The sequence below is a fragment of the Komagataeibacter melomenusus genome (genome assembly GCF_013155395.1).
In the GTDB taxonomy this organism is placed as follows: domain Bacteria; phylum Pseudomonadota; class Alphaproteobacteria; order Acetobacterales; family Acetobacteraceae; genus Komagataeibacter; species Komagataeibacter melomenusus.
On record NZ_JABJWC010000022.1, the window covers coordinates 1 to 51,047 of the forward strand.

General features: G+C 61.6%; 55 protein-coding genes and 2 pseudogenes. 39 read left to right on the forward strand and 18 right to left on the reverse strand.

The features are described from left to right. The 6 genes from HNW77_RS09680 to HNW77_RS09705 all read left to right on the forward strand — a co-directional run. A partial coding sequence (locus HNW77_RS09680; protein WP_172157280.1) for an MSMEG_0570 family nitrogen starvation response protein occupies positions 1 to 250 on the forward strand: 250 nt, incomplete at its 5' end. Between the two features lie 16 nt (positions 251 to 266). Further along, positions 267 to 1,514 carry an MSMEG_0569 family flavin-dependent oxidoreductase gene (locus HNW77_RS09685; RefSeq protein WP_010512404.1) on the forward strand — a complete coding sequence of 416 codons (1,248 nt, stop codon included), beginning with the start codon at positions 267 to 269 and terminating at the stop codon, positions 1,512 to 1,514. 15 nt (positions 1,515 to 1,529) lie between these two features. Further along, positions 1,530 to 3,302 (forward strand): AMP-binding protein, encoded by a 1,773-nt coding sequence (locus HNW77_RS09690; RefSeq protein ID WP_048851489.1) that lies wholly within the window; start codon positions 1,530 to 1,532, stop codon positions 3,300 to 3,302. Positions 3,303 to 3,580: 278 nt separating this feature from the next. Then, positions 3,581 to 5,014, forward strand: a complete 1,434-nt coding sequence (locus HNW77_RS09695; RefSeq protein WP_087608923.1) for a cytochrome ubiquinol oxidase subunit I — start codon at positions 3,581 to 3,583, stop codon at positions 5,012 to 5,014. Positions 5,015 to 5,016: 2 nt separating this feature from the next. Beyond that, positions 5,017 to 6,036 carry a cytochrome d ubiquinol oxidase subunit II gene (gene cydB / locus HNW77_RS09700; RefSeq protein ID WP_087608924.1) on the forward strand — a complete coding sequence of 340 codons (1,020 nt, stop codon included), beginning with the start codon at positions 5,017 to 5,019 and terminating at the stop codon, positions 6,034 to 6,036. After that, positions 6,023 to 6,172 carry a DUF2474 domain-containing protein gene (locus tag HNW77_RS09705; protein ID WP_081477948.1) on the forward strand — a complete coding sequence of 50 codons (150 nt, stop codon included), beginning with the start codon at positions 6,023 to 6,025 and terminating at the stop codon, positions 6,170 to 6,172. The genes cydB and HNW77_RS09705 overlap by 14 nt, the downstream gene beginning before the upstream one ends. A 424-nt stretch (positions 6,173 to 6,596) precedes the next feature. Here HNW77_RS09705 and HNW77_RS09710 read toward each other — a convergent pair whose 3' ends face one another. Continuing rightward, positions 6,597 to 6,758, reverse strand: a complete 162-nt coding sequence (locus tag HNW77_RS09710) for a hypothetical protein (protein WP_239020463.1) — start codon at positions 6,756 to 6,758, stop codon at positions 6,597 to 6,599. Between the two features lie 306 nt (positions 6,759 to 7,064). Between HNW77_RS09710 and HNW77_RS09715 the strand changes: the two genes are divergently transcribed. Beyond that, entirely contained in the window at positions 7,065 to 8,138 is a 1,074-nt protein-coding gene (locus HNW77_RS09715; RefSeq protein ID WP_087608926.1) for an alkene reductase, read from the forward strand. Between the two features lie 312 nt (positions 8,139 to 8,450). On the opposite strand, the gene HNW77_RS09720 is transcribed toward HNW77_RS09715, so the two are convergent. After that, complete coding sequence (locus HNW77_RS09720; RefSeq protein ID WP_110560946.1) at positions 8,451 to 9,377, reverse strand: ketopantoate reductase family protein; 927 nt, start codon at positions 9,375 to 9,377, stop codon at positions 8,451 to 8,453. An 86-nt stretch (positions 9,378 to 9,463) separates the two neighbouring features. After that, positions 9,464 to 10,912 (reverse strand): tyrosine-type recombinase/integrase, encoded by a 1,449-nt coding sequence (locus HNW77_RS09725; RefSeq protein WP_172157282.1) that lies wholly within the window; start codon positions 10,910 to 10,912, stop codon positions 9,464 to 9,466. Between the two features lie 433 nt (positions 10,913 to 11,345). Between HNW77_RS09725 and HNW77_RS09730 the strand changes: the two genes are divergently transcribed. Beyond that, complete coding sequence (locus HNW77_RS09730) at positions 11,346 to 12,683, forward strand: transposase (protein ID WP_171791132.1); 1,338 nt, start codon at positions 11,346 to 11,348, stop codon at positions 12,681 to 12,683. Then, complete coding sequence (locus HNW77_RS09735) at positions 12,673 to 13,449, forward strand: segregation/condensation protein A (RefSeq protein ID WP_110560944.1); 777 nt, start codon at positions 12,673 to 12,675, stop codon at positions 13,447 to 13,449. Before HNW77_RS09730 ends, HNW77_RS09735 begins: the two co-directional genes overlap by 11 nt. A gap of 76 nt (positions 13,450 to 13,525) precedes the next feature. On the opposite strand, the gene HNW77_RS09740 is transcribed toward HNW77_RS09735, so the two are convergent. Both HNW77_RS09740 and HNW77_RS09745 read right to left on the reverse strand, forming a co-directional pair. After that, positions 13,526 to 15,346: a recombinase family protein gene (locus HNW77_RS09740; RefSeq protein ID WP_241694388.1), complete on the reverse strand. Its 1,821-nt coding sequence runs from the start codon at positions 15,344 to 15,346 to the stop codon at positions 13,526 to 13,528. 13 nt (positions 15,347 to 15,359) lie between these two features. Continuing rightward, positions 15,360 to 15,548 carry a hypothetical protein gene (locus HNW77_RS09745; protein ID WP_083824344.1) on the reverse strand — a complete coding sequence of 63 codons (189 nt, stop codon included), beginning with the start codon at positions 15,546 to 15,548 and terminating at the stop codon, positions 15,360 to 15,362. Positions 15,549 to 15,789: 241 nt separating this feature from the next. Here HNW77_RS09745 and recD2 point away from each other — a divergent pair, with 241 nt between their 5' ends. The 5 genes from recD2 to HNW77_RS09770 all read left to right on the forward strand — a co-directional run bounded on the left by recD2 (position 15,790) and on the right by HNW77_RS09770 (position 20,772). Next, positions 15,790 to 17,976 (forward strand): SF1B family DNA helicase RecD2, encoded by a 2,187-nt coding sequence (recD2, locus tag HNW77_RS09750; RefSeq protein ID WP_040000208.1) that lies wholly within the window; start codon positions 15,790 to 15,792, stop codon positions 17,974 to 17,976. A gap of 168 nt (positions 17,977 to 18,144) precedes the next feature. Continuing rightward, entirely contained in the window at positions 18,145 to 18,405 is a 261-nt protein-coding gene (locus HNW77_RS09755; protein ID WP_003618686.1) for a type II toxin-antitoxin system RelB/DinJ family antitoxin, read from the forward strand. Continuing rightward, positions 18,402 to 18,695, forward strand: a complete 294-nt coding sequence (locus HNW77_RS09760) for a type II toxin-antitoxin system RelE family toxin (RefSeq protein WP_003618711.1) — start codon at positions 18,402 to 18,404, stop codon at positions 18,693 to 18,695. Before HNW77_RS09755 ends, HNW77_RS09760 begins: the two co-directional genes overlap by 4 nt. Positions 18,696 to 18,826: 131 nt before the next feature. Further along, the gene (locus HNW77_RS09765) at positions 18,827 to 20,089 is read left to right on the forward strand and encodes a cation:proton antiporter (protein WP_029604386.1); all 1,263 of its coding nucleotides are present in this window, start codon (positions 18,827 to 18,829) and stop codon (positions 20,087 to 20,089) included. Further along, a complete protein-coding gene (locus HNW77_RS09770; RefSeq protein ID WP_159263359.1) occupies positions 20,089 to 20,772 on the forward strand; it encodes a YoaK family protein in 684 nt (227 codons plus the stop codon). The genes HNW77_RS09765 and HNW77_RS09770 overlap by 1 nt, the downstream gene beginning before the upstream one ends. A gap of 290 nt (positions 20,773 to 21,062) precedes the next feature. Here the strand turns inward: HNW77_RS09770 and HNW77_RS09775 are convergent, their stop codons facing one another. Further along, positions 21,063 to 21,722 carry a TetR/AcrR family transcriptional regulator gene (locus HNW77_RS09775; RefSeq protein WP_040000214.1) on the reverse strand — a complete coding sequence of 220 codons (660 nt, stop codon included), beginning with the start codon at positions 21,720 to 21,722 and terminating at the stop codon, positions 21,063 to 21,065. A 100-nt stretch (positions 21,723 to 21,822) separates the two neighbouring features. Between HNW77_RS09775 and HNW77_RS09780 the strand changes: the two genes are divergently transcribed. The 3 genes from HNW77_RS09780 to HNW77_RS09790 all read left to right on the forward strand — a co-directional run bounded on the left by HNW77_RS09780 (position 21,823) and on the right by HNW77_RS09790 (position 24,647). Continuing rightward, complete coding sequence (locus tag HNW77_RS09780) at positions 21,823 to 22,392, forward strand: hydrolase (RefSeq protein ID WP_007400745.1); 570 nt, start codon at positions 21,823 to 21,825, stop codon at positions 22,390 to 22,392. Positions 22,393 to 22,449: 57 nt separating this feature from the next. After that, positions 22,450 to 23,850: a DHA2 family efflux MFS transporter permease subunit gene (locus HNW77_RS09785; RefSeq protein WP_172157284.1), complete on the forward strand. Its 1,401-nt coding sequence runs from the start codon at positions 22,450 to 22,452 to the stop codon at positions 23,848 to 23,850. Between the two features lie 236 nt (positions 23,851 to 24,086). Beyond that, positions 24,087 to 24,647 carry a sugar O-acetyltransferase gene (locus tag HNW77_RS09790; protein WP_040000220.1) on the forward strand — a complete coding sequence of 187 codons (561 nt, stop codon included), beginning with the start codon at positions 24,087 to 24,089 and terminating at the stop codon, positions 24,645 to 24,647. 173 nt (positions 24,648 to 24,820) lie between these two features. Here HNW77_RS09790 and HNW77_RS09795 read toward each other — a convergent pair whose 3' ends face one another. The 6 genes and pseudogenes from HNW77_RS09795 to HNW77_RS09815 form a co-directional block, all read right to left on the reverse strand. Then, positions 24,821 to 25,876, reverse strand: a complete 1,056-nt coding sequence (locus tag HNW77_RS09795) for an ArsO family NAD(P)H-dependent flavin-containing monooxygenase (protein WP_007400748.1) — start codon at positions 25,874 to 25,876, stop codon at positions 24,821 to 24,823. Positions 25,877 to 25,884: 8 nt separating this feature from the next. Next, entirely contained in the window at positions 25,885 to 26,583 is a 699-nt protein-coding gene (gene arsH, locus HNW77_RS09800; protein ID WP_007400749.1) for an arsenical resistance protein ArsH, read from the reverse strand. A gap of 21 nt (positions 26,584 to 26,604) precedes the next feature. Then, the gene (locus tag HNW77_RS09805; RefSeq protein WP_007400750.1) at positions 26,605 to 27,900 is read right to left on the reverse strand and encodes an arsenic transporter; all 1,296 of its coding nucleotides are present in this window, start codon (positions 27,898 to 27,900) and stop codon (positions 26,605 to 26,607) included. Next, entirely contained in the window at positions 27,900 to 28,331 is a 432-nt protein-coding gene (gene arsC, locus HNW77_RS17720) for an arsenate reductase (glutaredoxin) (RefSeq protein ID WP_040000225.1), read from the reverse strand. Before arsC ends, HNW77_RS09805 begins: the two co-directional genes overlap by 1 nt. Positions 28,332 to 28,478: 147 nt before the next feature. Beyond that, positions 28,479 to 28,817, reverse strand: a pseudogene (locus HNW77_RS17725) (arsenate reductase ArsC); the annotation flags it as partial. An 8-nt stretch (positions 28,818 to 28,825) separates the two neighbouring features. Then, positions 28,826 to 29,167 (reverse strand): ArsR/SmtB family transcription factor, encoded by a 342-nt coding sequence (locus HNW77_RS09815; RefSeq protein ID WP_007400752.1) that lies wholly within the window; start codon positions 29,165 to 29,167, stop codon positions 28,826 to 28,828. A gap of 253 nt (positions 29,168 to 29,420) precedes the next feature. On the opposite strand from HNW77_RS09815, the gene HNW77_RS09820 reads away from it, so the two are divergent. Both HNW77_RS09820 and HNW77_RS09825 read left to right on the forward strand, forming a co-directional pair. Continuing rightward, positions 29,421 to 31,493 (forward strand): ParB/RepB/Spo0J family partition protein, encoded by a 2,073-nt coding sequence (locus HNW77_RS09820; protein WP_159263356.1) that lies wholly within the window; start codon positions 29,421 to 29,423, stop codon positions 31,491 to 31,493. A gap of 138 nt (positions 31,494 to 31,631) precedes the next feature. Then, entirely contained in the window at positions 31,632 to 32,834 is a 1,203-nt protein-coding gene (locus tag HNW77_RS09825) for a hypothetical protein (protein WP_007400754.1), read from the forward strand. Positions 32,835 to 32,911: 77 nt separating this feature from the next. On the opposite strand, the gene HNW77_RS09830 is transcribed toward HNW77_RS09825, so the two are convergent. Beyond that, on the reverse strand, positions 32,912 to 33,187 hold the full coding sequence (locus tag HNW77_RS09830; protein WP_007400755.1) for an HU family DNA-binding protein: 276 nt from the start codon (positions 33,185 to 33,187) through the stop codon (positions 32,912 to 32,914). 89 nt (positions 33,188 to 33,276) lie between these two features. Here HNW77_RS09830 and HNW77_RS09835 point away from each other — a divergent pair, with 89 nt between their 5' ends. The 5 genes from HNW77_RS09835 to HNW77_RS09855 all read left to right on the forward strand — a co-directional run bounded on the left by HNW77_RS09835 (position 33,277) and on the right by HNW77_RS09855 (position 37,190). Then, entirely contained in the window at positions 33,277 to 34,356 is a 1,080-nt protein-coding gene (locus tag HNW77_RS09835) for a DUF7146 domain-containing protein (RefSeq protein WP_159263354.1), read from the forward strand. A gap of 317 nt (positions 34,357 to 34,673) precedes the next feature. Beyond that, positions 34,674 to 35,609 (forward strand): DUF2493 domain-containing protein, encoded by a 936-nt coding sequence (locus HNW77_RS09840; RefSeq protein WP_007396199.1) that lies wholly within the window; start codon positions 34,674 to 34,676, stop codon positions 35,607 to 35,609. A 525-nt stretch (positions 35,610 to 36,134) separates the two neighbouring features. Beyond that, a complete protein-coding gene (locus HNW77_RS09845) occupies positions 36,135 to 36,350 on the forward strand; it encodes a hypothetical protein (protein WP_003618604.1) in 216 nt (71 codons plus the stop codon). Between the two features lie 18 nt (positions 36,351 to 36,368). After that, a complete protein-coding gene (locus tag HNW77_RS09850; RefSeq protein ID WP_007396851.1) occupies positions 36,369 to 36,692 on the forward strand; it encodes a DUF736 domain-containing protein in 324 nt (107 codons plus the stop codon). Positions 36,693 to 37,034: 342 nt separating this feature from the next. Further along, positions 37,035 to 37,190 (forward strand): hypothetical protein, encoded by a 156-nt coding sequence (locus tag HNW77_RS09855; protein WP_007396849.1) that lies wholly within the window; start codon positions 37,035 to 37,037, stop codon positions 37,188 to 37,190. A gap of 26 nt (positions 37,191 to 37,216) precedes the next feature. Here HNW77_RS09855 and HNW77_RS09860 read toward each other — a convergent pair whose 3' ends face one another. Next, the gene (locus tag HNW77_RS09860) at positions 37,217 to 37,450 is read right to left on the reverse strand and encodes a helix-turn-helix domain-containing protein (protein ID WP_015074649.1); all 234 of its coding nucleotides are present in this window, start codon (positions 37,448 to 37,450) and stop codon (positions 37,217 to 37,219) included. Between the two features lie 270 nt (positions 37,451 to 37,720). Here HNW77_RS09860 and HNW77_RS17730 point away from each other — a divergent pair, with 270 nt between their 5' ends. The 9 genes from HNW77_RS17730 to HNW77_RS09900 all read left to right on the forward strand — a co-directional run bounded on the left by HNW77_RS17730 (position 37,721) and on the right by HNW77_RS09900 (position 44,091). Continuing rightward, positions 37,721 to 37,927 (forward strand): transcriptional regulator domain-containing protein, encoded by a 207-nt coding sequence (locus HNW77_RS17730; protein ID WP_007396847.1) that lies wholly within the window; start codon positions 37,721 to 37,723, stop codon positions 37,925 to 37,927. Positions 37,928 to 37,985: 58 nt separating this feature from the next. Next, complete coding sequence (locus HNW77_RS09865) at positions 37,986 to 38,507, forward strand: DNA -binding domain-containing protein (protein WP_240906421.1); 522 nt, start codon at positions 37,986 to 37,988, stop codon at positions 38,505 to 38,507. A gap of 96 nt (positions 38,508 to 38,603) precedes the next feature. Further along, positions 38,604 to 38,900, forward strand: a complete 297-nt coding sequence (locus HNW77_RS09870) for a helix-turn-helix transcriptional regulator (RefSeq protein ID WP_007396844.1) — start codon at positions 38,604 to 38,606, stop codon at positions 38,898 to 38,900. After that, complete coding sequence (locus tag HNW77_RS09875) at positions 38,897 to 39,970, forward strand: replication initiator protein A (RefSeq protein WP_007396843.1); 1,074 nt, start codon at positions 38,897 to 38,899, stop codon at positions 39,968 to 39,970. The genes HNW77_RS09870 and HNW77_RS09875 overlap by 4 nt, the downstream gene beginning before the upstream one ends. After that, positions 39,967 to 40,455: a DUF2840 domain-containing protein gene (locus tag HNW77_RS09880; RefSeq protein WP_025811800.1), complete on the forward strand. Its 489-nt coding sequence runs from the start codon at positions 39,967 to 39,969 to the stop codon at positions 40,453 to 40,455. Before HNW77_RS09875 ends, HNW77_RS09880 begins: the two co-directional genes overlap by 4 nt. Beyond that, positions 40,452 to 41,078 carry a S26 family signal peptidase gene (locus tag HNW77_RS09885; RefSeq protein WP_039998471.1) on the forward strand — a complete coding sequence of 209 codons (627 nt, stop codon included), beginning with the start codon at positions 40,452 to 40,454 and terminating at the stop codon, positions 41,076 to 41,078. The genes HNW77_RS09880 and HNW77_RS09885 overlap by 4 nt, the downstream gene beginning before the upstream one ends. Before the next feature lie 58 nt (positions 41,079 to 41,136). Then, positions 41,137 to 41,478 (forward strand): DUF736 domain-containing protein, encoded by a 342-nt coding sequence (locus tag HNW77_RS09890; RefSeq protein ID WP_007396840.1) that lies wholly within the window; start codon positions 41,137 to 41,139, stop codon positions 41,476 to 41,478. Then, positions 41,475 to 42,158, forward strand: a complete 684-nt coding sequence (locus HNW77_RS09895) for a lytic transglycosylase domain-containing protein (RefSeq protein ID WP_025811796.1) — start codon at positions 41,475 to 41,477, stop codon at positions 42,156 to 42,158. Before HNW77_RS09890 ends, HNW77_RS09895 begins: the two co-directional genes overlap by 4 nt. Positions 42,159 to 42,351: 193 nt before the next feature. Continuing rightward, complete coding sequence (locus HNW77_RS09900) at positions 42,352 to 44,091, forward strand: relaxase/mobilization nuclease domain-containing protein (RefSeq protein ID WP_039998463.1); 1,740 nt, start codon at positions 42,352 to 42,354, stop codon at positions 44,089 to 44,091. 23 nt (positions 44,092 to 44,114) lie between these two features. On the opposite strand, the gene HNW77_RS09905 is transcribed toward HNW77_RS09900, so the two are convergent. From HNW77_RS09905 to HNW77_RS09915, 3 genes are all read right to left on the reverse strand, one after another. Then, the gene (locus tag HNW77_RS09905; RefSeq protein WP_159263350.1) at positions 44,115 to 45,011 is read right to left on the reverse strand and encodes an abortive infection family protein; all 897 of its coding nucleotides are present in this window, start codon (positions 45,009 to 45,011) and stop codon (positions 44,115 to 44,117) included. After that, on the reverse strand, positions 45,008 to 45,670 hold the full coding sequence (locus tag HNW77_RS17735; RefSeq protein ID WP_159263348.1) for a hypothetical protein: 663 nt from the start codon (positions 45,668 to 45,670) through the stop codon (positions 45,008 to 45,010). The genes HNW77_RS09905 and HNW77_RS17735 overlap by 4 nt, the downstream gene beginning before the upstream one ends. Positions 45,671 to 45,859: 189 nt before the next feature. After that, a complete protein-coding gene (locus tag HNW77_RS09915; RefSeq protein WP_007396835.1) occupies positions 45,860 to 46,012 on the reverse strand; it encodes a hypothetical protein in 153 nt (50 codons plus the stop codon). Positions 46,013 to 46,184: 172 nt separating this feature from the next. Here HNW77_RS09915 and HNW77_RS09920 point away from each other — a divergent pair, with 172 nt between their 5' ends. The 6 genes and pseudogenes from HNW77_RS09920 to HNW77_RS09945 all read left to right on the forward strand — a co-directional run. Then, positions 46,185 to 48,185: a conjugal transfer protein TraG gene (locus tag HNW77_RS09920; protein ID WP_172157285.1), complete on the forward strand. Its 2,001-nt coding sequence runs from the start codon at positions 46,185 to 46,187 to the stop codon at positions 48,183 to 48,185. A gap of 7 nt (positions 48,186 to 48,192) precedes the next feature. Next, positions 48,193 to 48,624, forward strand: a complete 432-nt coding sequence (locus tag HNW77_RS09925) for a ribbon-helix-helix protein, CopG family (protein WP_007396833.1) — start codon at positions 48,193 to 48,195, stop codon at positions 48,622 to 48,624. Positions 48,625 to 48,773: 149 nt separating this feature from the next. Next, the gene (gene trbB, locus HNW77_RS09930; RefSeq protein ID WP_007396831.1) at positions 48,774 to 49,751 is read left to right on the forward strand and encodes a P-type conjugative transfer ATPase TrbB; all 978 of its coding nucleotides are present in this window, start codon (positions 48,774 to 48,776) and stop codon (positions 49,749 to 49,751) included. Further along, on the forward strand, positions 49,748 to 50,080 hold the full coding sequence (locus tag HNW77_RS09935) for a TrbC/VirB2 family protein (protein WP_039998461.1): 333 nt from the start codon (positions 49,748 to 49,750) through the stop codon (positions 50,078 to 50,080). Before trbB ends, HNW77_RS09935 begins: the two co-directional genes overlap by 4 nt. Beyond that, complete coding sequence (locus tag HNW77_RS09940; protein WP_007396829.1) at positions 50,080 to 50,358, forward strand: VirB3 family type IV secretion system protein; 279 nt, start codon at positions 50,080 to 50,082, stop codon at positions 50,356 to 50,358. The genes HNW77_RS09935 and HNW77_RS09940 overlap by 1 nt, the downstream gene beginning before the upstream one ends. 13 nt (positions 50,359 to 50,371) lie before the next feature. Then, positions 50,372 to 50,923, forward strand: a pseudogene (locus tag HNW77_RS09945) (conjugal transfer protein TrbE); the annotation flags it as partial. 7 nt (positions 50,924 to 50,930) lie between these two features. Here HNW77_RS09945 and HNW77_RS09950 read toward each other — a convergent pair. Beyond that, positions 50,931 to 51,047 (reverse strand): transposase (locus tag HNW77_RS09950; RefSeq protein ID WP_018308590.1); only part of this gene is annotated, 117 nt, incomplete at its 5' end.

The following is a 51,047-nucleotide window of genomic DNA, read 5'->3' on the forward strand; positions in this document are numbered from 1 at the left end:
GCAGGAGACTGACTGTTACTCCCCATCGCTGGTCATAAGGGACCACTTCACGCCCGGTCAGGATTATCCGGTCCGGGAGTTTCTTGAAAAGGCGGACACCGCCCTGACGGACGCCAGCGAGCGGGTTCGCGCCCGCTACGGCTTCCCATGCAGCCGCGCCCGTGGCCAGCTTCAGGCCATAAGGCAGGCCAGTGCGCCCTTCCTGAACCAGTCCGACGCGCAGGTGCGCGTCCTGTCCTTCAGTTATTGAGACGAAAAGAACGACCATGACACAGAACGAGAAAACCATCCCCGTCATCATCGTGGGTGGCGGACAGGCCGGGCTCTCCATGAGCTGGTATCTCTGCCGCGAGAAGGTGGAGCACATCGTCTTTGAGGCAAAGACGGCCTGCCATTCGTGGGATGATGAACGCTGGGACAATTTCTGCCTGGTCACACCGAACTGGCAGTGCGAACTTCCCGGTCATCCCTATAAGGGGAAAGACCCGCACGGCTTCATGGTGAAGCAGGAAATTATTGACTACGTGAAGGGCTTTGTCGCCTCCTTCAATCCGCCCCTGCGCGAGCACACTGCCGTTACCTCCATCACCCGCCATGAAGGTGGTGGCTACCGCGTGGTAGCAGGTGGTGAGACGTGGCACGCAAAGCATGTTGTCATCGCATCAGGCGCATATCAGGATGCGGTCATCCCCGGCTATGCCAGCGCGATCGATCCCGCCATCCATCAGGTTCACTCGCAGGATTACCGCAACGCGGCCCAGTTGCCGGAAGGGGCTGTGCTGGTCGTGGGTAGCGGCCAGTCCGGCGCGCAGATTGTCGAGGACCTGTTCCTTGAAAAACGCAAGGTCCATCTCTGTGTCGGTTCCGCCCCGCGCGTGTCGCGCTTCTACCGTGGCCGCGACGTTGTGGACTGGCTTGCGGACATGCACTTCTACGACCTTACGGTGGATAATCACCCTCTGCGTGACGGTGCACGCGACAAGACCAATCATTACGTCACGGGCCGAAATGGAGGCCATGATCTTGATCTGCGCCTCTTTGCAAAGAAGGGCGTTGGCCTGCATGGCACGCTGGAGACAATCCGCGATGAAGTGGCGCACTTCGCGCCGGATCTGAAGGAAAACCTTGATGATGCGGACAAGACCAATGCCGACATCAAGAAATCCATTGACGCCTACATCGCCCGTGAAGGGATCACGGCTCCGACCGAAGCCCCTTATGTGCCTGTGTGGGAGCCCGATGGCAGTAACACCCCGCTCGACCTGAAGGCTGCCGGGATCACTTCGATCCTCTGGTGCATCGGCTTCCGCCCGAACTATCGCTGGATCGACGTGCCGGTCTTCAACGGGGCCAACAAGCCGGTCTGGCATCGCGGCGTGACCGATGCGCCGGGCTTCTACTTCCTCGGCCTGCCATGGCTGCACACCTGGGGATCGGGACGGTTCTCCGGTGTTTCGCGTGATGCCGCGTGGCTGGCCAGCCAGATCACCGGCAAAGACGTGCCTGTAGCCTGAACGGAGTAAAGCGCCATGCTTCCATGGACAACATATGAGGCGATGTATGACGCGGCCACAAGCCAGCCAGAACAATTCTGGCTGGAGGCGGCGCAACGCATCACATGGAAGCAGGCACCTGTGAGCGCATGCAGGACACGGGCGGATGGCTGGCATGACTGGTTCCCCGACGCCACGCTCAACACCTGCCATAACGCCGTCGACCGGCATGTAGCGGACGGACGCGGCGGGCAGGCGGCGCTGATCTGGCATTCCTGCGCCACGAAGGAACGGCAGGTGGTAACCTACCGGGAACTCCAGGGCAGGGTGGCCGGGTTTGCCGGCGGCCTGCGCGCGCTGGGGGTGGAGAAAGGCGACCGCGTCCTGATCGCCATGCCCACCATGATCGAAACCGCCATCGCCATGCTGGCCTGTGCGCGGATCGGGGCGGTGCATGTGGTGGTTTTTGCGGGTTACGCCGGACCTGAGCTGGCTCGGCGGATTGATAGCGTGGCGCCGAAAGTCATCATCATCGCCAGTTGCAGCTTTCAGGGGCAAACCACCATACCATCCCAACTCGCCCTGAATGAGGCGCTAGCCGAAGCCGAGCATAAACCCCAGGCCTGCGTGATCGTGCAGCGAGCGACCTGCCCGGCTCAGCTTCTGCCGGAACGGGATCACGATTTCCATACGCTGGAACAGTCCGCGCCGGCAGAGCCGGTCATGCTGAGATCTGAAGATCCCCTGTATATTCTTCATACATCCGGCACGACAGGTCATGCGAAGGGCATCGTGCGCGACAATGGCGGGCATGCCGTGGCCCTCGCCCTGTCCATGGAGCTGATCTATGGCTGCGAACCCGGCGATACGTTCTTCACGACATCGGATCTGGGCTGGGTGGTAGGCCATTCCTACGGGGTCTATGCACCGCTGCTCAGCGGCTGCACCAGCGTGATCGTGGAAGGCGGCGCATCGGCTTCCGCCATCCGCGCGCTTTGCCATGAGCACGAGGTGAAATGCCTGTTCACCACACCCACCCAGATGCGCCTCATGCGGCAGGAAAGCCGCAACCTGTCAGGGGCCATCCTGCCTGCACTGGCCCGCATTTTCGTGGCCGGGGAGTATGCGGACCCGACATTGCTGGAGTGGGCACGATCCTATTTTTGCAAACCCGTGGTCAATCATTGGTGGCAGACCGAAACCGGATGGAGCATCACCGCGCATTTCTTTGGCCTGCCCGAGCGTGAGCCGGTTGCGCTCATGAACGACATCGGGCGGCCTGCACCGGGATTCCGTCCGGAAATCATGCTGTCCATACCCGGTGAACAGTGCGGCGAAATTGTCCTCTCCCTGCCGCTGCCACCCGGCTGCCTGGCTGGCGTATGGAAGGATGGAGCGATCCATGTTCCTGCAGCTTACCTGGACGAGACCGGCCAGTATTATCGTACCTTTGACGAAGGTATGATCGAGGCCAGCCGCGCCGTGCATATGCTCGGGCGTTCCGATGATGTCATAAAGGTCGCGGGCCGGCGAATTTCGGGCGTACAGATCGAAAAGATCATCGCCGCCCATCCAGAAGTTCATGCCTGTGCCGTAGTGGCCACCCCTGATGAACTGAGAGGCCAGCGACCTGTCGCCTATGTAGTACCTAACTCCGGCGTAGAAGGCAGACCTTCTTCCGAGGAGATAATCGGACGGGTCAATCACGCACTCGGTCGCTGGATTGGCCTTAAGGAAGTCCGCTTCGTCAAACATCTGCCAACAACGGTTTCAGGAAAGATCACGCGGAAACGCCTGTTGGTATCTTAACGTTATCAGGCTCGTACCAGATCATTCTTACGGAAAAATGGTGAGCTCAAACAGACAGTCCGGAGACTCTGCACTTATCAATATGTCATGGTTAAAGGATTATTAGAAAGACGACAGAATGGTAACTGAAGGCGTCTTCAAAAATCAAAAAAATAACAGATGCCTACATCTATCAGACAGTGCGAATATTCCAACAACAAAACCGTCTAGCAGTCTGCATTTATTGAAATTTTATATTTCTTATAACTGCGACTGAATCAGGATTTGGGGAATTACCCATGCAACCATCTCACGATATCGCGCTGCTTCTTGCACGCTTCCAGTTCGCCTTTACCGTAGGCGTCCATATTGTTTTTCCTGCCTTTTCAATCGGCTTGGCAGCCTATCTGGCCGTACTGGAAGGATTATGGCTTAAAACCGGCCGTGCGGCCTATCTTGATCTCTATCGATACTGGATCAAGATATTCTCGATCGTCTTTGGGATGGGCGTCGTCTCCGGACTGGTCATGTCGTATGAATTCGGCACGAACTGGTCAGTTTTCTCGCGGAAAGCCGGGCCTATTACAGGTGTCCTCCTATCGTATGAAGTCATGACAGCCTTCTTTCTCGAGGCGGGCTTCCTAGGGGTCATGCTCTTTGGCATGAACAAGGTGGGACGCGGCCTGCATTATGCAGCAACATGTTGTGTCTCGGTCGGCACACTCATCTCGATGACATGGATCCTGGCCTCAAACTCATGGATGCAGACGCCGCAGGGATACACGATTGATGCTGCTACCGGTCGCTTCATACCTGCGGACTGGCTTGCCATCATTTTCAATCCCTCTTTCCCTTTCCGGCTTGTGCATATGGGTCTGGCGGCCTTTCTTTCGGTTGCCTTTATAGTAGGGGCGACAGGGGCGTGGCATCTGCTCAAGGCACGCCGTGCGGGCACCCAGGCAAGCGAACCAGTGCGCCTGATGTTTTCCATGGCGATGTGGATGGCAGCCTTCGTTGCCCCTCTGCAGGTCCTCGCCGGTGACGCCCACGGGTTGAACACGCTCAAATACCAGCCGGTTAAAATTGCTGCGATGGAAGGGGACTGGGAGTCAGAAGCACGTGCCCCTGAACTACTGTTCGGTATTCCCAACATGAAAACCGAACATACGGATTATGCCATCAGGCTGCCGCTGGCCGGGTCGCTCATCCTGACACACAGCCTGAATGGCAAGGTACCGGGCATGAAGGATTTCCCGCGTGACCAGCGTCCGCCTTCTCCCGTGATCTTCTTTTCCTTCCGCATCATGATTGCGCTGGCGATGCTTATGGTCATTGTCGGGTTCTGGTCACTCTGGCTGAGGCACAGAGGAACTCTGTTTAGCAGTCCGGGATTTCATCGGGTCGCCGTATGCATGGCACCGGCCGGTTTCATCGCATTGCTGTGCGGTTGGGTGACGACCGAGGTTGGGCGTCAACCATGGACCGTTTACGGTTTGCTCAGGACATCCGATAGTGTTTCCCCGATTGCTCTGTCCAATATGGCGCTGACGATGACCGTCTTTGTTGTAGTCTACGTAATCGTATTTGGATCAGGCATCGGCATTCTGGGCCGCCTGCTAGCACGCGCACCACAGGAAGGAGAGCATGAGACCAGCCCCTCTCATGCCCCGGATATTCTAGCCACAAGCACTCATCCCAAAGTCATCAATCCCTCTTCTGGCGAAGGAGCCTGAACATGATGGACGTCGCATACTGGCTTCCGATCATATGGGCCGTTATTCTGGTCGCTGCGATCACCATCTATGTCGTCCTTGATGGCTTTGACCTTGGCATCGGAATGCTGTTCGCCGTGGAACGGCATGAAGGCCGCAGGGATGTGATGGTCAACACCATTGCCCCTGTATGGGACGGAAACGAAACGTGGATGGTCCTTGGTGGCGCTACGCTTTACGGGGTCTTTCCTGGGGCCTATTCAACCCTGCTTCCCGCGTTTTACCTGCCGATCGTGCTCATGCTGGTTGCCCTGATCTTCCGGGGTGTAGCCTTCGAATTTCGTATCATGACACGCGGGACTGGACGCGAAAAACTGTGGGACGGTGGCTTCATGATTGGATCGGGAATCGCTGCTTTCTGCCAGGGCGCAATCCTCGGCGGAGTTGTTCAGGGAATCAAGGTCGTGGATGGAGCTTTTGTTGGCAGTTCAATGGACTGGCTGACCCCATTCAGCGTGCTGTGCGGACTGGCCGTCATGTGCGGTTATGCCCTGCTCGGGGCAACTTGGTTGATCTGGCGCACAACCGACGTGCTAGAAGCTTCCTGCCGCAAATGGGCGAAGCTGCTGGCAATCGGGTTGTTTGTATGCATCGTCGCTGTCAGCCTGTGGACGCCTATGTTGCACGCACCCTACCTGCGACGCTGGACCGAGTGGCCCAATATCGTATTTGTCGCACCCGTTCCCCTTCTGGTAATCGCACTAGGTTTTCTACTGACCATCGGTCTGCGTCGTGGGCATTCCAAAGGACCCTTCCTGTGTGCTCTCGGTTGGTTCTTTCTCTGCCTGTCCGGACTCGGGATTACGGTATGGCCGTATGCTGTTCCGCCCGGGTTGACGCTGTGGGATGTATCATCCCCCCCATCCAGTCAATTTTTTCAACTGGTCGGCACCGTCATCTTGCTGCCGATCATCCTGACCTACACAGTCTACTCCTATCGTGTGTTCCGGGGAAAGGTAACGGAAGCAGATGGCTATCATTGAGATTGTACAGGGCAATGGGGACAACGCGCCCCGGCGCCTTAGCCAGCGTATAGGTTGGTTCATTGGCATATGGACGCTTAGCACAGCAGCGTTATTCGCAAGCGCACTACTCGTTCACATGATCGTACCAAAATGACTAAATCTGTGGTTGTTCTGACAACCACAGATTCATTTTTTAACATTGATTATACCCAGTTGAATTCCTGCCACGATCTTATTGAGCCGTTTAGCGGCGATCTTTTGCCTGATTTCGGGTCGCCGGAAATAAATCGGTATCTCACAGAGCAACGGGCCGCCGTCCCATGCTGTTGCCATGATCCGCATTGAACTAGGGCGTTTCGTCAGTTAAGCGGGAGGATTATGCCGCTTGTACTCCCGTTTGATCTGTGATGTTTTCTTCCTGTTGATGGGACGGGAAGAGTGTGAATGCGACGGTATGGTCTGAGCGACAGTCAGTGGAAGCGGATAGCCCACGCGAGCCAGGCCATGCGTGCAGGACGACTGGTCATCATGGTGGACGATGACAGCAAGTAGAACGAAGGCGACGTGGTCATGGCGGCTCAATTCGTGACGCCTAAGCGGCCCAGAAACATAGCGAAACGGCCGACATTGCGAAGGTAATTGCGTTGCGTTCCCTGGGAGAACCGCCGCACCGCCATGTCATCAAGCAGGCGCTGGCGAAGGTGACTGATTGCAGCAATGCACAGGGACTCCGTCATCATCCGGGCTCCTTTTGGTGGGAAAAAGCCAGAGTGCTTGGCCCGATCAGGACAGTTACAAATAAAATAGATCTCTCACGCCGTGGTGACAGACTTCCATGTCACACCAATCCCGCGCAGCGGGTTCGTTCATTCAACTGATCGGTGCATGCGCGGACACTGCTCAGATCGGCAAGGTCCAGGGCAACCAGTTCAGATGCTCAGCCTGCGCGTTCTACCTCAAGTCAGACGAGGTGGTAGGCCTCCTGTTGTATTCCACATGAGGCTTCCCAAATCCCTAGGAACTGCGTTTTTTAAGAAGGATCTGTCATGCCCAGCCTGTTTGAGCCGATTGAACTGGGAAGCATTTACGCAAAAAACAGAATTCTCATGGCGCCGCTGACACGTGGCCGGGGCACCCGCGAGCATGTACCCACTCCCATCATGGCCGAATATTACGCGCAACGCGCTGGGGCCGGTCTGATTATCTCGGAAGCGACTGGTATCAGCCGCGAAGGTCTTGGCTGGCCGTATGCGCCGGGTCTGTGGTCGCAGGAACAGGTAGAAGCCTGGAAGCCTATCACCGCTGCAGTCCATGCAAAGGGCGGAAAGATCGTGGCCCAGATCTGGCACATGGGCCGCATGGTGCATTCCAGCGTGACGGGTCAGCAGCCTGTGTCCTGCTCGGCGACAAAAGCACCTGAAGCGCTCCATACTTATGACGGCAAACAGGCTCCCGAAATTGCCCGTCCTCTTACCAGGGAGGACATTGCCCGCATCCTGGACGATTATGAAAACGCCGCTCGCAATGCTCTTCAGGCAGGCTTTGACGGTGTGCAGATTCATGCCGCCAACGGTTACCTGATCGACGAATTCCTGCGGGACGGCACCAACCATCGTTCCGACGAGTATGGCGGTTCGCCGGAAAAGCGCATCCGCTTTCTGCGTGAAGTCACGGAACGCGTGATCGCAACGATTGGCGCGGACAAAACGTCAGTACGGCTGTCCCCCAATGGCGATACGCAGGGCTGCATCGACAGCCATCCCAAGCAGGTTTTTGTGCCGGCGGCAAAGCTGTTGAACGACCTCGACATCGCTTTTCTTGAACTGCGCGAACCCGGACCGAATGGCACGTTCGGCAAGACCGATCAGCCCAAGCTGCATGGCCCGATCCGCGAAGTGTTTAAGAAGCCGCTGGTTCTGAATCAGGACTACACACGCGATGAAGCGATCGAGACAGTTGCAACCGGTGTTGCAGATGCCATTTCATTCGGTCGCCCATTCATCGCCAATCCGGACCTCGTGCGTCGTCTGGAAGACAATCTGCCCCTGAACAAGGACGATATCCGCACCTGGTACTCGCAGGGTGCAGAAGGCTATACCGATTATCCACTTGCTCGCTGACACCCTATTTTTTCCCGCAAGCTCCTTCCAGGGAAAGGAGCTTGCATTTTAACTATAGAAAACATTTAGATGCCGACCTGATACTTGTCATGTGCAGGATGAAATCACTTGAATATTTCTACCCCCTGTCATGAATTTGAATGCTGCGAAAGCCTGTTTTTGGTAGTCCCTATGACAGCCGACTATCTCCTTTCTCCCAAGTCAGACGTTTCATTCCGGCTGTTCATGTGGGAAGAATTATCGTCGAATAAGGCGGCCATGATCTATGAAGCGGATGTGTCCGCCGGTACCTCGTGTCCGCCCTGTGCGTCTTCACGCATGCCTTTGCTGTTCATACACGCGCAGATTCAGATCCGTGAGATCCAGGAGAGGCGTAGGGATCTGATGGACGCGTGCCCGCCTGACCAGGTCACCAATAATCTGCTGCGCCTCCACAGGAGCGCCCTGCAGCAGATCCCGGAACATGGAGGACGTCAGGGTGGAGTCCGTTTTCGTCAGGAGACTGACAGTGCTCTTCAGGGTGGCATCCCGCAGGGGATAACCGGCAGCAGCGGCCGTTGACGCACATTCATGGATCACCGCCTGTGCAAAATCCTGACCTGCTGGCTGGCTGGCGACATCCCCCACGGTTCCGCGCATCAGGCAGCAGATGCTGCCCAGGGCGGCGAGCAGAACCCATTTGTCCCACATGTCCTGCAGGATGTGGGTGGAACACACGGTTTCAAATCCGGGCCCCGACAGGGTTTCCGCAATACTGCACGTCGCTGGCGTCTCACGACCGTCCCGCTCCCCCACGGAAAGCCGGGGGAGAGAACCCGCCTGGACAATGCGCCCCTGCGCATCAAGCTTGCTGACGATAAAGCACGTCCCCCCCATGACCGCGGCAGGGCCAAAGCGGTCTGCCAGACTATCAAGATGCTGCATGCCGTTGAGAAGCGGGACAATCCATGTTTGCGGTCCCACCGCAGGCGCAAAATCGTTCATTGCACCCGTCAGGGAATAGGCTTTTACGCTGAGCAGGATGATGTCGTAGGGACCCTCAATCCCACCGGCCATCACCATCCGGGGGGCGATGGTGACGTTGCCAACGGAACTGATCAGGCACAGGCCCTCGGTACGGAGCTGCTGCAGGCGCCTTTCGCGCACCAGAAAAGTCACGTCATGCCCGGCGCTGGCCAGACGAGCGCCAAAATACCCACCCACGGCACCCGCGCCGACAACAAGAATTCTGGAGCCCATCACGCTGTTTCCTCTCTTTGATCCGCCCTGACGTGTTGCGGTTGAAGGCGAGTTGAAGCGCTCTGGAGGCAGGGGTCAAGACAGGCTCAGAATCTCGATCTTCCCGGGTGCCGGGCCTTGATGCTGGCTTCGTCGATATAGGTCTCGACGACCTGAAGGCTTTTGTGACGCGAGAAGCGCTTCAGTTCCAGGAGATCATACCCGTCCTTTGCTCCTGTGGTGATGGCGCCGCGACGCAGGCTGTGTCCGCCAAAGTCCCCCTCAAGGTGGGTGTCGCCGCAGCGTTTGCGGATGATGTCCGTGACTGCCCGGTCCGACAGGGCGTGCGGCCCGATCCTGGGCGGGGTCCCGACGGGAGTGGCGCCCGCCCTGCGGTCCCGCGCGGACCAGATGCGCCGGAAGACCGGACCTTCCGTGATCCCGGCCTGCCGGAGCCAGGTCTCGTATGCCAGAACCGGGCAGTTCCGGGTCAGGCCCCGCGGGATGCCGATCAGAGTACCCTTGCGCTGGGGATCCCCCTTGGACCGGCCCAGCCGGATCTGCATGCCATCCTCGTCCACCGTGATGTCGTCCACCTTCAGTGCGGCCAGCTCGGAGCGCCGGAACGCGCCGGCAAATCCGAGCAGGAGAATGGCCCGGTCCCGCGCACCGACCAGATCGTGGGGGCTGATGGCTTCGACGACCCGGACCAGCCTGTCCCAGGTGAGCGCGGTTTTCTGGCGGGGCAGGGTCTCCTTTGCCTCCCGACGGATGCCGGCAAGCGTTGCGGTCACCATCGGGTGGGCGGTGGGTACGGCAATCTGCGCCAGGTGGTGCAGGTAGCGCAGGGCGGCCCGATGCAGGTCGATGGTGCTGGTCCTGCGGCCCTGCAGCGCCATGTCGGCCAGATAGGCGGCAACGTCCTCGCTACGGGCCGGCAGGGCGGGCAGGGCATGACCGGCAGCCCAGCGACACCAGGACCGCACGGCAGCGCGATAGGTGCGCAGTGTGTTCTCAGCCTTGCTGCGATGCATATAGGCATCGGCCGCCTGACGGGCCGTAGCCAGGCGGCCATCATGTTCGGGGACGGGCTGTGCCGAGACGACGGAAAACCATTGCGCGACGGCAGCGGCCGGCTGGCCGACGGGCGCAGGGGGCGGCGCTGCGTCTGCGGTCTCGGGACAGGGCTCTACGGGCTGGAGCGGCCGGAACCAGGCCAGGAAGCAGGGGGTGCCATCATCGATTTCCAGCCCGACGGCCAGTTCAAACCCTGATGGGATATCGGCCACATGGTCCTGAGCCATCTGCTGGGCCGCCGACGCATACGGCACGTTCTGGGCGAGAGGGGTATCCGGGGAATAGGTACCGTCCGGCAATTCGATGCCGGCCAGAAGCAGGGGCAGGGGCGGGGTGAACCGCGCGGTCGAGAGGATTTCACGCCAGCGCGCCGGGTCCTGTGTCTCGGCCAGACGCTGCCGCGTCAGGGGGTCAACACGGTCGTGCAGCGCGGCCTGCGCGCGCCTGCTGGCGCCAAGGATCCGGACGTCGCTCAGCATGGCAGGGTTGCCTGCGCATATGACCCCTGGCCATCACCTGGACAGAGGGGAAGGGGCACACGGACAGGCTTGGCGAAAAGGCTCGGAAACAGGCGCATTTCGGAATTTTAGCAGGCATTTTGGAATTTTTCATCTACTTCCGACAAGATAACTTATCGGAAGTAGATTTTTGATCGGTCGGATTTTGACTGGCAGGGAGAGGAGGGAGCAGAAAGTCCGGGAAACCCCGCCTTTCAGGATCAATCGGGCGCTTTTCCGTTCTCCAAAACCCGTTAACATGATACGACGTATTATATGAAGCACAAACGCCTTAATATGGTCAGGGTCAGGCAGCGCGGTTTTCCGCTGAGGGTGGGCAGGCTGTCCGCTTTCGCCGTCCGTCCGACGTCGGCCTGCAGCGAGTTTAGGGCGGAAAACCGGGGATCCGACCAGAATGGCTGAGATCGGTCGACCGCTGCAGGCGGCGCGGCCCCCGACCGGCCTGTCGCCGGCCACGGCACGGGCCTATGCGGCCTCCTGGCGCGCCTTTGTCAGGACCCAACCAGCCGATAGCGGCTTTCCGGTCGGCCCTGTGGCGGTGGCAGCGTGGCTGGAGGCCCGGGCGAAGGCGGGACGGCCGCGGCAGAGCCTGGTGGTGGATCGCGCGGCGCTGACGGCGTGGTGTGCCGCCAATGGCGAGGGGCTTGATGTCGCCCTGCCCGCTACGCGGGTGCGCCGGACCGGGGCCGGGGTCGATGTGGCTTCGCTGCTGGCCGCCGCGCGACGCTGCGGCCCCGACCTGTCCGGCCTGCGCGACCGGGCTTTGCTGCTGCTGGCGGCCACGCTGGACATCGGCGCTGAAGCGCTGGCCCGGCTGACGGTGGAAGACATCAGCGACACGACAGACGGCATGACCGTCGCCCTGCTGCGGCCCCGGTCCGGGCACCACCAGCTGCGCCGGTTGCGGCGGCGCCGGGATCCGGCCGTCTGTCCGGTGCGGTCCTGGGCCGCCTGGCGCGCCGCGGCGCAGTTGCGCTGGGGGGCAGCGTTCCGGGGGATCGATGCGCATGGCACGATCGGGGATCCATTGTCGGTGCCGGGGATCCGGTTCGTGCTGGACCGGACACTGGGACGTCCGGACCGCCCGGCCCACCGGGTACCCCGGACAAAATCCGGGTCCCCGCCAGAGTCCTCAGTTGGGACAGCGGCGCGCCGACGCACGACGCGGCCCGCCCCGGATTGGATCTGGACGACGTTGACGGTGAGCGGTCCGGTGGGTGCCGTGGCCCGGTTCCGGGCGGCGGCCCAGGGCCCGGGGATCATTCCCTGGCAGGTGGATTTTGATTACGAACAGGCCCGCCTGCTGGCGCCGATGGCGGGAAAGGGGGCGCAGGCGGTGACGCTGGCCCGGCTGCTGCGGCAGGCGTCCGAGCGCCTGCATCGGGTTGCCCTGCAGCATCAGGCGGCAGGCACCCCTGCCTGTGCCTTTGACCTGCACCGACTGGTACCGGTTCCCGGTCCCATTCTTGAAGCCGGGGCGGACTCCCGTGCGGCGGCAGCCTGGCTGCAGGCGCAGTGGGGCACGCTGCTACCGTTGCGCCGGGTGGAGGTCGAAGCCCCGCTCGACCAGCGCGCGCGCCGCAGTGCCCGGCTGGTCTACCACTTCTGGTCGGCGGAATGGACGCCGTGGCAGGCGCTGGAGCAGATACGGACAGATTGGCCAGAGCTGATGTTCGACATTCGGCCGCATTACGCACGCGCTGATGACAGGAAGACCGCCAATGTCGCCTGACGAGGACGAAGACTGGGGCGATCCGCCGCGCCGGCGGCCGCGCCCGGCGGTGCCCGAGTTCCATGTCGAGGGGTTTGACGGCCCGCTGGACCTGCTGCTGGATCTGGCAGAACGGCAGCGTCTGGATCTGGGCGTCCTGTCCATCGCGGACCTGGCGGCCCAGTTTGTCGCTGAGGCGGAGCGGTTGGCCCGCACGACGCCGCTCATGCAGCGCGCGGACTGGGTGATCTGGATCGCCCGGCTGGTGTTCCTGCGCTCGCGGCTGCTGTTTGCCAAGCAGGCGGAAAAACAGCTTGCCGAAAAAGAGGCGCGCCGGACGGTCGGCCAGATCGAGGGGATGCTGGAGATGCGCGCAGCGGCAGACTGGCTGGAAGCGAAGCCACAGCTTGGGGTGTCGGTTTTTGCGCGGGGCAGGGGCGCCGTGAAGAGCGGCGTTTTGGGAAGGCAGGGGACGTATTTCAGTCTAATGGAAGCCTGTCTCGGTACGCTGGAGCACGAATTGGCACGGGTCGAGACATCCGTCCCGATCTATCGGATCGATGTGCCCTCCTACTGGCGTGTGAGCGATGCATTGGCCTTTATCCGAGCGAAAATGAGAAACGGAACTTTCCGGAACATATGGGGCTGTGTTCCCGCGATGGCGTCTACCGAGCCTGAGGGAACGATTGGTCGTCGAACGGCTGTGGCTGCGACATTTGTGGCTGGGCTGGAATTGGTGCGGGCGGGAGATGCGTCAATCGATATGATTAAATTTCCCGTGGCGTGATGTATAGCGGTTGCAGACTCTCAGGAATGGTCAGGATCTCGCCATTAGATCCGCTTTCGCATGCGAAGGAATGGGACTACACGACTGAGTTTATGCTACACTGCGTATTGCTCATGAGAAACCGCGTCTGTCTAATGAAGTATCCCTCAATATCCTGCGTGGGATTACCGATGAGTCCCGTGCGAGAGAGATGCGACGATACTCGCGCCGGTACGGGCTTTCTGGCACATAACCCGAAGGCCGTAGGTTCAAATCCTGCCCCCGCAACCATCTCAAATTGCGATAAGAACGCATCACGAACCCCAGTCCGGAAACGGGCTGGGGTTTTCGTTTGTCCGCCCGACGCCATCGTCAGGATGCCGGCAAGATCGCCCCGGACATCGATCTGGAGGCCCTTGTCGGACGGCGTGAGGATGATCGCCTCGATCAGCGAGCGGATCACCTCGGCCGCCTCCTGGCGCTTCTCGTCCAGCTCGGAATGCAGCATGTCGTGCAGGCGTGCGAGTTGCCGGTGGTAGAACTCCGCCATCTGGGGATGGAGCAGGGGCGGGGGTGCTTCGGCAGTCGCAAGGAACTCCTTGAGTTCTGTCTTGCGGGCTTCGAGTTTCGATCCGCGTTCCTTGACCGTCTCGATCGAGATCGCTTCCGAAAGGTAGAGGTCCATCAGGCGCTGGATGTCGCGCTCGACCCGCTTCAGTTCTGATTCCGCTGCGCCGATGTCGGCCGATGCCTCCATGCGCAGTCGGTTCATCTCGGTGGTGAAGGCCGAGCAGAATTCGGCGAACAGGTCCGGGTCCATGAGGTGGTGACGCAGGGCGTCGAGCACGCGCCGCTCCAGTTCCTCGCGGCGCATATTGGTCCGGTTGTCGCAGGTGCCCTTGTTGCGGGCGGTCGAGCAGCCGAGCAAGGTGCCGGAGATCATCGAATAGCCGCCGCCGCAGCAGCCGCATTTGCTCAGGCCGGAGAACAGATAGCGGGGACGGCGCTTCTCGCGGAAATGGTCAGGCGAGGATGTGTCGTGGCTGGCGCTGACGCTGGCCTGCCGCGCCTTGACGGCATCCCACAGATCCTGATCGACGATCCGCAGGTCCGGCACCTCCTGGATCACCCACTCGGCTTCCGGATTGGGGCGGGCCTGGCGCTTGCCGGTGTCGGGATCCTTGATGAAACGCTGGCGGTTCCAGACCAGCCTGCCCACGTACATCTCGTTGTTGAGGATCCCGGTGCCGCGTAGCCGGTTGCCATTGATGGTCGAGAAGCCCCAGGCCCCGCTGCCCGGTGCGGAGATGCCTTCGTCGTTGAGACGGAAGGCGATGGCGCGCGGTCCCAGCCCGGCTGCGAAGTCGCGAAAGATGCGACGGACCACCTCGGCTTCCTGCGAGTTGATGGTGCGGTCGCCCCGGATCGGCTCCCCATTGGCGTCGAGTTTGCGTACCACGTCATAGCCGTAGGCATTGCCGCCGCCGGACTTGCCCAGCTCGACCCGGCCGCGCAGGCCGCGATGGGTCTTCTCCGCCAGGTCTTTCAGGAACAGGGCGTTCATCGTGCCCTTGAGGCCGACATGGAGGTGGGAGACTTCGCCCTCGGAGAGGGTGACGATCCGCACGCCAGCATAGTTCATGCGTTTGAAGACGCCGGCGATGTCCTCCTGGTCGCGGGAAAGGCGGTCCATCGCCTCGGCCAGCACGATCTGGAACCGTCCGCGCTGTGCATCCGCGATCAGCGCCTGGATGCCGGGCCGCATTAAAGACGCGCCCGAGACGGCGTGGTCGGTATATTCCTCGACAATGGTCCAGCCCTGTTTTTCCGCGTAGGTACGGCAGACGCGGAGCTGGTCAGCGATCGAGGCGTCGCGCTGGTTGTCGGACGAATAGCGGGCGTAGAGCGCGACCTTCATGGCGGGGTATCCCTTACGGTCCGGAGCGGCGGCGCTGCTCCTGTTGCTGAGATCGGAACCAGTCCCGTGCCGCGCGACGGGCCATGAGGCGGACGAGCGCCACGAGACGCGGGTCGGGAGCATCGGGGCGCAGGACAAGCCGCAATTCGGGCTCGGGTGGTCGATACGCCGGGGCAATGGACTGGCTGGGTCTGTCGGTCATCGTTGCTCTCTTCCGACCGCATGGCAAGGAAAACAGATGCACGATCCGGACAGATGACTGTTATTTCAAAGGAAATCCGCATTGTGGAAGGTCGCGCCTGCGCGTGCTCCAGAGTGCGGAATCGTAGTTATGGGTAGTCCCGGATAGAGGCGCGTCGTACAAATACTGGCTTACGGCGGCGTGACGGAAGGGGAGGGCGAATCATGAACGATACGGAAGTGCCGATCCTCCGGCAGGCCGGATGAGCGGACGCGCCACCGACTCTTCGCTCACGGAAGCGCTGGCAGGCCTCGTGGAGCGGGTGACGTTCCACAACGCCGAGAACGGCTTCTGCGTTCTGCGGGTGAAGGTGCGCGGACAGCGCGATCTGGTCACTGTCGTCGGCCATGCCGCTATGATCTCGGCAGGCGAGTTCGTGCAGATGTCGGGGCGCTGGTTCAACGATCATACCCACGGGCTGCAGTTCAAGGTCGAGTTCCTCAAGGCCAGCCCGCCGACCACGGTCGAGGGCATCGAACGCTATCTGGGCTCCGGCATGATCCGGGGCATCGGCCCCGTCTACGCGAAGAAGCTGGTGAAAGCGTTCGGCGAGGCGGTGTTCGACCTGATCGAGCAGGAACCTGAACGCCTGCGGGAGGTGACGGGCATAGGCCCCAAGCGGGCCGAACGGATTGTCGGTGGTTGGGCGGATCAGAAGGTGATCCGCGAGATCATGCTGTTTCTGCACAGCAATGGTGTCGGCACCTCGCGGGCGGTGCGTATCTTCAAGACCTATGGTCAGGATGCGGTCCAACTGATCAGCGAAAATCCCTATAGGCTTGCGAAAGACATCCGGGGGATTGGGTTCAAGACCGCCGACCAGATTGCCCGGAAGATGGGGATCGCACCCGACGCGATGATCCGGGTGCGGGCAGGGATCTCCTACGCGCTCGGCGAGGCCATGGATGAGGGGCATTGCGGTCTGCCGGTCGGGGAATTGCTGACCAGCACCGCCGAACTGCTGGAGGTCGCCGCCCCTCTGATCGAGACAGCCCTCACACTGGAACTGGAAGCGGGCGACGTGGTCGCTGACAGCGTGGGAGAGACGAGTTGTATCTTCCTTGCTGGTCTCTATCGCGCGGAGCAGAGCATCGCCGAGCGACTGCATGCCTGTACCGTCGGCCGACCGCCTTGGCCGGAGATCGATGCTGAAAAAGCCATGACCTGGGTGGAGAAAAAGACCAGGCTCGCTCTGGCTCCCAGCCAGCAGGAGGCGGTGCGCCTGGCTTTGCGCAGCAAGGTTCTGGTGATCACCGGTGGTCCTGGCGTCGGCAAGACCACGCTGGTCAACGCCATCCTGAAGATCTTGACGGCCAAGGGCACGGACGTGCAGCTCTGCGCGCCAACGGGACGGGCGGCGAAGCGCCTGTCGGAAAGCACCGGATTGGAAGGCAAGACCATCCACCGCCTGCTGGAGACAGATCCGGCGACCGGCAGCTTCAAGCGGGACGATACCAACCCGCTGACCTGCGATCTGCTGGTCGTGGACGAGGCCAGCATGGTGGACGTGCTGCTTATGCGCTCCCTGCTGCGTGCGTTGCCCGATAGCGCAGCCCTGATGATCGTGGGCGACGTGGACCAGTTGCCGTCGGTCGGACCGGGGCAGGTGCTGGCCGATATCATCGCCTCCGGTGCTGTCCCTGTGGTGCGGCTGACCGAGGTGTTCCGCCAGGCGGCGCAGAGCCGCATCATCACCAATGCGCATCGGATTAACGAAGGCAAAATGCCGGAGTTGAGCGCGGAGGAAGGGTCGGATTTCTACTTCGTCGAGGCGGCGGAACCGGAGATCGGGCTGCGCAAGTTGCTGGTGGTGGTGAAGGATCGCATTCCGGCGCGGTTCGGACTGGACCCGGTCCGCGACGTGCAGGTGCTTTGCCCGATGAACCGGGGTGGCCTTGGTGCGCGGTCGCTGAATATCGAATTGCAGCAGGCGCTGAACCCGCCGGGCGAGGTGAAGGTCGAGCGGTTTGGCTGGACCTATGGTCCCGGTGACAAGGTGATGCAGATCGCCAACGATTATGACCGGGACGTTTTCAACGGGGATCTCGGCGTTATCGACAGGATCGATATCGAAGAAGGCGAACTGACGGTCTCATTCGACGGACGGGAGGTCGTTTACGGCTTCGGCGAGCTGGACGAACTGGTGCTGGCCTACGCCACCACGATCCACAAGAGCCAGGGATCGGAATATCCGGCGGTGGTCATCCCGCTGGTGACGCAGCATTACGCCATGCTGGCGCGGAACCTGCTCTACACGGGCGTGACACGGGGGCGGAAGCTCGTCGTGCTTGTGGGGCAGAAGAAGGCGCTGGGCATGGCCGTGCGAAACCAGGGCGGAAGGCGACGGTGGTCGAAGCTCAGGGAGTGGCTGGCCGGTAGCGTCGCATGATGGAGTGGCGGGGGTGAAGGGTGTGTCCCCATGTCGGCTTTCGCCTCTTTTCTGCCGTTTCCGCAACCGATCAGGTTTCTCGAATGCAGACATCAGCATCGACCATCTTTCGCTTCATTTGTACCAACAGCTGTGATACATATGTGCATACACGCAAGGAGGCTTTGTATGTCTGCTGTTACATTCCGGGTAGATGAAACGCTGAAGGCAGCCGCAGTTAAGAAGTTGTCGGCTCAAGGCATTTCACTTTCTGACGCACTGCGCGATACGCTCGCGTATATTGCTGAAACGGGTCGCTCTCCCGTCAAGCGGAGGCTTGTCACAGACGAGGATGCGGAGCTTATCGAGATTGTGCGCGAACGCCTAAAAAACCCTGCCCAAAAGCATCGTATGACTTTTGCAGAGCTTAAGAACCGTCATCGCGAATGAAAGAGTATTGTCTTGAATTCGACGACAGAGCACTCAGAGAGTGGGATGCTCTTGACGGCAGCGTGCGTAAGAAATTTGAAAAGAAGCTGGAAAAGCTGATCTGGAACCCTCACTCTCCAGGAAACGAACTGCATCGCGACCTATCAGGGTTTTATAAGATCAAGCTTCTGAAAGATGGTTACCGCCTTGTTTATCAGGTCATCGACGAACGGATCGTCATCTATGTAATTGCCGTTGGCCGGAGAGCCGATAATGAGATTTATGAACTGGCTTCGAAGCGAACAGAGTGAATTTACTTTCTTGGTAGAAAGTCAGCTCCCGCCCTCATTTTTGCCATTCAATGCCCGGTTAAGTTTCTCGAATAACAGACTATTCCCGGTTTTTCTTGACGTGAGGCGCCAGGGCGGCCAGCGATGAGGCCATGGATACAATCAGTCTTCTTGCCCTGCTCCTGACCTTCTCGGCAGGCTTCAGCATTCTCAACCACCACACATTGCGTGTTCCTGTCACGATTGGCGTTCTGGTCTTCTCATTGCTGACCTCGCTGTTGGTCATGATCCTGAACCCGCTGATCCCGGCCTATGATCTTCAGGCTCTCCCACGATCCGTGCTCGGTGCCATCAATTTGCCTGCGGCACTTCTGAACGGTGCCCTTTCGCTGCTGCTTTTTGCGGGAGCCATGCAGGTGAATGTCGGACATCTGCGCGCAAAGCTGATGTCTGTAACAGCCCTCTCTATTCTGGGAACCGTTCTGGCCGTGGCTTTTCTGGCGGTCGCGGCGTGGTGTGTTTTCCCCTTTCTGGGGCACGCCGTTCCCTTTACATGGTGCATCGTACTTGGCGCCATTCTCGCTCCGACAGACCCGGTTTCAGTCGTGGGGATGCTGAAACGTCTCGGCCTGCCAGGACCGATACAGGCCGTTTTTGCGGGTGAGAGCCTGTTCAATGACGGCGTGGGCGTCGTCATTTTCGGTGTGACGATCGGGCTGGCGACTGGAGACAGTCAAGGGGTGGGCGCTTCTGAGATTGCCATGAGCTTCTGCCGCGAAGCGCTCGGTGGTGGTCTTCTTGGAGCGATAACCGGGTGGATCGCGCTTCGTGTGCTCAAGGCGCAGCGTGACCCGCATATCGATCTGCTGACCTCGCTGGCTCTGGCGACCGGAACCTTCAGCATCGCCAATCAGCTGGGGATGTCCGGAGCGATTGCCGTCGTCGTGGCCGGACTATGTTTCGGAACCAGTTACAGCCATTCCGTTTTCGATGAAGTATCCCGCAAGGAACTCGACATTGCATGGACGCTGATTGACGAAGTGCTGAACGTGCTCCTGTTCATGCTCATTGGCTTTGAAATATTGGAGATCACGCCGCATCTGTTTACGGTGCTGGCGACGCTTGCCGTGATCCCGCTGTCTATTGCCGTGCGGGCATTGAGCGTGCTGTTCTCCACCCTGCCGGTTCATCTCCGGCAGTGGGAACGGGGCCGTGTTCTCGGTATCCTGACATGGGGCGGCCTGCGTGGCGGCATCTCGGTTTCTCTGGCGCTTGGCCTACCACCCGGAGACCTGCGCGACCTGCTACTGCCTGTTTGCTATGGTGTCGTGGTGTTCACCATCATCGTGCAGGGTCTGACCATGGAGCGGGTCGCCCGCAGGCTCTATCCGTCAATCGCTTCCCGGTCGCAATAATGCCCTCCTCCCTTCTCCCGGTCTCGATTTCCGCCCGGCGGATTCTCATTCTCGGGCTTGTCGCAGGCTATGTGGATGCCCTGAGTTTCGTCGATCTGGGCGGTGTCTTTGCAGGCGCGATGACGGGCAATACCACGCATATGGGCGCCTCGTTTATCAGCGGAAACTGGCACCATGGCCTGCTTCTGGTGGGTGTGCTGGGTGTCTTTTTCCTTGCCGCCATCCTGTCCGGCCTGATGCGGCTGTTATGGTCGCCAGCTTATGGTGTCATGGTGATGACAATCTTCATGGTTCTGGCACAGATCGTGCATGGATCCTCCCTACGCTACTGGGGCGAATTTCTCGTGCTTCCGGCACTGCTGGCTGTTCAGGGCGAAACGATCGCGAAATTCTCCGGCACGCCCATGCCCACGATCGTCGTGACAACAAACCTGCTGAAAGCCGCATCGGGAATTGCGGAATGGATGGCGTCATGGATTGCGCCGGACAGGAACATTCGCCCTATCGCAGGAAGCATTTTTCTGCCGCTACTTTCGTGGGGGGCTTTTCTGGCAGGCGTGATGGCCGCCGCTACGGGGCTGGCCTTGCACGGTAGTTTTCCGTTCCTGTGGCCCGTCCCTTTCCTTGTCTTTCTATACCGGGATATCTGGAAAACAGAACGTGCAGGGCAAGACGATAATTGAACATTCAGTCCGGCAGGACCAGATCAGACGTGGGACGTAATGCGTTCACGAATGCGAATATGCCTCTCGGTTAGGTCGGGTTTTCATGCCTGACAGCCGACATTCTCCTTTCCCCCCCCAAAGCTGACATGAGCGGACCAAATATCTGGTGTCAGTTTTCCCCTCTGCAGTCCGCATTCAGAGCAGCAGAATTATCGACATACGGTTTCAACATCTGCCGTCGATACATCGTCAGGTAAGGAGTCGATTTTCGCTGACAGGTATTCTCCGGCCCGCATTGTTCCAGCGAATCAATAACTGTCCCCGGAAACGTGGCCCGCCCTTGTCCCCCGGCAGGGTGTGAGACGTGCGCAAAGATAGAGCCTGTTCATCCGGCGCAGTTCATCCGGCGCACCTGGTGTTGTCGGAGCGTCCTTCAGGGTCATACCCAGCATGACCTTCATATTATTCAAGACAACCGCCGCAATATCGCCGGCCGTCTGTTCGTCCAGTCCGGGCGCGCACACCCGCAGGGCGGCCGAAATGCCGACCAGGGCCTGCTGGCGTGATCGGTCACGGATTTCCGTCCGGTCAGTATGCGCCTCCATCAGCGCCGGAAGGGATTTTACACGCGGGTAAAGCACCGCCAGCAGGTCAATCAGGATGTCAGCCAGTTGTTCAGGCGAAAGATCCGCTGCGCGCCTTTCCAGCGCTTCATATTCGTCATGCACGATCGCCATGTGTTGCTGCAAGAGTGCTTCCCCGACGGCCTCCTTGTTGGGGAAAAAACGGTAGAGCGAACCGATCTTCGCGCCGGCCCTGCTGGCAATCTCCGCCATTGTGGTGGCTTCGTACCCATGTTCCGCCATGAGATCGGACGCAGCCGCAAGCAGCTCCGCTACCCGCTGCCGCCCGACTGCGCGGCGTGGCTGAAGTGTCCCCCGTTTCTCACTTGACGTATTTGAGTCCATACTCAAATATACCCCTGTTTGAGTGTCTCCTCAATTTTTACCAGTTCCGTGCTACCCGGACAACAGATCCGACCCGCATGAACCAGCAGGAAGAACCGTCATGATTTCTCTTTCAGCGCCCCGGACCGCCCTGATCCTGATTGATCTCCAGAAAGGTATTGTCGATCGGACGCTGGCTCCTTTCACGGGAGAGGCGGTTGTCGAACGCTCCAAAAAGCTTGCATCCCGGTTTCGGGCCGCAGGTTCGCCCGTCATTCTGGTCAATGTCGCCTTTGCTCCCGATTTCGCCGACGCCGTGCATACCGAGGTCGATCGTCCTTTTGCGCCGCCCCCAGGTGGATTTGCCCCTGACTGGACCGAACTGGTCGAGGGGCTGGCCGAGCCGACAGACCTGCTAGTCACAAAGAAACAGTGGGGTGCCTTCTATGGAACCGACCTGGATCTTCAGCTTCGGCGGCGCGGAATCACGACGATCGTTCTGGGTGGCATCGCAACGAATATGGGTGTCGAGTCCACAGCCCGCGCTGCACATGAGCACGGTTATGGCGTGGTGATCGCGGAAGATCTGACATCCACTTTCGCCGAAGAAATGCAGCGTTTTGCCTGTGACCATGTTTTCCCGATGCTCGGCCGCGTTACGACCAGTGACGCCATCACTCTGGAGCCCTGAGCAAAATAGCGGCCCGCAGCCCTTCAACGCCGTGACATAAATCTGAAAGCAACAGCTTTGCCGCAATCGCAAGAGCCCGCCCGACTTCCGGCGGGCATCTGGAAAATCGTCAGTGTCGCGGCGATCGGGTCTTTCATGTCGCAACTGGATGCGACGATCGTGAATGTCTCGCTACCGGATCTCGTCACGACAATGCACGCACCATTTTCGGTCATCCAATGGGTGGTGAGCGGCTATCTGTTGGCACTTGCCCTGACACTGCCGTTGAGTGGCTGGCTTGTGGGCCGTATTGGCGGCAGGGCGGTTTATGTGGGGTGTTTCGGTGCTTTTACGATTACTTCAGGTCTCTGTGCCCTGGCATGGTCAGCGTCGTCGCTCATCACATTCCGCCTCTTGCAAGGGATGGCGGGAGGATTGCTTGCACCTATGGCGCAGATGATGGTTGCCCGCGCAGCGGGCAGCCATTTGCCAAAAGTGGCCAGTGCCGTCACCATGCCGGTCCTGCTTGCCCCGCTTCTCGGGCCGGTCGTCGCGGGCGCGATCCTGTCGGTGGCGTCCTGGCGGTGGATCTTTCTTCTCAACCTGCCATTTGGTCTGCTGGCGCTCGTACTTGCCGTCCTGTTTCTGCCTGACGATCGGGCTGAGGTGCGACCCCGCTCGCTTGATATGACGGGGCTGGCTCTGCTGGCGCCCGCGCTGAGTTTTCTTCTTTATGGAACCGATCATGCGGGCCAGCTTCTCGGGCAAATAGTCCTGTGCGGTGCTCTGCTGCTGTTTGTCGCGTACTTCCGTTGGGCGCAACGGAAAGGTGACAGCGCGCTGATTGATCTCAGGCTGTTTCACACGCCTGCGTTTTCAGCGGCCGCGACGACCATGTTCCTGTTGAATGGGGTGACGTTTGCCGGACAGATGCTGCTACCGGTATGGCTCATTCATGCCTGTGGCGTCTCATCCGACCGGACCGGCCTGTTCATGCTGCCGCTGGGGCTGGGGATGATGTGTACCTATCCCCTGATGGGACATCTCACGGACCGCTTTGGTATCCGCAGGCTGACCAGTTGTGGCGCACTCTGCGCCTGTGTCGGCTCGTTGCTGCTCGCTGTCCTTGCTTATACCGGCCTGAATGGCGGCATATTGGCCATTGCCCTGTTCCTGCGTGGGGCCGGCATCGGCACAGTCGGGATTCCTGCTATGAGCGCGGGTTATGCGTCCGTTGCACGGCCGAACATTCCTATGGCGACGACCGCGCTGAACATCGTGCAGCGGATTGGTGGGCCAACCATAACAACGCTCTGCGCCACGTTTCTTGGATGGCAACTGCCGACCGCCGCCATTCCCCATGCCATTTCAGGCGCATTCACCGAAACATTCGGCCTGCTCTGCATGTTTCATGCCCTGTTGTTGGTGGCAACGCTCCAGCTGCCGTCAGCGCTTCACAGGAAAACGTTGTCGTCATAACTAAATGGGATCCAGATTTTTATACGACGTGATGCAGGAAGCCGTCACAGGATGGATATCGTGGGCATAGTCACGGGCTAGTTTCCTTCCCGGAAGCCACCATCCGGCGGTACACCATGGACGCCTGCGGTTGGGCTAGTTCCGGTGCATTTATTTTGTGGCTACGTTGAGCTAATCTCCGTGTCGTCCTTGCACGCGGGAACGGATGCTCAGTCGAAACCCGAGGAAAATAACGCATGTCAAAGGACGATCGCACCAAGGTCATTCCCGGACGGACGCCGGAATCAGCGGCTATGGTGGCAAGCGTCAGGCGAGCCATGGCGATTACGCCGGTTCTCAACCGTTTGACATATGACGAGGCGGATAAAATCCGGGCTGTGTTCAGCGATCTCATCGGCCAGAAGGTGGACGACAGCTTTTCGCTCATACCGCCATTCTATACGAGTGGTGGCGAGCATATCCGGGTTGGGCGCAACGTCTTTATCAATCAGAACTGCACCCTGTACGATCTGGGTGGGATCGACATTGGTGATGATGTGATGATCGGACCCAATGTGAGTCTCATCACGTCGAGCCACCCGGTCGCACCGTCTCAGCGACGCGCTTGCGTTATTGCAAAACCCATCGTGATCGAGAGAAACGTCTGGATTGCAGCCGGCGTAACGATCACTGGCGGGGTGACGGTTGGCGAAAACTCGGTTGTGGCCGCAGGTTCTGTCGTCACGAAGGACGTTCCCCGGAACTGCCTTGTCGGCGGAAATCCGGCACGAGTCATTCGTTCTATCGGCGATGACTGAGGACACACCTGCACCGGGTTGAGACTGCCGAGACACATTGGTTCCCATATCAATCGCTTTTCGTTCGGGCGCACGACAGAGGACCGCTCGTTTTCCCGGTCTTAGCGGACAGGCGACAATCGCCTCATCGCGGCCATGTATAAGCTTGCTCAAGGTTTCAATAAGCAGACATTCTATGTTGGCGACGCAAGCCACGCCGCCAGTTGCCGGACCATGGATCTGGCGACACGACCCGCCCCCAGCAGGGTAGCGCATGCAGGACCACACCAGGAGCCATAACCCAGCAGCCAGAGACGTGGCTCCCTGACGGCCTGCTGCCCGTTAACGCGGATCAGCCCGTCCGGCTCGATCACGTCGAGTGGCGCAAATGCGGAGAGCGCGGGTCGGAAGCCGGTACACCAGATGATCGCGTCGATGGCTTCTTCCCGCCCGTCGGGCCAGACGACGCCCGTTGCGGTCATACGTACAAACGGGCGCACCGCGTGGAGCACGCCTCGCTCCCTGGTGGCGCGCACAGGTGGTACCATGACGATATCGCCAAAACCGCTGGCAGGCATGGCCGACGGGCCGCCGAGAACGCGAGCGGTCGCCCGCTCGAACAGAACCCGTCCATCCACGTCATCGGGCAGGAAGACGGGGTCATGCAGCGTGACCCATGTTGCCTGAGCGACAAGCGACAGCTCCGCCATAATCTGTGCCCCGGAGTTGCCCCCACCCACCACCAGCACACGTCGGCCGGCAAAGGGCGCGGCATTCCGGTAATGGCTGGAATGGAGTTGCGTCCCGCCGAAGAGGTCACGCCCCGCGACATCGGGAACAAAGGGGGCTGACCACGTACCGGTCGCCCCGATAACCGCACGGCCAAGAAAATCACCCGCGCTGGTTCTGACAGTCAGAAGTTTTCCGTTCGCGCGCTCCACACACTCGACCATGACCGGACGGCGGATCGGCGGCGCATAGCGCGCCTCGTAGCGGTGCAGATAGTCCAACACCTCGTCACGGGTCGGATAGCCGCCATCCGGCGTGTCTGGCATCGGCCAGCCGGGCAGCGAACTGTAGGACGCGGGTGAAAACAGATGCAGGGAGTCCCAGCCATGCACCCATGCACCACCCGCCTGCGTCCCGTTATCAAGAATGACGTAACGCAGTCCGGTCCGTCGTAGAAAATACGACGCGGCGAGGGCCGCCTGACCGCCTCCCACGATCACAACATCGAACTGTTCCGCCATTGCCCGGCTCACAGACTTTCCGGGAGACGGAATTCCGCCTTGCGTTCGCTGTAGCGATCAACGAGGTAGTCGGTCCGGTCGCGCAGCAGCCATGTGAACTTCATCAGCTCCTCCATGACATCTACCATCCGGTCATAGAGGGGGGATGGCTTCATCCGGTCATCGTCACCGAACTGGGTATAGGCCATCGGCACGCTGGACTGATTGGGGACGGTGAACATCCGCATCCACCGGCCCAGCACCCGTAGGGCATTGACGGAATTGAAGCTCTGCGATCCGCCCGAAACCTGCATGACCGCCAGCGTGCGGCCCTGCGTCGGGCGGATCGAGCCTTCGGTCAGGGGCAACCAGTCGATCTGGTTCTTGAACACGGCAGTGATGTTGCCGTGCCGTTCGGGGCTGCACCAGACCTGGCCTTCAGACCAGATCGAGAGTTCCCGCAGTTCCCGCACCTTCGAATGACTTGCGGGCACGGAATCCGCTACCGGCAGGCCGGTCGGGTCGAACACCCGTGTCTCGGCCCCCAGCACCTTCAGGATGCGTTCTGCCTCAAGCACCAGCAACCGGCTGAAGGATCGGGGGCGCAAAGAGCCGTAGAGAAGAAGGATACGCGGCGGATGGTCATCCCGTGGGTGTGGCTCAAGCCGCGCGAGGTCAATCCGTTCGAGATATTCAGGATGCAGGGCGGGCAGCTCAGATTCGGTCATAGATATCGGTCCCTTCGTGCATTACGGATGGCTGATCCGGGGCAGCCACAGAGCCAGCGCCGCGAGTGTTGCCAGCAGGACGGGCGGCGTAATCGCCAGTCCAACTTTCATATACTGCCCCCATGTGACCCGATGGTTCTTGGATGCCAGCACATGCAGCCACAGCAGTGTTGCGAGACTACCAATCGGCGTGAATTTTGGCCCGAGGTCGCAGCCGATGACGTTGGCATAGATCATCAGGTCGCGTGTCAGCGGCGTGATGTCGTGAGCCTGTTGGATCGCCAGCGCCCCGACCAGCACACTCGGCATATTGTTCATGATGGACGACAGAACAGCCGCCAGAAAGCCGGTGCCGATGGTGGCCGTGAACGTCCCCTGATGGCCAAGCCAGACCAGTGCGGTCGCAAGGTAGTCAGTCAGCCCGGCATTGCGCAGCCCGTAGACCACCAGATACATGCCCAGGGAGAAGATCACGATCTGCCACGGGGCGCCCCGCAGCACCTTGCGAACAGGGATCACCCGGCCATACCCGGCGACGAGCAACAGGGTTCCGGCGGCCAGGCAGGCTACGACACAGACCGGGATATGAAACGGCGCTGTCAGGAAATAGGCCGCCAGAACGAGGGCCAGCAGCGGAAATGCCGCCCGGAATACATGGTGGTCACGAATGGCCGTGGCAGGTGCGGGCAGTTCGGCGACGGGATAGGTCGCAGGCACCTGCCGCCGGTACCACAGCCACAGGACGGCAAGCGTTGCACCAAGTGCTACCAGATCGACAGGGACCATGATCGCGGCATAGCGATCGAACGCAATGCCAAAGAAATTGGCGCTGACGATGTTCACCAGGTTGGAGATGACAAGCGGCAGGCTGGTGGTATCCGCGACGAAGCCAGTGGCGATAATAAAGGCCAGCGCCGCAGCAGGGCTGAGGCGAAGCTGCGTGAGGATGGCGATGACGATGGGCGTCAGCAGCAGGGCCGCGCCGTCATTGGCGAACACAGCCGCAATGGCCGCTCCCAGCACCACGATCAGCGGGAACAGCGTCCGGCCTCGCCCTTTGCCCCAGCGCACGACGTGCAGGGCGGCCCAATGGAAGAATCCGGCCTCATCCAGCAACAGCGAGATGACGATCAGCGCGATAAAGGTAAAGGTTGCGTCCCAGACGATGTGCCAGACGACAGGAATGTCGTGCCAGTGGATCACGCCAGCCGCCAGGGCCACGGCGGCGCCTGCCATGGCACTCCAGCCGATACCCAGCCCCCGAGGCTGCCAGATGACAAAAACCAGCGTGGCAACGAAAATCAGAAGCGCCAGCATCAGACGATCCGCTTGCCGGATTCATCGACGATCTTCTCCCCGTCCTCTTTGACGAAAGCGCCTCTCTGCGGGTTGGGCAGGATGTCCAGAACCACCTCGGACGGACGGCAGAGTGCCGTACCCAGCGGGGTGACGACGATGGGCCGGTTGATCAGGATTGGATGCGCCATCATGGCGTCGATTAGGTCGTCATCGCTCAAGGCCGGATTATCGAGGCCAAGCTCATCATAGGGCGTGCCCTTGCGCCGCAGGAGATCGCGAACCGAGATCCCCATGCGCGTGATCAGACTGACCAGTTCGGCGCGCGATGGCGGTGTTTTGAGGTATTCGATGATGGTTGGCTCGATCCCCGTATTTCGGATCAGGGCAAGCGTATTGCGCGATGTGCCGCAATCCGGGTTATGATAGATCGTGACGCCGGTTGGCTCGATGCCAATGTCGCGCAATTTCGTCACCAGACTTGCAGTCGCAAGCTTGGCCAGCGGCAATGCGACAAGCAGGGAAATCCGGTTCTTCAGACCCTTGAACGCCGAGACGAACGCTCGCTCCCGGTCGGCATCGGTTCCCGAAACATTACTCGGATCGGGAATGCCCCAATGGGCCGTGATGGGTTTCCCCGGCCATACCGGACAGACTTCTCCAGCAGCGTCATCGCAGACGGTAAAAACGAAATCCATAACGGGAGCGTTCGCAACAGCAAACTCATCCCAGGGCTTGGAACGCAGTCCCTCGGTCGGGTAGTCGAAGTTCGCCAGCACTTTCAAGGCGAGAGGATTGACCTGCCCCTTGGGATGGCTACCGGCGGAGAAGACCCTGAACTGGCCGGCACCATCCTTGCGCAGGATGCTCTCGGCCAAGATTGAACGTGCGGAATTACCCGTACACAGAAACAAGACATTGAAGACGCGATCGGTCATTGGGGGGCTCACTCGGATGGGCAGCAGGACGACAGTTCTGCAACCAGTGGCTCACAAAGTTCAGGGCTTTGCCCGCAGCAGTCCTTGACGAGAAACAGCATCAGTTCCCGTAGGCGCGGCAGGCAGGCACGATAGACAATCACACGGCTATGGCGCTGCGAGGTCAGCAGGCCAGCACGGGTCAGAGTGGCGAGATGGGCCGAGATCGTGTTCTGCGGGACATCGAGATGCCGCGCGACGTCTCCGGCCGGCAGCCCGTTCGGTTCGTGGCGCACCAGCAGGCGGAAGATTTCCAGCCGCGTGGACTGCGACAGGGCGCCGAGTGCGGCAAGGGCGGATTCTGTATCCATAAATCGACGATCACGGATATGTTGTCGTAAGTCAAGCTATTCTATGTGAGAAAACAGAGATCAGGACCGTCGGCTTCGTTAATTTTGATGCTCAGACCAGACCTTCCGCCCTCCCCCCCCTTTCCTGCCGGGAAAAGGCCGCGGATTTTGGGTGCGTCCGGGGCCTTCAGAGTCAGAGGGCTGCGCGGATTTTCGTGACGGGTTGAGAGGATGGGAGAGAGTCTCCTGTTCGCCCGTCATGGAGTGTTTCGCCATGGCGACCGCTATTCCCAAAATCAGCCTGAGTTCGTCCCGCGACATCCCCTTCAACCGGTTGGTGCTGTCCCAGTCCAACGTGCGGCGTGTGAAGTCCGGCCTGTCGATTGAGGAACTGGCCCGCGACATCGAGCGCCGCGGGTTGCTGCAGAGCCTTAACGTCCGCCCCGTCCTTGATGATGCTGGTGTCGAAACCGGCAGCTATGAAGTGCCTGCCGGTGGGCGTCGTTTCCGTGCCCTCGAACTGCTGGTGAAGCAGAAGAAACTGGCTAAGACGGCGCCCGTGCCGTGCGTCGTGCGCGAGGCCGGATCGGCCATCCTTGCCGAGGATGATTCCCTTGCCGAAAATGTTCAGCGCGTGGCCCTGCATCCGCTGGACCAGTTCCGTGCCTTCCGTGACATGCTGGAGAAAGGCATGTCCGAGGAGGAAGTCGCCGCAGCGTTCTTCGTCGCACCGACCGTGGTCAGACAGCGCCTGCGGCTGATGACCGTGTCCGACAAGCTGCTGGATATCTATGAGCAGGACGGCATGAACCTGGAGAAGCTGATGGCCTTTTCCATCAGCGATGACCATGCCCGCCAGGAGCAGGTCTGGGAGATTGTCAGCCAGAGCCATAACCGCGAGCCCTATGTTATTCGCCGCATGCTGACGGAGAAAACCGTGCGGGCTTCGGACCGTCGCGTGCGCTTCGTCGGACTGGACACCTATCTCGCGGCCGGTGGGCCTATCATGCGCGACCTGTTCGAGGCCGATGACGGCGGCTGGCTGCAGGATCCGGCCATTCTGGACCGGCTGGTCATGGAAAAGCTGCAGGAGGCGGCTGAACAGGTCCGCGCCGAGGGCTGGAAGTGGGTCGAAACCGCCCTGTCGTTCCCATGGGGGCACACAAGGCAGTTCGTCGAGATCGATGGCACGGAAGTGCCCCTGACCGATGAAGAGACAGCCCGTCTTGAAGCCCTGCGTGCCGAGCAGGAAGCCATCGAGGCTGAATACGCCCAGGCCGATGAATACCCTGATGAGGTGGATGCACAGCTGGGCGAGATCGAACAGGCCATTCTTGCCCTGGAAGCCCGTCCCCTCGCATTCGATCCCGCTGACATGGCGCGGGCCGGGGCCTTCGTCAGCCTTGCCAGCGATGGCACGCTGCAGGTGGAGCGGGGCTTCGTCCTACCCGAGGACATGCCGACTGAGCCGGAAGAGACCGATGATGCGGGCAGCGCCGATGAATACGATCGCCCCGCATATGATGGGCAGGACCATGATAGCACAGGCCATGGTTATCAGGAGGGCGACAACATCGCTCCCGACGTCGAGCCCGAGGAAGAAGACGGGATCAAACCACTGCCTGACCGGCTTCTCACTGAACTGACGGCCTGGCGCACGCTCGCCCTGCGGGATGCTTTTGCCAGCAACCCGCACATCGCGCTGACCGAAATGCTGCATACGCTGGTGCGTGATGTTTACTGGCAGACATCGGGTGCGGACTGCCTGGAAGCCTATGTCCGGGAAATTTCTCTGCCGGTCCATTCGCCCGATATGCCGGGCAGTGTGCCGGCCCACGCGCTGCGCCAGCGCAACGAAGGCTGGAAGCACGACCTGCCCGATGACGAGGATGCGCTGTGGCGCTGGATCGACGGGCTGGACGATGCCAGTCGAATGGCTCTGCTGGCGCATTGCCTGTCCTTCGGGGTCAACGCACTCTACGAGCGCATGCCCGCCTACGGCGCGGTGTCTCAGCGCAGCGTCACCGAGCGCCTCAAGCGGGCCGATCGTCTGGCGTCGGCCCTCAGCCTTGATCTGGTTGAGGCGGGCTGGCAGCCGACGGTCGAGAACTATCTCGGCCGGGTGACCAAGGCGCGCATCCTGCAGGCGGTGCGGGAAGCACGCGGTGACGAGGCGGCTGACCGTATTGCCCACCTGAAAAAGCCCGACATGGCGCGCGAGGCCGAGCGGCTGCTGGATGGTTCGGGCTGGCTGCCCGAGGCGTTGCGCACGGCAGGAGGTGCAGAGCAAGTGCCGGTTGAAACGGCAACGGTGGACGAGGGTATGGAGGCCATCGCCGCCGAGTAACCCTTATGAGGTCTGGAACTTTGAGACAGCGGCTTCCGGGCACCGGAAGCCGCTTTTTTTATGTCCGGCGCCCCGGAAAGAGGGAGAGGGCGGCTTCGCCTTCTGTGCCGAATAACCGGCATCAGAGGAGAGTTTTCCATGACCACAGCCACCATCCTGCCCCCTGCGTCCCGTGGCGCCGCATCTGGCGGTTTCCGGATTGATCCCTCCCGTGGCGAACGCAGCACCCGCGTATCGTCCGAATGGTTCTCGCGCCCCGATGACGAGCGGTATCTCTCGCTGTCCGACCTGCATGCCGCGACCCTGGCGCGGGCGGATCGGGCTACGGCCCGCACTGTCGAGAGCCGCGCCATCCGTGTGGAAGCATCCCGCGACAATACCGAGCGCCTGACCTTGACCGTGCCGGGGCAGAATGAGCCGATCGCGCCCACCCACTGGTCCTTTGGCCAGATGTGCAGTCTGGTCGGCGCACCATCGTCCTATCTGCGTAACCTTCCGGCCCCACTGGCGGCGATCAATTTGCAGCATGGGCTGCTGTCGCATCGCGCCGAACTGGTGAAAACGCTGGAAACCGAGGACGGGCGTGTGGAACTGCGCGCCGTGACGGGGCCAGATTACGGCCGCATCTGGGACCACGAACTGGTTGGTGCAGTACAGAAAATTGCCGGTGACGGCACAGGCGATACCAACTGGAAGGTGCCGGGCGTTATCGACTGGGCGACCATGACCCATAATCCCTATGTCGACATCACGAAGGAGACCACGACGCTCTACGCATCGGATCGCGATGTCTTCCTGTTTCTGGTCGACGACACGCATCCGATCGAGGCCGGACGCCTGCCCAATGGCGATCCCGATCTCTATTTCCGGGGCTTCTATGCCTGGAATTCGGAAGTCGGAAGTAAAAGTCTCGGTATTGCGTCGTTTTATCTACGCGGAGTGTGCCAAAATAGAATGCTCTGGGGCGTGGAAAATTTCGAACAGATCACGATCCGGCATAGCAAGTTTGCCGCCTTGCGCTTTGTGCATCAGGCGACACCGGCGCTCCGGAATTTCGCTACGGCCAGCCCGGCCTCGTTCGTCTCCGGCATTCAGGCGTCACGTCGTGCGCTGGTTGCCAGAACAGATGACGATCGGGAAAGTTTCCTGCGTCGTCGTGGGTTCTCCAAACCGGAAACCACCAGGATCATCGAAACTGTGCTGCACGAGGAGGGACGCAAGCCCGAGAGCGTGTTCGATTTCGTACAGGGAATTACGGCGTTGGCCCGTACGAAAACCAACCAGGACACACGACTGGATCTGGAGGGCAGGGCACGCAAGCTGATGGAGAAGGTCGGATGAGCGGGCCTGTCATCAGAAAGTGGCGTGGTGGGGAAGGGGCGGCGGACAGGGGCCGCCGCCTTTTGCCTGTCGGCAGGTCAGTCGTTCAGGCTGTCCTTGAGCGCCTTGGCAGGCGTGAAGGCCAGCTTGCGCGAGGCCGCGATCTGGATGGTCGCACCCGTGGCCGGGTTGCGGCCTTCGCGGGCGGCGACTTCCCTGACCTTGAACTTGCCGAAGTTCGGCAGGGTGATTTCATCACCGGCCTTGGCGGCGGCGGTCATCGCTTCGATCAGTGCGTCCAGCACCTTGCGGGTATCGGTTTTGCTCGTGTCGGTGGTGGTGGCGATATGATCGACCAGATCGGCAATCTTCATGAAACTATCCTTTTGCATTCGGGCCTGTGCCCGTTGCCTCTGCCGTTACGGGGGAATCATGGCGGCATCAAGCCTGCAGGGAGGGTGAGATGACAGATACGCAGTCATGGGATGCTGGCGATCTGGCCCGCAGGCTGGCTGAAAATGCCGAGGCGGTCTGTTGGCATTACCTCTCGGCCGGGCGACGGCACGGCAATTACTGGCTGGTCGGCGACGTCCACAACACGCCGGGACGGTCGCTCTATGTCCGCCTGCATGGTGGACCGGACGGCCGTGGCCGTGCGGGGAAATGGACGGATGGCGCGACAGGACAGCACGGCGATCTGCTCGACATCATCCGTGAAAGCCTCGGGCTGCTGGATTTTCGCGATGTCGCCGACGAGGCCCGGCGCTTTCTCTGCCTGCCGCAACCACAGCCACGACAGCCCCCGGATCGCGGCCGCTCCCATGCGTTCAGCCACGATACTTCGGGGCAGGCATCTGGCACCGCAGACGCCGCACGTCGGCTCTGGTCCATGTCCCGCCCTATCGTCAGCACATTGGCGGAAACCTGGCTGCGGCATCGTCACCTGACACGTCTGACGGACCTGTCATCCTTGCGTTTCCACCCGGATTGCTACTATCGTGCCGATACCGACAGTCCGACCGAGACCTGGCCCGCGATGATCTCCGCCGTGACCGACCTTGCTGGCCGTGTTACCGGCGTCCATCGCACTTGGCTGGCGCGCGACGGACGCGGCAAGGCGCCCGTCGCCAAGCCCCGTCGGGCCATGGGCGACCTGCTTGGCAACGCCGTGCGCTTTGGCACGGTGTCCGACGTTCTGGCGGCGGGCGAGGGGATCGAGACGGTGCTCTCGCTCCATGAAATCACGCCCGATCTGCCGCTGGCCGCCTGCCTGTCCTCGGCGCATCTCGCCGCCATGGTGTTTCCAAATACGCTGCGGCGCCTTTACGTGCTGCGCGATGACGATCCCGCCGGGGACCATGCGGTGACGACCCTGCAGGACCGGACGCAGGAGGCCGGGATCGAGTGCCTCGTGCTGTCACCGCGTCTGGCGGATTTCAACGATGATCTCCGCTATCTCGGGCGTGGCGCAATGCGGGCGATCCTGCATCCCCAGCTTGCCCCGCAGGATGTGGCGCGGTTCCTGCATCCGGTCACACACTGAGGTGGGCCGGGAAGGTGGTGTGAGGGTCAGCTTCTTTCCGGTGTGGCGCGGGGCTGTCCCGTTTCCGGATGAGGCGCGCCCGCGTCCTTTCAGGAAGGGGAGCGGGCGTCAGCCAGGCCGGGCCTGCAATGGCGGAGCCGGCTATTTTCCGCCGCGCGTGCCGCGCTTTGCATCGCGAAGCAAAATAGCCGTCTCCCTGCCATCCTTCACTGCGTTCCGGCCGCGCGCGAGCGAGCGGTTCCGGCCCGGCCTTCATCTGCCGCTATCCGCCCCCGGAAAGGCCGCGAGGGGCGCGGCCGAGACCGGAGGACAGACCCATGACCCGCACACAGGACGATTTCGAACCCGCGCACGCCACCTCCTCCACCGCCCACGTGCTGGCGGAACTCCAGCTTTACGGCCACCGTCCCTTCGAAGACGAGCCGGACGCGAGACCGCTGCCCGACGCCAGCCAGATCGAGGGCGCGGTGGCTGACATCTTCGACACCCTGTCAGCCACGCTGACCGACACGCGGCTCGAACCCGATCTCGAACCGCTGCTCTGGTCCACGGTCAACGTCTTTCACCGCATGGTCGGGCAGGTGGAGCGTGATCTCGACCGCAACGAGCAGGCGCAGAAACGCAGCCAGCAGGAACAGGATGGCAGCGAGATCCGCTCGGTGGAACTGGAACGTCTCATCGCCGAAGGGCTGACCCTGCTGGAGCGACGCAACGCCTACGAAATCTTCCGCGACCTCGCCTGCGACCAGTTCGAACGCCTGACCATGTCGCCCTGGCGACCGCGCTCCGGTTCGCTGGTCAGCCGCAGCACCCTGACGGCGTCGATGATCGACAGCCGCGATTTTCTCAACGCCCGCCGCAAGGCCGAAACCGAACTGCTCGTACCTCCTGGGCCCAAGGTCGCGGTCACCGGCGGGCTCGATTACGAGGATCATCTCCTCATCTGGAACCGTCTGGACAAGGTGCGCGAGAAGCATCCCGACATGGTGCTGTTGCATGGCGGCTCACCGAAAGGCGCTGAATTCATTGCCTCCCGCTGGGCCGATCACCGCGAAATTTCGCAGATCGCCTTCAAGCCGGACTGGAACCGGCATGGCAAGGCCGCCCCGTTCCGGCGCAACGACGCCCTGCTGAAAGTCCTGCCTGTAGGCGTCATGGTGTTTCCGGGATCGGGCATTCAGGACAACCTGGCCGACAAGGCCAAACAGATGGGTATCCCGGTCTGGAGGTTCCGCAGGGAGGGTGGCGCGTGAGCGCCATTCCCATGACTGTTTCATGAAGGCGGCCTGACATCTGCTGCCAGATGCCTGGGCCGCAATGACGTCGGGCTCCCCAGACGCTGCGCACCTGATGGCGGGAAGCACGTTCGCCCGTCATCCGGAAGGCCCCACCCGGAGAACCGGCGGGACGGAGTTCGATGGCAGCCCCGTGCGTCTGCGGGGACGGTCCATTGGGATGAAAAGCCCGCGCCAACCCCATCGGTGAAAGGGCCGGGACGGCAGGCAGCGAACGAGGGATCATCCGGCCCGCTTTGAAAGGATGCGCCTGTGCCGGGAGCGGGGGCCTGTCGCACTGCACGGGCGACCCTGCCCATGAGCGGGTGAAAAGGCGGCGTAACATCGGGGACGGCAAAAACGACCACTGGACGGGGCCAGTTTACAACAGTGGCAGCGTGACAGTCTCGCGCCAGATCGCATCGTCCCCCACCTGACGGACCGGTCATGCCGGCATCGCATCTCCGGGGGGCTGTCGGGTCCGCACACCATGGCCTCTGTCGGATGGCTGATCTAGCCGAAGACCGGCTGCGCCTCGATCGGCTGGCCGCAACGGCGTTCCAGAACTTTCTTCCCCTGACGGCTGCGCCGTCATTCCTCGCGAGACAAGAAAGTTCCGGCCCTGCCGTCCTCCGCTGCGCTGCGGCCCTGAAGGGTGCTCTGCCGCTCGCCTCCGGCTGGTCGATCGCCATCGAGGCCACGGTGGTTGCGGCCCGATAACAGCATGGAGATACGACAATGGCTAACATCGGTTCCTTCAAGAAGGTGGGCGAAGGCTTCGAAGGCGAAATCGTCACCCTGGCCCTGCAGGCCCGCAACGTCCGCCTGGTGGCCGAAACCAACCGTCCCAACGACAACGCCCCCAACTACCGCGTCTATCTGGGCAGGATTGAACTCGGTGCGGCCTGGACCCGCCGCTCCAGCGAAGGGCGCACCTATCTGAGCCTGAAGCTGGATGATCCTTCCTTCGCCGCCCCGATCTTCGCCAACCTGTTCACCGACGAGGACGGCGAGGGTTACTCCCTGATCTGGACCCGGCCCCGCAGCCGGAACGGGGACTGAACCTCCCACACCCAACCCCGCCCGGTCTCTCCGGGCGGGGCCTTCTGGGTCTTTTTTCCGGGTGCTCTTCCGGGGCGCGGGCGACAGCGCTGGTCGCCCGACGTGAGACGCAGGAGGAACACGAGGCTTTCCCTCAGCCTTCCCATTGTACCATGCGCGAGGGCGCACCGCGTCAAGGACGCGTGGTCCCCCCAATTTTGCCCGGCGCACCCGTGCCGGGCACGCCGAGCAAAATCGGCTCCCCCACGCGCCGGCGAGCCGGTCGCCTGCGGCGATCCCTGACCCGGTCCGCCCCGGCATGAGCCGTCCGTCCTGTCTTCGAGAAACGAAAGGAACAGGACGATGACCACGCTACACGACCATATCCAGATGCTGCGCGCCGAACTGACCAGCTTTCATCTCAGCAAACGCGAGCGCCGACAGATCGAGCGCGAACTCAAAGAGGCGCTTGCACAACAGACCCGTATCGAATCACACAGGCCGCCACCGCCCCATTGAGGGCGGATACGGCAGGGTGAGGAAGCCTATTTCTGATCGTCCGTCGGGAAGTGACTTTCGTCCAGTAGCGCGGCCGGCCGCACGTCCAGTGCCTGCGACGCATGCCACAGCGAAAGCAGCGTCGCGTTCTGGCGCCCGGTCTCGATCCAACTGATATAGGCGCGGTCCACGCCCATCCGTTCCGCCAGGGCCTCCTGGCTGAGACCGGCGGCGCGCCGCAGGCGCCTCACGTTCGCGCCGAAAAGTCCTCGGATGTCCATCCGCAGGATAGGAACGATTTGTGTATTATCGCGCTACGTATTATAATACACGGACGTCAAACGCCTTCTCCCGTGATGCGCTATGGGCATCACGTGATGTCGCGGAAACCGAAGTTTCCGGCCCATCTGGCGTGAATTACCCCTCAATATCGAAACTACCCGGACCTTGCCGGATATGTTTGGGATCACCTCCCTGAGTCTTCGGGACTATCCGTTCCGGTTCCGCACCGGATACTGGGTCGAATCCATGACATATCGGGGGAGGGGGACGTGCCGACAATCCGGCCGTGGGATGCCGCACCCCTTCGTCGCGCCTACGCCGGGCTCGACTCTGCCGGTCTCGCCCAGGAATGGCTGCGACACAATCCGGCCTACCGGCGCGATCATGCAGCAACCATGACGATGGGCAAGGTTGACGCCGAGGCATGGCGCGCTTTTGCTCGTCGCTGGGGGTTGCGTTTTCCCTGTCGATCCTGATCTCCCCGCCTGGCTTGCCCCCGCATTCTGGGATCCGGACATCGCGCCGGAGGTTGCCGTGCGTGGCGATGGGGGTGACATCCTGTCCCGTCTCACGCCATACGAGCGGGCACGACATGATGGTCCCGATGGCATCCATCTCGTGCTGGACAGTGCGGCGGGTCCGCTGCGCCTTGTCATAGTCGTCGATCGGCAGCCCGATGCGTCAGGAACCTGGTTCGTCATCGATGACGGGCACCTCCCGACCCGTCTGGCCTGCGTTGCACGCTTCGGCCGCCTGCTTGCCAGCCAGGCGCCCGGTCCTCTTCCTTCCAGCTTGCGCCTGAGTCCCCAGCAGAAACTGCGCCAGATCCGCATGCTCTGCATCGCCGAAGGCCGGCGCACGGGGGTGACAGCGCGCCGGATCGCAGCCGGCATCTACGGCGAGCGCATCCTGCACCTGTCCCGCAATGAGTGGCGTGCCAGCTCATGGCACCGGGCTTTCTACCGCGACCTCGACGGTGCCGACTTCTATCTGAACGGCGGCCACATCGCCCTCCTTCAGGGGCTGAAGCAGGGGGGTGACAGTCTGGCGGCCTGAACTTTGTCATCCCTCCCCACAGCTCATTCTCCGGCAGCGTCCTCCCATGAGCCGCGACATTCCGCACGCGGCCCGATCCACCGGGAGGAAGACCCCATGCGTGTCCAGCCGACTCTGCCACCGCGCTATCTGCGCACCCCGGACGCGGCCAATTTCGTTGGCCTGTCCATCCGCACCCTCGAAAAACACCGGAGTTGCGGCACCGGTCCCCTCTACCGCCAGCTTGGCGGCCGGATCGTCTATGCCGTGGAAGATCTCTGCGCCTGGGCCGATCTAAACGTCCGGCTGTCCACCGGGGATGGTGGCGGCATTCCCATGCCGGCCGATCCCCGCGCCTATATCATCCGCTTGCAGGCCAGGGCTCGCAAGGCGCAGCGGAGTGCCGGACGATGATGCCAGCCGCCGATAGCTGGCGTCAGCCCGACCGCCGCTTCGTGGTCACGGGGGCGGCAAGGCCCCGCGACGTCCGCGATCTAATGGGCCGCCCGTTCTTCCCGTTGGGGAAAACGCCGCGTGTCATCCCCGTCGATTACGAGGCGCGGCATGCCAGTGTGACGGTGTCGGCACCGGACGGATCGGGCATGGCCACGATCTGGGATGCGGACGTGCTGCTGTGGCTGACCGGACAGATCGTCGATGCCCTGAACCACGACCTGTGGGTATCGCGCCATGTGCGCTTCACGCCCTGGCGTCTGTTCCAGGATCTGGGCTGGGCGACGGGGGCGAACGAGTATCGGCGCCTGCACGGCGCGCTCGGGCGTCTGGCGGCCACGACCGTCGCTACCAACATCCGCAATGGCGCGGACTGGCGGGAGAAGCCGTTTACCTGGATCAGTGACGTCCGGATTTCCCGTGAGGATGGGGTGGCCCTGACGCTGGCGGACTGGCTGATGGAGGCCGCCTGCGACCGTTCCCGCGTCCTGAGCGTCGACCCTGCCTATTTCCGTCTTGGCGGGGGATTGGAGCGGTGGCTTTACCGCCTGGCGCGACGCCATGCCGGGCGACAGAAGGAGGGATGGTGCTTCGATCTGGCGGACCTGCATGCGCGCTCGGGCAGCCTGACCCGGCGTCGCGACTTCGCCGCCAAAATCCGTGCCATAGCCCTCGCCCGCACGGTTCCAGGTTACACGTTTCGTGTCATTTCTGGCGGAAAACTGGGAGTTTTATGCGCCGCTCCAACGAGTCAATCCACTGGGACTGTGGATAACGATGTGAAACCTGTCGTCGGACCGGCGGCGCATCATATCGTGGGACCGTTGGCGGATTCATCGTCGGACCATTGGCGAAAAACGGCGCAACCCATTGGTTTTGAAGGCGGAATCGGCCTCTTAACTTATATAACTTATATAATAACTTATTATGTAGGGGATTCCGGCCTTTCGGACACCTTCCCGATAGCCCCGGTGAGACGGGAAAAAGAGGCTCGGGAAGCGGTCGCGGATCGCATGGTCGGTGTCCCATGACCGACTGTTCTTTCCGGCTACGGGGCGATGTGCTCACCACGGTCGAACTGACCTGGATCGAGAAGCGCATCGAGCACTGGGTCCGGTTCGGTCATCCCATAGAGGATCTCATTCTCGACCGTCGGCGCAGGCTGATGAGCTTCACGCCGGACAGCGTGTTCGCTTTCATCCGCTGGGCCGCGAACGATTTCGGCACTGTGGTGTCCTGCATCGACATCGTGCGCGCCGTCGGGGCGCAGGAAGCATGCCAGACCGTGCCCTTTGTTCGTCCCGGCGGCGAGAGCCTGCTGCGCCAGAGCGGCTGGCCAAAAGTGCGCCGGGTGCTGGAGGCTATCGACGGCGTGGAGGCGTTGGGGATCGATCCTGTCGCCGCCTGTCCCGATCACTGGCGGCATCTGCATCACCGGCTCACGGCGGCGCAGGAGCCGCGTCCCTACACGTCAGAGCGCCACGAGGCGTGGCTGCGCCGGAGGGCGGCGTCATGACCCGGCGCGGCTGGTTTTTTACCACGTATTTCGCCGTGCTCGGCGTCGGTGCCTCGCTGGCATTTCATCCCGCGCCACGCTGGGTCTGGAACGAAACGGCGAGTGTTCCGGTCGGGCTGTATCGCATTCAGCCCACGGTCCCGGTGCGCGTAGGTGACATCGTCGCCATCCGCCTGCCGGAGCGCGAGGCGACGCTGCTGGCGACACGCGGCTACCTGCCTTTCGGCGTGCCGCTGCTAAAGCCTGTGGCAGCACTGGCGGGGCAGAGTGTCTGCCGTAACGGCGCGCATGTCACCATCGACGGAAAGGCCGTCGGTGATGCGAAACCCATCGACCATCGGGGCCGGGTCCTGCCGGTCTGGCAGGGCTGTCAACGTCTCGGGCCGGGGCAGGTCTTCGTCATGAACGCTGCCGTGCCAACCAGTCTGGACGGGCGGTATTTCGGTGTCCTGCCGATGGACACCGTCATCGGACGCGCCGTGCCGGTGCATGTCAGGACGGGAGAGGCGGAGCCGCCGCCGCATTTCGATCCCCTCCCGGAACCGGATGATCCCGCGCGGAAGGGACTGCTTCTGGCTCCGCCCATGCTGCCCGCGAAAGAGAGCGAACCGCCCATCCAATGACGGTGACGTGGTCGTCGGATTTTCCGTCATTCCCACTCTGTCTGAAAGGATTTTTCCCATGAGCCAGATCGGATTTTTCACCCGCACCGCTGATGGTTTTGCCGGACGCGTGCGCACCCTATCGCTGGATGCTGAACTGACCTTCGTACCAGCGGAAAACAATGGCGCGGAGCATGCTCCGGATTATCGTATTCACCTGGGTGACGGGGATACTGGCCCCGAGCTGGGCGCGGGATGGAAACGCACCGGGGAACGTGCCGGCGAGTATGTTTCTGTGCTCCTGGACGATCCCACTTTCATGCAGCCGATCCGCGCCACACTGTTCCAGGCCGGACGTGGTGGCCGCGAGTGGCAACTGGTCTGGAACCGGCCTGCAAAACGCCCAGGAGGCCGGGAATGAGCGCCCGGTTTTTTATGTCCGCCGGCGTGCTGGCCGTGCTCGCGCTAACGCTCTCGCCGACCATCGCCCACGCGCAGGATTTCGACGATCTGGTGCGTCAGGCGGCGGAACGGAACGCGATCCCGCCAGCGTGGGTGCGGGCAGTCCTCCGTGCCGAAAGTGCTGGCGATCGGCACGCGGTCTCCGGCGCCGGTGCGATGGGTCTGATGCAGCTTATGCCCGGCACGTGGAGGGACGTCCGCCGCACGCTCAATCTGGGGGATGATCCCTTCGATCCACATGACAACATCGCGGCCGGGGCAGCCTATCTGCGATGGCTGCATGATCGCTACGGCGATGCAGGGTTTCTCGCCGCTTATAATGCCGGTCCCGGTCGCTATGACGATCATCTGGCGACTGGTCGGCCATTGCCTGCCGAGACGGTTTCCTATGTCGCATCTGTCGCCCGGCTGATCGATGACCCGTCGTTCAGCGCGCATTTCTCCATCCCGCTTTCCATTGCTCCGGCGGGTGGCTGGACTTCCGCGTCGCTCTTCATTTCCGGCAGCGAAAGTGCGCTTTCATCGTCATCTCAGGGCATTTTTTTAAGACGATCCGGGCAGACGATTTTTACTCCGTCCACGCTCTTCGCAGGTCATGTCCGTAGCGCGCCGGGAGTGGGTTTGGCGCAGGGGAAGTGAATCACGAAAACCCCGGAAAAGGACAGAAAAAGTGAGGGCTGGATAAAAGGCCGCACATCGCGGCTCGGTCGGGTTGGCTGTTTTCCGGGGTTTTTTAGGTCTCGTTGCGAGGTGCGTGGATTTTCCGCACCTCGCGTTGAGGTGTCATCTCTTTGATCCGACGCGATCTTTCGCGCGGTGTAGGGCATTTTTTATGAACAGGGATGAGGAATTCCGGGTTCGACCGGGGCGCATCCGCTCCACCCGCGCCCGGCAGGCGCGGCCTTTCGTGACGCAGGTGCTGGCGTCCGTGCAGCGGGCCGGTGGCAGGGTTTCCCGCGCGGGAAAAATCAGTGCCGGGCGTCGCTCCAGTTTCGGGCGCGGCAGGGCAGCCGCCCATGCCGCCAATCGCCTGCTGACCAGCCGCTCACGCGGCGTCGTCATCAAGGCCCGCGTCGTGAGGCATGCGCCGCGCGCCACACCGCTGGCAGCACACCTTCGCTATCTCCGCCGGGAGGGCGTGACGCGGGACGGCGAGGATGCGCGCCTGTTCGGCAAGGACAGCGACGATATCCGTGCCTCGGACTTCGCAGAACGCTGCGATGGGGACCGTCACCATTTCCGCTTTATCGTCTCTCCCGAGGATGCGCCGGAGATGTCGGACCTGCGGGCTTTCGCACGGGATCTGATGGGGCAGATAGAATCTGATCTCGGCACGAAACTCGACTGGGTCGCCGTCGATCACTGGAACACCGCGCACCCCCATTTGCACGTTATCGTCCGGGGCGTCGCGGAAGATGGCACCGACCTGGTGATCGCGCGCGATTATATCCGCGAAGGCATGCGTGCCCGTGCTCAGGATCTGGTGACGCTGGAACTCGGACCACGCACCGATCATGATATCCATCAGGCGGTCGAGCGGCAGGTGAACGCCGACCGCTGGACTCAATTGGACCGCCAGCTTCAGAGGGACGCGGGAGAGGATGGTGTCATCGATCTTGGGCGCGCGCCGGGCGAAACGCCGGACGCCTTCGCCACCGTGAAGCTGGGGCGCCTGCGCCGTCTGGAAACCATGGGGCTGGCGCACCAGGTCGGGCCGGATCGCTGGCGGATGGACGAGAGCGCGGAGGCGACCCTGCGGGAGATCAGCGAGCGCAACGACATCATCAAACGGATCCACCGGGGGCTGGCGGAGCAGAAGATCGACCGTGCCGCGTCATCCTGGGTAATGGCCGCCGAGGATACCACCGATCCCGTTATCGGTCGGCTGGTCGATCGTGGTCTGGATGATGAACTGCGCGGCACGGCTTATGCGGTCATCGACGGGATTGACGGACGCACGCACCATGTCCGCCTGCCGCACCTCGAAGCCGCTGGCGATGGATCGGTCGGTTCGATCGTGGAATTGCGGCGTTTCACCGACAAACAGGGACGTGACCGTGTCGCGCTGGCCGTGCGCTCGGACGTCACGCTGGAACGGCAGGTGACGGCGGAGGGCGCGACCTGGCTCGACCGGCAGGCCATCGCTCGGGAGCCTCCTGCTCTGGCGTCCACCGGGTTCGGCGCCGAGGCCAAAGAAGCCATGGAAAAGCGGGCGGATCATCTGGTGAAGCAGGGGCTGGCCAGCCGCGACGGCGGGAGCATCCGTTATGCGCGGAACCTGATCGGCACCCTGCGTCAGCGGGAACTGGACGCGCTGGGCCGGAACCTCGCCGGGAAGTCGGGAATCCCCTTCCGGCGGAGTGACGAGGGCAATCCCGTTGCCGGCACCTATCGTCAGCGTCTCAACCTGGCGTCGGGCCGGTTCGCCATGATCGACGACGGGCTGGGCTTCGAGCTGGTGCCGTGGTCGCCGTCGCTGGAAAAACAGCGAGGGCGGGAGGTGTCGGGAATCATGCGCGGCGATGGGGGGATTGACTGGTCGTTCGCGCGCAAGCGAGGACTCGGATTGTGATGGGCAAATCGGATGACTGATCTTCAGATTTGCTCAGCATGTTGGGGCAGGGCACGATGTTCCTGGCGTTCCCAGGTTTCGATCAGGAACAGTGCCAACGAACTCGCCGCATTGATGGCAAGCCGAGCAATCCGCGCGTCAATGCGCCGGAAACCTTTTTCGCGACCATGCGCATCTCCACCGTGCGTTCGTAATGCGCCAATGCCTTTGGCAACGGAAGTGAGACCACTGAGCGTCTGACGGATGTCCGCTTCTATTTCCGATGGAAAATCTGTACGCCCTGGAGACAGGCCAAGGGGTATCTGCACAGCGCGGATCAGCCCATCGATATCCTTTTTAGGCGGCAGTGGCAGGGCAAGTTCCACGAGGATCGAACGGCATACTGCCTCAATCAGGGAACAGGCCGCTGTCACCGCATCTTCTGGATCGCTTTCCAGATTTGGGAGAGCCCGTGCGATTTCCATCTGAACCGTGTCGAAATCCAGCGTGGCCACTTTCTTGATAAATGGTTCGACAATTCCACCGGCTCCCTGACGCTCTGTCAGAACAGCCTTCCCGCCGACGATAACGACGGCCAGCTGGTCGGCTCCAAGAGCCTTGTTGAGATGCTCGCGTACAGCGGTCGCTCTGTCAGGGTGCTCCAGATAGGTGCGGGGGTCACAGACCTGTTCGATAATCCGGGTGAGATAGACCTCAGCATTACCATCAGGGTGGTTAGCGACCTTGCGGATGAAGTCAGTTGTGGCCGGGACGCGCGAACTCGCGCCGATACGCATATCGAGGCCACAGTTGAGAAAGAACTGCTCGATTTTGGGGCCTGAGCGATAGATACCAATTGGTGGTGTATTATCGTTTCCAGCACCACCCGTGATCGTATCGACCAAAGCTTTGATAACAAACGGAGAGAACTTGCCGGTCATGGCTTCATCGTGAGCAGGGTGAGAACAGTCTGCTTTCGATCCATCCAGGCGGCAGCCACCTGACTGCGCCATGCGATCATGTCATGGATCCGTTGATAATCATCGGCGATATTCCGAGTGAAGATTGGTTCGTGATGCGCGATCCGGTTCCTCAGACGTCGAATGATCTGGAGGTCCGCGTAGGCTGCTGCCCGCAATTGCGAGATCGTTGGTCCTGATGGTGCTCCGGGGAAACAGGTACGCAAATGCGTGTTCCAGATGCGGCTGTCCTGACCGGCAGTGAAAATATTCTCCCAGAATGCAAACTTTAATTCAGCTATGATCTTGCCGGTTGTGGGCAGCGTCGAGGCGCGAGACTGAAGATCGATCGCCGGGTTATATCGCGCCCGACCTTTCGGGCGAGGCAGGCTTCGGATGAAGCCATTGTTCCATGGCCAGTTGGCACCATGGACGTGCTCAATCGCTTCAGCGATGCCATTGCGGACAGCAACCTCGCAGACCTGAAGCGGGATGATCAGCGCCGATGAAACGTCGAGATTCCACTCATAAAGTGCGAGAGCCTTTTCCCGGTCGTTGCCCATGGCTTGCAGGTATGTTGCAAAGCGTGGTGCGGAAATGACGACGGGCAGATCCTGTATCTCGGCCGGGGAGAAAGGCAATGAGGAGTTCCTGTAGGCACGATATTGACGGTGGCATCAGAGCCACGATATAAGAACGCAGCGGCTTTGAGAACGCGGGCTTATGCCCCCCCTCATCGTCCAAGGATATATTAAGGCCCGCCGAAAGGCGGGCCTTTTTCTTTATATTGCCCGTCAAGCGCCTTGGCCAGAGTGACTATGGCGGGCAGTTCAAAGCGTTGGAAATTCATCGCTCAGGAAGCCGTGCCCTGTGTGCAATGCGTTCACCGCATCAATCACATGGTCGAGCTTCCGCTGTTCCTCCGTGCATTGCTGATCGACGGTATCGTCAGACGGGGGGAAGAGGGGCGATGATCCGGTCATGGCTCGACTCCTTCCGGGGTTATTCTGCGCATGATGTGCGGGTTTGGCTGTAGTCCGCAACGTGCAAGTATTTTTTCGCTCCTGTACGCACTGGTACGACAGGTGACACAGGACGCTTGCTTCTCGGAAAATCCCGGTTCTTCGCTGTCTCCCATGACAAGGGGAGGGATCGATGGACCAGCCGGGAACACGTATCCAGTGGGGACAGGCGCTCGTGGTCCTGTCCATGATCGTGCTGTCCTGGTGGACGGCCACTCAATGGACGGCCTGGGAACTGGCGTTCCAACCGGAACTCGGTCAACCGTGGTTCACGGTTCTGCATCGTTGGCCGGTCTACGCTCCGCCGCTTTTTTTCTGGTGGTGGTATGAGTTCGACGCCTACGTGCCGGCGGTCTTCGCGCGCGGCGCCTGGATCGCGGGTTCCGGCGGGGTGCTGGCTTTTGCAGCGGCCGTGGCGCTGTCCGTCCACCGCGCCCGTGAGGCAAAGCGGGCCGCGACCTATGGCTCCGCCCGCTGGGCCGAGGACGCGGAAATCCGCGCGGCCGGACTGCTGGGCGAGGATGGCGTGGTGCTGGGCAAATACCGCCGGGCCTATCTCCGACATGACGGTCCCGAGCACGTCCTGACCTTCGCGCCGACGCGCACCGGCAAGGGTGTGGGGATGGTGATCCCCACGCTCCTGACCTGGCCGGGTTCGGCCATCATCCATGACATCAAGGGCGAGAACTGGCAGATTACGACCGGTTTCCGGAATCGCTTCGGGCGGGTGCTGCTGTTCGATCCCACCAATCCGGCGTCCTCGGCCTACAATCCGCTGCTGGAGGTCCGACGCGGGGCGTCGGAGGTCCGCGACGTGCAGAACATCGCCGACATTCTGGTCGATCCCGAAGGGTCGCTGGAACGGCGCAATCACTGGGAGAAAACCTCCCATGCCCTGCTGGTCGGTGCGATCCTGCATGTGCTCTATGCCGAGGACGACAAGACGCTCGCCGGGGTGGCGAAATTTCTCTCCGACCCCAAGCGGTCGATCGAGGCGACCCTGTCGGCCATGATGCGCACGAACCATCTGGACGGGAAGGGACCGCATCCCGTCGTGGCCTCGGCGGCGCGGGAGCTGCTCAACAAATCAGATAACGAGCGCTCCGGCGTGCTGTCCACCGCCATGTCGTTTCTCGGCCTCTACCGTGATCCGGTGGTGGCTACCGTGACCAGTCGCTGCGAATGGCGGATCGGTGACCTGCTGGAGGGCGAGCAGCCCGTCTCCCTGTATTTCGTCATCCCGCCTTCGGATATCAGCCGCACCAAACCGCTGATCCGCCTGATCCTCAACCAGATCGGGCGGAGACTGACGGAGGATCTGTCTGGCCGGGAGGGGCGGCGTCGCCTGCTGCTGATGCTCGACGAGTTTCCTGCTCTTGGCCGGCTGGATTTCTTCGAGAGCGCGCTGGCCTTTATGGCGGGCTACGGGATCAAGGCGTTCCTGATCGCGCAATCCCTTAACCAGATCGACAAGGCATACGGCCAGAACAACAGCATCCTGGACAATTGTCACGTCAGGGTCAGTTTCGCCACGAACGATGAACGCACCGCGAAGCGGGTGTCCGATGGGCTGGGTGTGGCCACCGAAATCCGGTCGCAGAAGAACTATGCCGGGCACCGGCTGTCGCCCTGGCTCGGGCATCTCATGGTATCACGGCAGGAGAGTGCGCGGCCCCTGATGACGGTGGGCGAAGTCATGCAGATCCCGGCACGGGAGGAAGTCGTCATGGTGGCGGGGTGTCCACCGATCCGCGCACGGAAAGCGCGGTATTTCCGGGATCGCCGCTTCGTCGAGCGCGTCCTGCCGCCGCCCGATCCCACGCAATTGCCCCGGCCTGTCCGGCCCGATGACTGGAGTGGTCGTCCGTCTCCTGTCACCCCGCCACCGGAGCAGGCGGGGGCGTCGGCGGCACCGGATAAACCCGGCGATGCCGATAGTGATGAATCCCTCGACACGGGACGGAAATGGTCGCGCGAGCATGACCCAGCGGATATCGGCAAGCACAGGAAGCCCACAGCGCCTGACCTCTTTGGCGAGGAACTGCCACCGGATCCGGAAGCGCGGGATCGTGCCGACCTGACGCGGATTGCCCGGCAGGCTGGTCTCGACCGTGGCAACGATCTCGGGCTGTGAGGGCGCAATGAGGACATCCCCGAAAAAGGCGCGGCTGTCGGTCTATCTGGAACCCAAGCTGCTGGACGCCCTGACAGCCCATGCGGCGCGGCGCGATCTGTCCCTCTCCTTGGTGGCGGAAGCGGCCATCGCATCCTTCCTATCGCCCGATGCTGATGAGCGGCGGGAAGCGGCGATGAGTCGCAGGCTGGACCGCCTCGACCGGCAGGTCGCCCGTATGGAGCGCGATCTCGGGATCAGCCTTGAGACGCTGGCGCTGTTCATCCGCTACTGGATGACGGTCAGTCCGCCCTTGCCGGAACCGGCTGCAGCGGCGGCGCGGGCGCAGGGGGCGGAACGCTACGAAGCGTTCGTGGCTGCCCTTGGCCGACGACTCAGCCGGGGGCCGTTCTTTCGGCATGAGATCCCGGAGGATGTACCTCCCACATCGGAATCATGATGTCCGCAGCCAGCAAGTAAAAACCGCATCCGTTACGATCCTGTACGATCGCAGGAAAATGCTGTTGAAAACGGGAGAAAACAACACTCTCTAATGATCCCCGTCGTCGTCCGGAAAGGCCGGATGACCCAAATGGACGGGGGGCTTCCATGGCGGTTACATCGATTGAGAGTGGCGCCCGACAACGTGGGATTTCCATGCTGCGCACGGCGATGGGACCAGCGATTGCGGGGCACCTTGCTGATCCGGCCGTGGTCGAGGTCATGCTCAATCCCGACGGGCGGCTCTGGATCGACCGCCTGTCCGAGGGGCTGTCCGACACGGGGGAAACCATCACACCTGCCGATGCCGAGCGCATCGTGCGTCTGGTCGCCCACCATGTCGGAGCCGAGGTGCATGACGGTGCGCCGCGTGTCTCGGCCGAACTCCCGACCGGTGAGCGGTTTGAGGGACTGCTGCCACCTGTGGTGACGGCTCCGTGCTTCGCGATCCGCAAGCCCGCCGTCGCGGTGTTCACCCTCGACGACTATGTCGAGGCCGGGATCATGACTGAGGGGCAAGCACATTTCCTGCGCCAGGCCGTTGCCGAGAGAAAGAACATCCTGGTCGCTGGCGGCACGTCCACCGGCAAGACCACGCTGGTCAACGCCCTGCTGGCCGAGGTTGCGAAAACCGACGACCGGGTCGTGCTGATCGAAGATACGCGCGAACTGCAATGTGCTGCGCCCAACCTTGTCTCGCTCCGTACGCGCGACGGCATCGTGACCCTGTCCGAACTGGTGCGCTCGGCCCTGCGCCTGCGGCCTGATCGTATCCCGATTGGTGAGGTGCGCGGTCCCGAGGCACTGGATCTGCTCAAGGCATGGGGCACAGGCCATCCCGGCGGCATCGGCACGCTGCATGCGGGCACCGCCATAGGTGCCCTGCACCGCATGGAGCAACTGATCCAGGAGATCGTCGTCACCGTGCCCCGCGCGCTGATTGCAGAGACGATCGACGTGATCGCCGTCCTGTCCGGACGGGGCGTGCAGCGCCGGTTGTCCGAACTCGCCACGGTGGATGGGCTTGATCCCGCCACAGGCGCCTATCGCATCCATCCCTTCCAGCATCCGGGAGAACCTCAATGACCCATGCCATAATCCGCGTGCGTCGACACGCGCCTGTCCTTTCCGCCATGCTGCTGTTGTCCGTGGTGTGGTGTTCCTCGGCCCTGGCGTCCGGGTCGGACATGCCGTGGGAGGAACCGCTCAACCAGATTCTGGAATCGGTGCAGGGACCGGTGGCGCGCATCGTGTCGGTGATCATCATCACCGTGACCGGCCTGACCCTGGCCTTTGGCGAAACATCCGGCGGCTTCCGTCGCCTGATCCAGATCGTCTTCGGCCTGTCCATCGCTTTTGCGGCCAGCTCGTTCTTTCTGTCGTTCTTCTCCTTCTCGGGTGGAGCACTGATCTGATGGCCGCCGGATATGACGATGACGCGGTGCCGGGTTTTCATGTCCCGGTGCATCGCTCCCTGACCGATCCGATCCTGCTGGGTGGCGCACCCCGTACGCTGGCGATCGCCAACGGTACGCTGGGGGCTGCGATCTCGCTGGGGCTGCGGCTCTGGCTGGTTGGAGCCGTGTTCTGGATCGTCGGGCACGGGCTCGCGGTCTGGGGTGCCAAACGCGATCCGCAGTTCGTCGAGGTGGGACGGCGACATCTCCGTTACCCCGCCTGGCTGCGGTCATAGGGAGGGCAGGGCGATGATGTCCCTTGGCGAATATCGCAACCGTGCTGCCCTCCTGTCGGATTTTCTCCCATGGGCCGCGCTCATGGAACAGGGTGTGGTCCTGAACAAGGACGGTTCATTCCAGCGCACGGCAAAAATTCGTGGTCCCGATCTGGACAGTGCCACACCAGCGGAACTGGTTGGAGTCACTGGCAGGCTGAACAATGCCCTGCGCCGTCTGGGCTCGGGCTGGGCGATGTTCGTCGAGGCGCAGCGCGTGCCCGCGACAGTATATCCCGACAGCGATTTCCCCGATGCGGCCAGCCAGATGGTCGATCTCGAACGTCATGAGCAGTTCGAGGATGAGGGCGTGCATTTCGAGAGCCAGTATTTCCTGACGCTGGTCTGGTTGCCGCCTGCGGAATCATCAGGCCGTGCCGAACGGTTTCTCTATGAGGGCCGGGAGCGGGAGGGACCGGATCCGCATGGCATGCTCCATACGTTCGTGGACCGCACGGATCGGATGCTTGCCCTGCTGGACGGGTTCATGCCTGAAGCGGCATGGCTCAATGACGGCGAAACGCTAGGGCCTGTTAGGGCTTGATCCAGTCTGCTGCGGCAGCGATGTGGATGACCGCGAGGAACGACGTTGCTGTTTTTTCATATCTGGTTGCGACAGCGCGCCACTCCTTGAGGCGAGCCCAGAGGTT

Excerpts from the sequence above, each read along its gene's own strand:
- HNW77_RS09685 (WP_010512404.1), top strand. The coding sequence starts at position 267 with ATGACACAGAACGAGAAAACCATCCCCGTCATCATCGTGGGTGGCGGA.
- HNW77_RS09690 (WP_048851489.1), top strand. The coding sequence starts at position 1,530 with ATGCTTCCATGGACAACATATGAGGCGATGTATGACGCGGCCACAAGC.
- HNW77_RS09695 (WP_087608923.1), top strand. The coding sequence starts at position 3,581 with ATGCAACCATCTCACGATATCGCGCTGCTTCTTGCACGCTTCCAGTTC.
- cydB (WP_087608924.1), top strand. The coding sequence starts at position 5,017 with ATGATGGACGTCGCATACTGGCTTCCGATCATATGGGCCGTTATTCTG.
- HNW77_RS09705 (WP_081477948.1), top strand. The coding sequence starts at position 6,023 with ATGGCTATCATTGAGATTGTACAGGGCAATGGGGACAACGCGCCCCGG.
- HNW77_RS09710 (WP_239020463.1), bottom strand. The coding sequence starts at position 6,758 with ATGATGACGGAGTCCCTGTGCATTGCTGCAATCAGTCACCTTCGCCAG.
- HNW77_RS09715 (WP_087608926.1), top strand. The coding sequence starts at position 7,065 with ATGCCCAGCCTGTTTGAGCCGATTGAACTGGGAAGCATTTACGCAAAA.
- HNW77_RS09720 (WP_110560946.1), bottom strand. The coding sequence starts at position 9,377 with ATGGGCTCCAGAATTCTTGTTGTCGGCGCGGGTGCCGTGGGTGGGTAT.
- HNW77_RS09725 (WP_172157282.1), bottom strand. The coding sequence starts at position 10,912 with ATGCTGAGCGACGTCCGGATCCTTGGCGCCAGCAGGCGCGCGCAGGCC.
- HNW77_RS09730 (WP_171791132.1), top strand. The coding sequence starts at position 11,346 with ATGGCTGAGATCGGTCGACCGCTGCAGGCGGCGCGGCCCCCGACCGGC.
- HNW77_RS09735 (WP_110560944.1), top strand. The coding sequence starts at position 12,673 with ATGTCGCCTGACGAGGACGAAGACTGGGGCGATCCGCCGCGCCGGCGG.
- HNW77_RS09740 (WP_241694388.1), bottom strand. The coding sequence starts at position 15,346 with ATGAAGGTCGCGCTCTACGCCCGCTATTCGTCCGACAACCAGCGCGAC.
- HNW77_RS09745 (WP_083824344.1), bottom strand. The coding sequence starts at position 15,548 with ATGACCGACAGACCCAGCCAGTCCATTGCCCCGGCGTATCGACCACCC.
- recD2 (WP_040000208.1), top strand. The coding sequence starts at position 15,790 with ATGAGCGGACGCGCCACCGACTCTTCGCTCACGGAAGCGCTGGCAGGC.
- HNW77_RS09755 (WP_003618686.1), top strand. The coding sequence starts at position 18,145 with ATGTCTGCTGTTACATTCCGGGTAGATGAAACGCTGAAGGCAGCCGCA.
- HNW77_RS09760 (WP_003618711.1), top strand. The coding sequence starts at position 18,402 with ATGAAAGAGTATTGTCTTGAATTCGACGACAGAGCACTCAGAGAGTGG.
- HNW77_RS09765 (WP_029604386.1), top strand. The coding sequence starts at position 18,827 with ATGGATACAATCAGTCTTCTTGCCCTGCTCCTGACCTTCTCGGCAGGC.
- HNW77_RS09770 (WP_159263359.1), top strand. The coding sequence starts at position 20,089 with ATGCCCTCCTCCCTTCTCCCGGTCTCGATTTCCGCCCGGCGGATTCTC.
- HNW77_RS09775 (WP_040000214.1), bottom strand. The coding sequence starts at position 21,722 with ATGGACTCAAATACGTCAAGTGAGAAACGGGGGACACTTCAGCCACGC.
- HNW77_RS09780 (WP_007400745.1), top strand. The coding sequence starts at position 21,823 with ATGATTTCTCTTTCAGCGCCCCGGACCGCCCTGATCCTGATTGATCTC.
- HNW77_RS09790 (WP_040000220.1), top strand. The coding sequence starts at position 24,087 with ATGTCAAAGGACGATCGCACCAAGGTCATTCCCGGACGGACGCCGGAA.
- HNW77_RS09795 (WP_007400748.1), bottom strand. The coding sequence starts at position 25,876 with ATGGCGGAACAGTTCGATGTTGTGATCGTGGGAGGCGGTCAGGCGGCC.
- arsH (WP_007400749.1), bottom strand. The coding sequence starts at position 26,583 with ATGACCGAATCTGAGCTGCCCGCCCTGCATCCTGAATATCTCGAACGG.
- HNW77_RS09805 (WP_007400750.1), bottom strand. The coding sequence starts at position 27,900 with ATGCTGGCGCTTCTGATTTTCGTTGCCACGCTGGTTTTTGTCATCTGG.
- HNW77_RS09815 (WP_007400752.1), bottom strand. The coding sequence starts at position 29,167 with ATGGATACAGAATCCGCCCTTGCCGCACTCGGCGCCCTGTCGCAGTCC.
- HNW77_RS09820 (WP_159263356.1), top strand. The coding sequence starts at position 29,421 with ATGGCGACCGCTATTCCCAAAATCAGCCTGAGTTCGTCCCGCGACATC.
- HNW77_RS09825 (WP_007400754.1), top strand. The coding sequence starts at position 31,632 with ATGACCACAGCCACCATCCTGCCCCCTGCGTCCCGTGGCGCCGCATCT.
- HNW77_RS09830 (WP_007400755.1), bottom strand. The coding sequence starts at position 33,187 with ATGAAGATTGCCGATCTGGTCGATCATATCGCCACCACCACCGACACG.
- HNW77_RS09835 (WP_159263354.1), top strand. The coding sequence starts at position 33,277 with ATGACAGATACGCAGTCATGGGATGCTGGCGATCTGGCCCGCAGGCTG.
- HNW77_RS09840 (WP_007396199.1), top strand. The coding sequence starts at position 34,674 with ATGACCCGCACACAGGACGATTTCGAACCCGCGCACGCCACCTCCTCC.
- HNW77_RS09845 (WP_003618604.1), top strand. The coding sequence starts at position 36,135 with ATGGCTGATCTAGCCGAAGACCGGCTGCGCCTCGATCGGCTGGCCGCA.
- HNW77_RS09850 (WP_007396851.1), top strand. The coding sequence starts at position 36,369 with ATGGCTAACATCGGTTCCTTCAAGAAGGTGGGCGAAGGCTTCGAAGGC.
- HNW77_RS09855 (WP_007396849.1), top strand. The coding sequence starts at position 37,035 with ATGACCACGCTACACGACCATATCCAGATGCTGCGCGCCGAACTGACC.
- HNW77_RS09860 (WP_015074649.1), bottom strand. The coding sequence starts at position 37,450 with ATGGACATCCGAGGACTTTTCGGCGCGAACGTGAGGCGCCTGCGGCGC.
- HNW77_RS09870 (WP_007396844.1), top strand. The coding sequence starts at position 38,604 with ATGCGTGTCCAGCCGACTCTGCCACCGCGCTATCTGCGCACCCCGGAC.
- HNW77_RS09875 (WP_007396843.1), top strand. The coding sequence starts at position 38,897 with ATGATGCCAGCCGCCGATAGCTGGCGTCAGCCCGACCGCCGCTTCGTG.
- HNW77_RS09880 (WP_025811800.1), top strand. The coding sequence starts at position 39,967 with ATGACCGACTGTTCTTTCCGGCTACGGGGCGATGTGCTCACCACGGTC.
- HNW77_RS09885 (WP_039998471.1), top strand. The coding sequence starts at position 40,452 with ATGACCCGGCGCGGCTGGTTTTTTACCACGTATTTCGCCGTGCTCGGC.
- HNW77_RS09890 (WP_007396840.1), top strand. The coding sequence starts at position 41,137 with ATGAGCCAGATCGGATTTTTCACCCGCACCGCTGATGGTTTTGCCGGA.
- HNW77_RS09895 (WP_025811796.1), top strand. The coding sequence starts at position 41,475 with ATGAGCGCCCGGTTTTTTATGTCCGCCGGCGTGCTGGCCGTGCTCGCG.
- HNW77_RS09900 (WP_039998463.1), top strand. The coding sequence starts at position 42,352 with ATGAACAGGGATGAGGAATTCCGGGTTCGACCGGGGCGCATCCGCTCC.
- HNW77_RS09905 (WP_159263350.1), bottom strand. The coding sequence starts at position 45,011 with ATGACCGGCAAGTTCTCTCCGTTTGTTATCAAAGCTTTGGTCGATACG.
- HNW77_RS09915 (WP_007396835.1), bottom strand. The coding sequence starts at position 46,012 with ATGACCGGATCATCGCCCCTCTTCCCCCCGTCTGACGATACCGTCGAT.
- HNW77_RS09920 (WP_172157285.1), top strand. The coding sequence starts at position 46,185 with ATGGACCAGCCGGGAACACGTATCCAGTGGGGACAGGCGCTCGTGGTC.
- HNW77_RS09925 (WP_007396833.1), top strand. The coding sequence starts at position 48,193 with ATGAGGACATCCCCGAAAAAGGCGCGGCTGTCGGTCTATCTGGAACCC.
- trbB (WP_007396831.1), top strand. The coding sequence starts at position 48,774 with ATGGCGGTTACATCGATTGAGAGTGGCGCCCGACAACGTGGGATTTCC.
- HNW77_RS09935 (WP_039998461.1), top strand. The coding sequence starts at position 49,748 with ATGACCCATGCCATAATCCGCGTGCGTCGACACGCGCCTGTCCTTTCC.
- HNW77_RS09940 (WP_007396829.1), top strand. The coding sequence starts at position 50,080 with ATGGCCGCCGGATATGACGATGACGCGGTGCCGGGTTTTCATGTCCCG.